Below are 57671 nucleotides of genomic sequence, written 5' to 3'. Positions count from 1 at the left end.
GCGAGATTAATACCCAACCCAAAGACAGCACCACCTATGGCACTGACTACCGTTATGCCGAGCACTATAAAGGCTTAGATAGCAACGGACAAGAAAACCCGCAAAATAGTGACGATAATCGTGATAATGACAATAACACTCACGATAATCAGATTGAAAGCGGCCAATGGTATGCGCGTATTCGCCATGAACAGGCCATTAGCCAGAAAATTATCCTCAAAGGCAAGAGTAACCACTATAACCTTGCTCCCGGTCAATGGATTAATATCAATGGCAGTCCGCTGGCAGATATCAATGACGGGGTGATTATTTTAAGTGTGCAGGGGCAAGGTAATCGCACTGATGCCTATGAACTCACCTTTACCGCCATTCCTTATCAAGCTTTAAAACCCTATCGCCCTGCGCCCATCCGCTGGCCACAAGTTAGTGGCACATTACCTGCCCGTGTCACCAGTCCCAACCATGACACCTATGGTTATATCGACCCACAAGGACGATATCGGGTTAAATTTAACTTTGATTTAAAAGAGTGGAAAAGTGGCACGGAAAGCTTATGGGTACGTTTAGCTAAACCTTATGCGGGTAACACCTATGGTTTTCACTTTCCATTAATTGACGGCACTGAAGTGGCCATCGCCTTTATGCAAGGCAATCCTGATAGACCATATATTGCCCATGCAATGCATGACAGTGCTCACCCCGACCTTGTTACCACCATCAACAAACACCGCAATGTCATTCGCACCCCAGCGAATAATAAACTGCGCATGGATGATAAACGTGGGCAAGAGCATATCAAACTGGCTACCGAATACGGAAAAACTCAACTTAATATCGGTCACTTAGTTAACGAAAAAAAACAACCCCGCGGTGAAGGTTTTGAACTACGCACCGATGAATGGGGTGCGATTGCCGCCAATAGAGGCTTATATTTAACCACCCAAACCCAGCCTAAAGCGCAAGGCAAACAGCTCGATATGCAAGCAGCGATTGCCCAACTTGAAAATGCCCTCTCCATTGCCAAAGCGCTACAAAATGCCGCCACCCAGTCCGAGGCACACAGCGCCGATACCGACAGCCAAGACCAACTTAAAGCCAACTTAACGCAGCTAACCCAAAGTGGCTTACTAGCCTATGCGCAAGAAGGCATCGCCCTAACTAGCCCTGAAAACATCCAACTATCGACAGCTAACAGCCTGACCTTAACCAGTGAAAACCAAACCGATATCAACGCCTTAAAAAATATCACCCTATCATAGGCTGAAGCGATTGGTTTATTTGCCCAAAAATCAGGGATGAAACTATTTGCCAACCAAGGCGATATCGAGGTGCAGGCCCAAAATGCTAACCTTAATATGGCTGCCAAACAAGATATCAAAGTGGATAGTGTCGATGGCAAAACGCAGATAACAGCAGCAAAAGAAATAACGCTCATCTGCGGTGGCTCTTATATCAAAATCAGCAGTGAAGGCATCGAACTGGGTACACAGGATAATATCTATCTTAAATGTAATGTATTGCAAAAGATGGGACCGGCAACCCAATCTAAAACAATTAGATTAAATTCAAGTGAACTGAATGTAAAACGCTGCGCAGAAACGGATTAAAAATGATTACTGAATTAAATAATCAAAATAACTTTAACAAATATCGCTATTTACTAGTCGATAATTTAGTGGCACTTAATTCAATAAACCCATTGTCACACGACTCATTAGTGAATCAATTTGGTGAAGACAAACTATTTGGTGAACATAAACTCACTCAGGTATTACGTACCGATTTAGATTATGATCCAAGCATATGCCCAACACTAATTAAACTAGCAGAACCCAATGAATTTTTAGACAGTCCGATCCTTGATGAAATTGGTAAACAGGCCGAAATCGAATGTTTTTGGTCAAAGCGTTATATTTGCGCTTATATTGTTAGCCCCCTTAAACCGTCGATATTGGCAAAACAGCTGATAACTATAGGTAATAACATCGCTAAAATATTGCAACAGCCTTATTATCCTTTCTTTGAACCGTTTCGCATGCAATTTTTGCACGAAGTTGCTACCAACCAAGACACCGCATGGCTAAAATCGCAATTTGCTCCAATTGAAAACTATTATTACCCATCCATTTATGCTGGGCAGTTTATTCGTTTCACGGCCGATAGTGAACTTGAAACGCCAGACCGTTGGAGCACTCAGTATTGTCAGCGCTTAAAAAAACTGAGAATGATTCGAACCCTTGTTAAGGCATGGGCAAATAATCGAACGCAATTTGATGAGCAAAAAAATTTACCACTCCATAACCAAGTCATTTTGCAATCAACGCAACTGGTTGAGCAAGCTTATCAATTAGGTTTAACTGAAGCTACCGATATCTTATTTTGGGGATTAAATGGCTTAAGGTACCAAACCGCTTTTACTCAGCATCCTAACGTGCTTGAACAAATTGCCAAAGCGCAAAAAGAGCCGAGCACATTGTCAAAACACATTATTGACGCCAATATTAACCTTGAAAGCCAATTACTTTCTATTAACGAATAAGACAAGCATTAAAGAGTGTAAGATGAAAAAAACAGCAAACACCGCCATAGAAAATAAAGATGAAGCAGCAGGTCATTGCCTTGCCTGTGAACGAACAGGATTACCAGTCTTTTTACTGCGTCAAGCCGTGATAAAAACAAAATTCAATAAAATTAAACAGGTTAACCAGACTTATCAAGAACTGGCGAATTATACTAAAACATTAGATTTTAAACAACGCATGCCAGATGAAGCATTAAAATATTATGACTATGTACTTCGCACTTTGCGTAACGGTTATGTCTATGTGATGCAACAACAAGGTGATGATATTGAGAGCCGAATACTTCATGTGTATGAATGCATTGACGGCGCACTAAGATTAAAAAACTTCCTTGAACTAACTAATACCGAGCCAAGACCCATATCAAAAGCGTGTAAAGATGCTTGCCACACCATTCCAGCCTCGTTTATTAATCTTAATAATAAGGAATTTACGCAAGCTTGGGTGGCTTATTCTTCACAACCTTGGCCTAAAAAGACCCTTGACGATTACCTAAAAGAACAAGATAGCCAAGTGTTATCGCGTTTTACCAAAATTGATATACAAAAACTCAAAGACTCACCGTCTGAGGCAACGGGCAAACGAGCGGTACCGTTTAAAGATATTTTTGGTTATAGTCATGAACATGATGATAATGATAAAAGCAAAGTGCTTGAGTTTCGTTTTGGAGAGCGAGGTCTGGAGAATTTCAAATCAGCACATCCCTTTACCAGCTTAAAAAGCCAAAGGCAAAAATTTGCCAATCACGCAAACCTTCTATATCAGGGCAATAGGCCAATATCTTGTGGTGTAGTACTAGAAGACACCTTCGGTATCGCCGAAGAACTTAACACCCAACGGATATCGCACCTGCATATGTTTAACGAAAAACCATTAACTACAGAAGAAGTGAATTTAGCAGAAGAATTAATCGATGGTTTTGACGATTTAGATAAAGCAACCAAAATCTATGAACAACGAGCAAAAAACATGATCCAGACGATCAACCCGGTATTGAAAAATCAATTTAATTATTATCAACCAGTAATGTTTAAAAAGCGGGTAATTTTACAGCTAATGGAGCAGTACCGAACTTCGATTGTAACTTCGTTTGATCGTGAAATAGCAATTTTAGAACAAGAATATCAAAATTTAATAAAAAATAATCCTGAAGGGTATTCTATTACAGCTAGATCACATGATATCACTAAAAAGGCATTAAGTATAAGCAAATTAAAATCGATGAAAGCTGAAAAACTCAAAGAGTTTGATAGCTGTGTAGATCAAGGTAAAGTTGATACCTTCAAAGGGAAATTAGAAACAGCCTATAATGAAGTGGTTGATTACCATAAAGAGTGGTCGCAGGACTACTTTACCTATTTGCGTTGGTTATTTGGTAAACAAGGCATAGTCTCGCAATTTAGCAAAACCAAACCCAAAAGTGTTAACACCAATCATTTTTGGCAACGTGAATTTGATTTTAGCACCGAAACGACGCGATTGGCGCACGCATCAGAAATTGGATCTATTTTAGTCGATACCACTCATTCCGAAATTAAACTCGATCAAGACAGTGCCCTATGGGATGAGCTGCTCAGTAATCCTGAAAGTATCTATTACATCACCGAATATAACAACTCTAAAGGAATAGATCGTGACGAAAAGGTCTATGTAGACTTAAAAACTAACGAATTGATAACACCAAAGGATTGGTTATCAAAAGCAACGGAGTTTATTGGTACAGTTTCTACAACAATTGCAGAAAAAAAGGGGGATAAAGATCTAAACGATAAAAAAAGTGTATTAGAAAAAAACAAAGCCGAGCTAGAAGCTAAAATTGAACAAAATAAACAAAAAATTGACGAGCTTGAACAACAAAAAAAACAAATTCCAGTGAGTGATCCTGTCGCACAAGAAAAACTCAGGCGCGAAAAAAAGGCTTATGAAACTAAGAATAGGGAATTAAATAAAAGCCTTGAAGCAGTAAATAAAGAATTATCAAACCTTGCTAATTCAACACAACAAACTCACGCATCAACCAAATATAGTGAAAGTTTACTTAACCGCACGGCACTCAAAAAACAGGCAACACTGGCTAAAGACACCTTACTTAAACCGATAAAATCGCACTGGATGCGGCTTAATGCATTTGATGAACTTGCCAGACTAGGGGCACTACCGGTTGAAATAAACGTGCAGATTAGACCAGAAAATATCGTAAAAATTCAAAATCTATTAACCCAAATGCATCGTGGTTTTTATCATCGTGGTGTCTATCATCCGCACGAGCTTGCCTTTTTAGAAAGTTTTGATATTGATGAAAAGCCAATTAAAACAGACTCGGGCAAAATGCAAAAAGCGAAATTTACCCTGTGCTTTCCTGATAAAGCCAGTAAAGCCTTGTTTGTTGACTTTATCAACGGCACTAATGGCACATTAAGCCCATACAGCTTAAAACAATTTATGGAGCAAAAGTATAAAGATTATTTCAAATTAATCCATAAACAAAAAACACTGCTTGAAAACATAGAAAAAGTCAATCAAGGCAAAGCGTCAATCACTGATAAATTACGCAAAATCAGTGATAAAGCCCTAGAGCGAGCTAAAGCTAAAATAAACGAAAAAATATCAAAAGCAGGAGGCATAATAGACATAGCGCAACATGAATTAGAACGTATCTATAATGAGATAGACTTACAAACCGCTAATCAAAACGTCAAAAAGGGGAAAATAACTTTTGGTATCAATCTTGTGGTGAGCGGTATATTAGGCACCCTTACCCTAATAAACATTAGCGATATGCTTAAAGAATGGGATGAAGTGAAAGAAGGTAACGGTGAAACCGATCTAAAAGGGCAAATGCTTAAAGATCTGGTGTCACTGGTACTAACCAGCATCGATTTAACTAACCAATACAAAAATATCAAACTCAATATGCAAATGGCTGAAGCGATTAACGCCGGTAAAGATGTGCGCCCAATCAAAGCGCAAATTAAGCTCAATACCATAATCAGTAAAACCGTTGCCAGAACAACAGCGGCAATCACGGTATTAGAAGCAATTGGCGAGTTGAAAAGTTCGTTTGATATGATGAATATGGAGAATAAAAGTTATCTCATAATGAGGGTCGGTGGTTCTATTGCATTAGGTTTTGGTGCAATTATAGCATTAGTTGGTTCATGGATAACTGTGATTGTAGGGGCTATTTTAATGATTGGTGGTTCAATTGCGATTATGTTTAGTAAAAAGTACGATAAATATACTGCTATTCAACACTGGTTAAACCGTTGCTGCTTTGGTAAGCAAGAAGAATTGGACTATTTAGGCTATCAAGCCTATCACGAAGATGAATACAGCACTCACGCAGGTTTTGGCTTAGCGCTCAACGACTATGCGATTATAGTCTATAATATTCAAACCTTTATTCGTTTAAAACCGCTATATCATGCACCACCAACAACAGGAGTACCTGATCCCGATGCCCCAAATCAATTTCAACGGCATATCTATTTTTATTTGGATATTCCCGATTTTGCCAAATACAATCAAAATGAAACTGCAATCGCCATGATTCGCTTATTTATTAATGATTACCCAAATCTAAAAAGCGAGCCAGACCCACTACCCGAAAAATATATCGATCTAAAATACCGTATCACCTCGCAACAAATAGCGTTATTAGCCATCAGCAAAAACTATGGTGACCTAAATCTTATTTGGACGGATAAAAAAGCCTATTTTGATAAGTATGATCGTAATATTGGCATACTGACTAGGCTCCCAATACCCGATTATAGTAAAATTGACGAGCCAGACGAATTTACTTTAACCACATCGGCTAATCATTTTACTGATAAAACGACAACCAATAGCGACAAGCCAGTTCAAAATGGGCTTATTATCAATAAATGGATAGCTGGCACCATAAGTGCGTTTAATATTGTAAAATATCAAATCATTGTGCAATACAATAACCGTGAAGACGTGCCATTAATCGTGACTAAAAACAGTAAAATTTAAAATAAGGAGCAAAACAATGCCATCACAATATCAACCCCAAATTTTTGGTTGGATAGGCGATTTAGTAAAAGGTGGTAACTCTCTAACCGATGCCGATGATCGCTTGCTCTATGCCAATGATAACTACTGTGCTTTTATTCGTAAAACAAAATCTGATCAGATTTTTTATTTATGTATAAGTTTATTTCTGTCAATTTCAATGTTTTTTGTGATACCTGGTTTATCATATGGACTTATGATATTTAAAATAACATCTGAAACTGAATTTGTTTTTTATGTTTTGGTTGTTATTTTAATCTGTTTTATTCTCGTTTTATATTTAATGATTCCAGAATGTTATCAAAACCTTTTTACACGCCGAGGAAGCCCCATTATTTTTAACCGCAAAACGGGTAAAGTGTATATCAATGAAAGCTATTTTTTTAATTTTAAAGTGTTACGCAATCCGCTAACCTTTTTGCATCCTAATAAAAAACGCATAAAAGAATATGACTGGGCCCATTTACAAGGGGTGGTGGTGCATAATTTTTCACGATATTCACTCAACACCACCATATTAATGGTGTGCAAACCCCATACCCATAAAACAATCGACCATATATTATTAGACCCATTACGTGGTGGCATAGGTAGTTATTTTGTTTGGGGATGGGTCAATAACTTTATGTGTGCTAACAAATTAGCAGGTCTAAACGATGGCAAATATAAATGGGAACAAGAAACCCAATTTAAAGAAAAAATTATTAAAGGACAAGGCTGGCCCGAATGGATGGTTGAAGCGTTTAATGCCACATCTCAAGAAGAGTTAGCTGAAATCAAACAACGGCACAATATAACGGAATAGCCCAAAAGCTGTTGTAGTTTGGCAAAAATGGGCAAAGAATTATGGCAAGCCCATTTTACCGATATTGAAGAAATCGAAGTGAAAAAAACCGATCCTAACCAGTCAGATAGCCACCTAACGGTCACAACATGGGTAGCGGGCACCTTTGCTTATGATCTAGTAAGTAGCTATCAAATCATATTCTGCAACGATTTCACTACGTGATTTACCATGTTGATAAAGACTGACCATTTGATGTTTAAAATCATCATTGAATGTTCGTTTTTTGCATTTAATCTTATTTATATTAGATCCTTTCTTAGTTGCGATAAGTTTACCTTATCCCTTAAAAAATTTTGGTTGTTTCAAAATTTTATTTAATAGTGTTGATTATTTAATAAGCCATACTAAAACGTAGTCTTTCCTGAAAGTTTTTAACAAAATAAGTTGGATATATCGTTTAAATGAATAAATCTGGCTGGTTTGAATATAAGGTATGTCAGGTAAATGGAAAGTAAGAATAAATTCTTATACTTTCCATTTCAACATATTATTAAATAATAATTAAAATTCTATGGTCATCATTTATTATGCAATATCTTTAGCTATATACTTTTGACTGTTATCCTTAATAAATAAATATAATCCAATCAATGCACCAAATCCAAATAATCCAATAACATAAATAGCTGGTGCCATTTTGCTAACAAAATCACTCAAAAAGGAGATCAACAGAGGTGTTAATCCGCCCGCAATAGCGTAAGCCATGTTAAATGAAAATGATACACCACTATAACGAATTTGGGTAGGAAACACTCTCACCATAAAATAAGCAAAAGAGCCTACAACACCAACACTAAAACCTGCTAAAGAATAAGTAATAAATAAAAGATGTGGGTTATCTAATGATAGATAAAAAATAGCAATAACAATAGTTGCAATAACACAACCTATTAACATCACTTTCCCCATAGCAAATTTATCCATCATCATTCCATAAAATGTACAACTTATAATTAGTCCAATGATAGCTAATATATTTCCTTGCAACGCATCTATCGCTGAATAACCAAATTGCTTTTGTAATAAAATTGGTGTCATTAGCATAATAACCATAATACCAGCAGACAACACCCAAGTGAGTAGCATAGATAAAATAGTTTGAGGCAAATACCCCGTCAATACAGTGAGTACTGGTATTTTTTTAGCTAATTCTTGTTGTTTACGATTTTGCATTTCCAGAAAAATTGGTGTTTCTTTTAACCAACGACGTAAATACATCGCAATCAATCCGAAAACACCGCCAACTATAAATGGTATGCGCCATCCCCAATCAATAAGTTGTTCCGAAGATAAGCACTTATTCATGGCCGTTGAAACTAACGAACCAAGCAAAATACCTAGGCTCAATCCGCTTGTCAATATTCCACATGCCAATCCAATTTTATTTTTCGGTACATGCTCAGATACAAAAGTCCAAGCGCCAGGAACTTCTCCTCCTACAGCTAGGCCTTGACATAATCGCATAAACAGTAACAATAAAGGTGCAAAAATACCAATATTAATATACGTAGGTAAACAACCTATAAATAGTGTTGGTAATGCCATAAGCAGTATACTTAGCGTGAACATCCTTTTGCGACCAAATCGATCGCCAAAGTGGGCCATAACGATTCCACCCAATGGGCGTATTAAATATCCAGCAGCAAAAATACCAAAGGTCTGTACTTGGCTCAGCCAATCAGGCATATCATTCGGAAAAAAAAGGTGACTAATGGTTATAGAAAAAAAGACAAAAATAATAAAATCATAAAATTCTAATGCTCCACCTAATGCAGAAAGCGACAACGTTTTATAATCCTGAGCATTTAAAGTTCTTGTTGGTGTATGGAGTACTTTGTGCATGTTCATCCTTGTAAATTATTGTTTACAAACATTTTAATATTTTTAGCTACTATACTCTAACACTTGCTCTTTTAAAAGAAGATAACGAATCAAGTAATAATTTAGCTCAATCATAATGCCACTACATAACAATTGAATTTATTAAAATTATGCATATCGTTAAAACTAGCACAAATGATTAATAAACAACCAAACAAAAAAACTACAATAACACATCTTACTAAACGGAGAGCTATAAAATGGCGAAAAAATGTATTTCTCGTGGTAAATTTACACGTATGCAGCAGTTATCAAACCAAGATGGTATTATTGCAGCATTAGCGATCGATCAACGCGGTTCAATGGTTAAAATGATGGAATCTGCTGTGGGGAAAGATCGTTATCATATCGATATGGTGTATGAATTTAAAGAACTTGTCTCTCAAGAATTAACTAAATATGTTAGTGCAATATTGTTAGATGAAGAATATGGTTTTAAAGGCATGGCAGCTAAAAATAGCAATGCTGGATTAATCATGTCATACGAAAAAACAGGATATGATGCTAGTACTCCAGGACGATTACCCGATATTTTGCCTGAGGATTCATTACAACGCCTAATAAAAAAAGGTGCCGATGCCGCAAAAGTATTGGTTTATTATAATCCAGATGATCCTCAAGATATTTTAGATAAAAAACACGCATTTTTAGAACGTTTAGGCAATGAAGCTAGAGCTGCTGATATTCCTGTATTTGTTGAACCGATTGTATATGACAATGTGATAACCGATGATAAAAGTCCTGAATTTGCAAAAATCAAACCTCAAAAAGTCATCAACACGATAAAAGAGTTTACTAAAGAACAGTATTATATTGATATTTTAAAAGTCGAAGTTCCCGTATTGTTTAAAAATGTAGAAGGCTTTAACGACAACAATGTAGTTGTTTACACACAAAAACAAGCTGCTGACTATTTTAAACAAGCAAGTGAAGTCGCAACCCGCCCTTTTATCTATTTAAGTGCTGGCGTACCAACAAAAACCTTCCACCAAGAACTTATTTTTGCCGGTGAAAATGGCGCTAAATATAGCGGCATCCTTGGAGGTAGAGCAACATGGTTTGAAGGTGTTGCGGCCTATGCTAATGGAGGCAAAGAAGGTTTAAAACTTTGGCTAGATCAAACTGGTCGTGAAAATGTTGAACATCTCAATAAGATATTAAAACAATATGCAACACCTTGGTACGATATCTATGGTGGTAAAGATAATATTGAAGTGATTGATGTTAAATTAGGTAATTAATTGCTAAAACAAAAAAGAACAGGTTTATTCCTATTTTTCCTGTTCTTTTTTACCCTACGTTTTAGAATTATGATTTAATATCAAACAAAAATAGCAAGATCTGTATTTTTAATTGTTAAATAGCTTTATCAAAAAATAGATCAACTTTACTAAGTTTAGCCATTGATTGTAGGTAATCCTTAATTTTAGATGAAAAAGTTAAGCTTTTAACACACGTCAAATTCCGTAAAACTGGAAACAAACAGATATCATCTAAAGATAATTGTCCATTACATGCATCTGGTGACACAATCAATAACTCAAGTTTATTTAATATAGCAGATACGGCAGACACTAATGAATCCGTTTGCATCAAACATTCATCAAACGATCCCATTTTTTTTGATTTACTATTAACAAAAGAATCGATAGCACTTTGTGTCGCAAACTCAGCTAAACCTAGTTTTATATAACGTGGACACACTAACTTATAATCATATTGTTGCAACTGTTTTATTAAATCTGTGATATCTGACGATCTAGGACCTGTTAAAATGGGTTTATCGCCATAATTGTTATCAACATAATCAACAATGTCTAAACTTTCAGGCATATAGCTACCATCATCTTTTTGTAAAATAGGCACCATTTTTTCACCAATCATACGCTCTGGTGATTGAAAATCATCACTCAATAATACCTGTTTTTCAACCGGTATATTTTTTAGACCAAAAATCATTCTAGCCCTAACACAAAAAGGACAATGCTCATAAATATACAGTTTCATTTTCGCTTCCTTAAGCGTTCAATCGCCCATAATAAAAAAACTAACCCCAAAAATAATAAAAAAACAATACTTGAAGCATACAAAGCTTTGGGATAACCGATTCGTACAACATTAATAAAAGGGTATGGATATTGATTAGTATAATAACCTCGGACAAAAATATAAATGCCATAAGCTAGCATTGATAATATTGATCCTATAATGACATGAACGTTGATGCGTCTAAATGGCCCCCAAATCAGCCAACTTAATAAACCCAAAGCAGGTATAACAGCATGTAAACTTTCGTTAGTGATTTTCATTAATGCATTAGGCGGGGTATGGATACCTCTTAACACTAAATTATACACAATAGCCGTTATAATCACACCAGCCAAACCATTTAAGCGAATAACTTTAAAACTATATCGATTACAATTAGGGTTAACAGATAACCACAAACAACTTAATGCCAGCATCAAATTTGATAACACCGTAAAAAAGCTATAATAATAAATTAATCGGCCTATAGAAGAACTTGGTTGCCAAGGGCGAAACTTTGTATGCCAATAAATATAAGTTTCCATAGCAATAATTGCGATAGCAAACAGTGCTATAAAGAGATTAATACTTCGCTTAACCATAATATAGTACAAAAAATATATAGAATCCCAGTATATAACAATTAATGAAAAATAAAAAAATATAATGTACTCAATCAGTTTATTGAAGAATAACTGTAAAAAAGTTTCAGGAAAGATAGTGTTTAAGTATAAAAATTATTTTTAATAAAGAGTTATATAAATATAAGATCCCACGATATAAACTTTTACAGCTGTTATAAAAAGTAACTTATTGACTAAAACTGCAACTTATTGACAGCTAGTATATAATATAAAGAATAAACGTAATGTAGAGATAATTTTGATGTCTAGCCAAGATACACCTGCCCAAAATAAAATGTTAATAGACCGTTTTCTAGATTCATTGTGGCTAGAAAGGAACTTAGCTGAAAATACCATTGCTTCTTATAAACTTGATTTGTTAGCATTAAGTCAATCTTTACAACAACAAAATGTCACATTCCTAACAACTCAAACACTTAATTTACAAAACTTTTTAATGCAACGAGTAGAAGATGGGTATAAAGCAAGTAGTTCAGCACGTTTGCTTAGTGCAACTAAACGTTTTTTTCAGTATTTATATCAAGAAAATTATCGCACTGATGACCCTTCTGCAGTATTATCATCCCCCAAACTTCCTAAAAAATTACCTAAAGACTTAACTGAATCGCAAGTCGATGCGCTACTAGAGTCGCCAAGCATAGAAGATCCCATTGAACTTAGGGATAAAGCGATGTTGGAAGTACTTTATGCCACCGGTTTACGCGTATCTGAATTAGTAAATTTAGAAATTAGCGATGTTAGCTTACGTCAAGGTGTAGTAAGAGTAATTGGTAAAGGTAATAAAGAGCGCTTAGTCCCACTTGGAGAAGAAGCAATTTATTGGCTTGAATATTATTTTAAATATGCAAGAAATGATCTTTTAAAAAATGGACCTATTGATGTGCTTTTTCCAAGTCGATTAGGAAAAAAAATGACACGACAGACTTTCTGGCATCGAATTAAATATTATGCCATACTAATCGGTATAAATATTGATGCACTTTCTCCTCATGTGCTTCGACATGCTTTTGCGACACATCTTCTTAATCACGGAGCAGATTTGCGCGTCGTTCAAATGTTGCTTGGGCATAGCAGTTTATCAACTACACAAATTTATACACATGTTGCAACAGAAAGGTTAAAACAGTTACATAGTAAACATCATCCTCGAGCATAGGATTGACAAAAATAAGGATAATTGAATGAAAAAATTAGTTATATGTTTAGGCTTAGCGTTAATTTCAAGTTCAGTATTAGCAAGTAATAATGAAATTGCAAAATCTTTAGATAAATTCGGTTACGATAGCAAAGAATCAAAAATTTTTGATAGTCCAATTAAAGATTTTAAAAGCGTTAGCACGCCAGAAGGTATTGTATACGTTAGTAAAGATGGTAAATACTTAATTCAAGGCTCTATTTTTGATTTACAAGGTGATGAACCAGAAAACATTGCTAACAGCATCAATCTTAGCCTAATAAAATCAATTGAAAAAGATGCCATTATTTATAAAGCTAAAAATGAAAAATACATCATTTCAGTATTTACTGATTATACTTGCCATTACTGTAAACTACTACATGAAAATATTGATAAGTATTTAGAAGCGGGTATTTCAGTTCACTATTTTGCATTTCCTCGTGCAGGTGCTAACAGTGATGTTGGCAAAAACATGCAATCTATTTGGAGCATGGCTGATCGCAAAGCTGCATTTGACAATGCATACAAAGGTAATACAATTTCGCCAGCAAGCAGCATGATACCTTATGTAACACAACAATTTAACGTCGGTAAAAAGTTAGGGATTGGTGGCACACCTGCAATTGTCTTACCTAACGGCCAACTTGTTTCAGGTTACGTGCCTGCAGATAAACTAATTGAATTTCTTGATCACAAAAACTAAATAAAAATTAGTAGTTATTGTTACTAAAATGTAAATTAAAATGAAAACACATGTTAGCGCAACATGCGCTAGCATATAAATTATGAAAAAAAGTAAATTAAAACATCGCAAATTACCTGAAGTACTTCCAGAATTTTCTGATGATATTCCGTTATTATTACAACGGATTTATGCATTGCGTGGTGTTACTAGCATGCAAGATCTTGATTACACCACACGCAATCTATGCAATTACGATAAACTAGATGGTATTAAAAAGGCGGTCGAAATTCTTTATTCAGTAATGAAAAATAATCAGCAAATCATGATTGTTGGTGATTTTGATACTGATGGTGCCACTAGTACTGCTTTAACCATCAGAGCCTTAAAAAATATGGGGTACCAATTTGTTGATTATATCATTCCTGATCGCTTTAATGATGGATATGGATTAAGTGTTTCGGTTGTTAAAAAGGCCATTTTACAAAATGCACAACTTATTATTACCGTTGACAACGGAATATCTGCTATTGAAGCTGTCGATTTTGCTAAGCAATCAGGATTGTCAGTCATTATTACTGATCACCATTTATGCCCTGAGCTACTACCTAATGCCGACGCCATAGTCAATCCTAATTTACCTAATTGTACATTTCCATCTAAGCATTTAGCTGGGGTGGGTGTAGCTTTTTACTTTATGCTGGCTTTACGAGCAAAATTACGGCAAGAAAATTGGTTCTCCGACAATAATTTAGCTGAATATAATGTAGCAAATTTATTAGATCTAGTTGCTTTAGGCACTATTGCTGACGTGGTTAGACTTGATCATAACAATCGTATTTTAGTTCATCAGGGTATAAACAGAATACGAGCTGGCTATTGTTGTGAGGGCATCAAAGCCTTATTACAGGTATCTAAAAAAGATCCTATTAATCTTACGTCTACCGATTTAGCTTTTTATATAGCGCCACGATTAAATGCAGCAGGTAGAATGGATAATATGTCATTGGGAGTTGAATTGCTACTTTGTGATAATTATGATTCAGCAATTAACAAAGCTATGGATTTGGATAATCTCAATAGTGATCGAAAGTTAATTGAGCAAATGATGCATAAAGAGGCCTTATCATTTATTCAAGAAATTGAAAAACAAAATATCACAATTCCTAATTTACTCGTGTTTCATCATCCAGAATGGCATCAAGGCATTATTGGGATCTTATCTTCACGTTTAAAAGATAAATATCATCGACCAGTCATATCTTTCGCTTCAACAGAAGATGGTTTTCTAAAGGGCTCAGGACGTTCAATTAAAGGCGTTCATTTACGCGATCTTCTTGATGAATTAAATCAAAAAAATCCTGATCTAATAATCAGTTTTGGAGGTCACGCAATGGCTGTTGGGTTAACTATTCGAGAAGAAGATTTAGAACGTTTTAAAAATAATTTTGAAACACTTTTAGATGCACGCTTAGAACCCGATTTGCTAGAACCAATTATTGAAACTGACGGTGAAATAGATAGCCAAGATCTTACTTACGAAATCGCCAAACAATTAAAAGAATCAGGACCATGGGGAGAAGGATTCTACACTCCCATTTTTGACGGTGAATTCATTATTCATCAACAGCGATTATTTTCAGACAAACACCTAAAACTAGTACTAGAACCCCAAAACGGTGGTCCACTTATTGAAGGGGTCTTTTTTAATGTAAATAGACAACTATGGCCTGATCAATCGATAAAAAATGTGAAAATAGTTTACCATTTAGATGTAGATGAATTTCGTGGTAACCAAGCTCCATTATTAATGGTTAAACATCTATGGTCTCTCGCATAAACAATCAGAATCGATTATAATTACAAGGTTGCTCTGAATTTACATCTGTTTACCAATCAAATAAGCAATGGTTACCCAATACTATCAATATAAAGTTTATACAATGTTAAGGATTCAAAATGCATATTCATATTCTTGGAATTTGTGGCACATTTATGGCAGGGATTGCTTTGATAGCTCGCTCTCTTGGTCATAAAGTAACGGGTTCAGATAAAAATGTTTACCCACCAATGAGCACACTTTTACAAAAAGAACATATTGATATCATTGAAGGGTATGATCCATCACAACTGACATCAAGACCTGATTTAGTCATTATAGGCAATGCGCTATCAAGAGGTAACCCTTGTGTAGAATATCTTTTAGATAATAACATTCCTTATATTTCAGCACCTCAATGGTTACACGACAATGTATTGCGAGATCGTTGGGTCATAGCTATTGCTGGAACTCATGGTAAAACTACAACTGCGGGTATGGTCAATTGGATTTTAGAAAAGCAAGATTACAAGCAAGGATTCGTTATTGGTGGTGTACCGGGTAATTTTGATGTATCCGCAAGATTAGGTGAAGGCAATTATTTTGTTATTGAAGCAGATGAATATGATTGCTCGTTCTTTGATAAACGTTCAAAATTCATGCATTACTGCCCAAAAACACTTATCATGAATAATCTAGAATTTGATCATGCAGATATTTTTGATGATCTCAGTTCTATTCAAAAACAATTTCACCATTTAGTTCGTTTAGTGCCAAGCAATGGATTAATTATCTCACCACAAGAAGATGTAAATTTAAAACAAGTATTAGCTAAAGGTTGTTGGAGCCAAAAAGCATTCACAGAATCAGAAAACGGCTGGCTAGCACAACGTATAAATAATGATGCGAGTCATTTTGCGGTTTACTTTAACAATAAAAAAGTAGGCGAAGTAAAATATTCATTAGTTGGCGAACACAATATGCATAATGCACTAATGGCAATTGCAGCCGCCCATAATGTTGGCATTGATCCTGCTGATGCTTGTTTAGCACTAGGTTCTTTTGTCAATGCAAAAAGACGATTAGAACTTTATGGCGAAGTTAATAATATTGAAATCTATGATGACTTTGCCCACCACCCAACTGCAATTTTAGCCACATTAGAAGCATTACGCAGTAAAATAGGAGCTAATCGTCGCATTCTAGCCGTACTTGAACCACGCTCAAATACGATGAAATTAGGGGTATCTAAAGATGAACTAGCCCCATCACTTGGTCGAGCTGATGAAATTTTTATATTCCAACCTGAACAACTACCTTGGCTAGTAGCCGATGTGGTTGATGCTTGTATTCAACCCGCTTACTGGAGTGGTGATATCGATTTATTGGTTGAAATGATCACAAAATCAGCTAAACCAACTGATGCAATTTTAATTATGAGTAATGGTGGCTTTAATGGTATCCATAAAAAGATTTTAGAAAACTTAAAGAAGAAACAAATAAAAAACCAAGAACAATAACCGCTAGTCTAAAAATAATATAAATAGCAATATGATATATGCCACATCATGTGGCATATCAAAAAAAAGGATATTTCATGAATGAAACTACCGACATGATTGCTATGCTATGTCGTAGAATAAAATTAGCCAGAATTGAGAAAAATTTATCTCAACTAGAACTTGCGCAAAAATCCAAAATTGGCATTGCCACAATAAAACGTATTGAACAAGGCGAATCAATTACATTACAAACATTAATTTCCGTCCTCCGTGGATTAGGCGAACTTGATCAACTTAATAATTTACTTGCCTATAACGAAGTTATCCATATTGCCTCAGCAGAACAACCAAAACGAAAAAGAAAACAACGAAAAGTAAAAACTGAACGGGTAGATGTACTAACAGAAAATGATTTTTTGCGCTCAAAAGTTAACACCATGCACTGGAAACATTAAATACAATCTAATGTTTCGCCGATGTTGCAATCGGCGAATTCGACAGAAAAATAGCAACAACCTAATTACAATGAACCGTAATTGCTAACCCGCCACGCGATGTTTCTCGATATTTTGCATTCATATCCTTTCCTGTTTCATACATAGTTTTAATAACTTTATCTAAAGATACTTTTGCAGCAGTAATTCGTCTTAAAGCCATTCTTGTCGCATTTATCGATTTTACTGCGGCAATGGCATTTCGCTCAATACAAGGAACCTGAACTTGGCCTGCAACTGGATCACAAGTCAAGCCTAAGTTATGCTCCATTGCTATTTCTGCCGCCATGCATACTTGTTGAGGATTACCGCCTAAAAGCTCAGCAAGTCCTGCCGCAGCCATAGAACAAGCAACGCCAACTTCCCCTTGACATCCCACTTCTGCACCAGAAATAGAAGCATTTATTTGATAAAGTTGTCCTATTGCGCCACAAGTTAGAAAGAAACGAATATAAATATCAGGTGTAACTGGATTAATAAATTTATCATAATAAGCGAGCACAGCAGGTATAATACCACATGCACCATTTGTTGGCGCAGTAACCACTCGTCCTCCTGCTGCATTTTCCTCACTAACTGCAAGCGCAAACATATTTACCCAATCAATAATCACCATTGGGTCACTAATAAATTTATCCTTAGTGGTAGACAATTGACGGTATAACGAAAACGCACGACGAGGAACTTTAAGTGGTCCTGGTAATAGCCCTTCTGTATTCATACCTCGTTTGATACATTCCAAAATAGTTTGCCCAACGCGAGAAAAATAGGATTCAATTTCTTCATAAGAGTGTATTTGCAACTCATTTTTCATCATAATACTAGAAATTGATAATGAGTTATCTTCACAATGTTTTAATAATTGCTCAGCTGAAGCAAATGGATAAGGGAATTTTACTGAATCCTGCTCTTGTTGACCAAATTGCTCTTCTTCAACAACCTGACCACCGCCAACAGAATAATAAGTTTTCTGAAAAACTAATTTATCGCCGCTATATGCAGTCAAAGTCATACCATTTTCATGTAATGGTAAAAATTTAGAATGAAACACCATACAACTTTCCAACGGAAAGTCGATTTCATAACGATCATTGTAAATAGATAACCGCTGAGTTTGGCTAAGTTTTTCGATAACACTTGGAATACTATCAATATCAACAGAATCAGGTTTTTCGCCAGTTAATCCCATAATAATAGCAATATCTGTTTGATGACCTTTGCCTGTTAACGACAAAGAGCCATAAACATCAGCCACAATTTTTGTTACTGATGCCATCATGTTATTACTGATTAGTTGATCTATGAATGCCTTCCCTGCCCTCATTGGTCCTACTGTATGTGAGCTTGAAGGTCCAATGCCAATTTTAAATATTTCAAATACCGAACTCATATTTTTCCCTTTTGATGCAAAACATAAATTAATACTGCTATCCTAGTGATATCTTTACGAATTAACTTATTGCTAATAAAATAACCAATAATCATCTTGCCACTTACCCCATACTAATACTTAGGTATCACTTTTGAGATTATGAAAATAAGTTTTAATACCTATTAATAGTTAATTCTTGCTATATCGGTAGATTATTTTATTAGTAGCTGTATTTACCTACCAACGAATGCCAGTAGGTTTTATATATTAAATAAACAAGTAAGTGGTAATTACCCATGAATTAAATTTTATAATAAATTATAGATAGCGGCTGAAATTGCAACTAATCCCATAACAACAATAAATACATTACTTAGCCTTCCTTTATATTTTGCTAGTACAGGTAATTTATGAATTGCATACATTGGCATTAAAAACAACAACACAGCTAAAATTGGGCCACCAAGTGATTCAATAAGACCTAAAATACTTGGATTTAATGTTGCAACCCCCCAAGCAGTTACAAACATAAAGGCAATAGCTAATTTATCAAGTTTGTTTTCTGAAATTGTTTTATTACGGCTACGCAAAAATTTATTAACAACACCATTAAATCCTTCTTTACCTCCTAGATAGTGACCTAAAAACGATTTAGCCATTGCAATAAATGCAATTGGAGGACCAATATACTCAATAACAGGTGAATTAAATCGATTAGCCAAATATGACAACGTTGAGATATTTTGAGCTTTTGCATCTAAAAGTTCAGCAGGCGACAAGCAAAGCGCACAACTAAAAACAAAAAACATCACTGTTACAACCATCATGATATTGCTTGCTGCAATAATTCTAGTACATTTAGGTTCAGCATAAACGTCACCATATTCTTTACGTTTAGCTACCGCTAAAGATGAAATAATTGGTGAATGATTAAATGCAAAAACCATAACAGGAATAACTAACCAAAGTGTCATTAAAATACTTTGTTCTCCGTCACTACTACCAAAAGACAAATTGGTAAAAATTTCACCATTCCACTCAGGAATTAAAAATAACGCTAAAATCATTAAAACGGCAATAAATGGAAAAACTAATATTGACATAACTTTAACAATAAGTTCTTCGCCAAAGTGAACAATTGACATTAAAAATGCAACTAAAACAAATGAAAGTAAAGCTCGTGGTAATGACTCCATTCCTAATTGATGAACCATAAAGCTATCTACTGTATTTGTAATACCAACGCTATATACTAATAATATTGGGTAAATTGCAAAAAAATAAAGTACAGTTATCCAGTTTCCTGCTGTGCGCCCAAAAGCCTCTTCAACAACAACGGTAATATCGCCATCGCGACTTTTACCTGATAATACAAATCGACACAAAGCTTGATGAGCAAAAAATGTCATAGGAAAGGCAAGAACCAAGATAACCAGCAACGGAATTAACCCACCGACACCTGCATTAATTGGTAGAAAAAGTACTCCAGCACCAATCGCTGTACCATAAAGGCTAAGCATCCATAACGTATCACTTTTTCGCCATTTAGGTAATGCTGACTCATTATTGGCATTTGTTACGCTATCATTTGTCCTTAGCTTACTCATTTTTGTTACTACTCCTTAATCTAAAATTTGGCGCATATGATATCAATTTAATATTTTTTACAAAGTGATCAACATCACATAAATAACAAAAAATTAAATATAATAAATAAACTAAATAGCATCGAATTTGATACCTAATAGCTTTAAAATAATTAAAATATCAATTTTGATTCAAAGAAATTGCGCAAAATACTTGCTCTAACTCAAATTTAACTAAGATTAAATAAAAGCAGTTAAATTTAATAAACAACTCAATGGATATTTATATAATCTAACGATTAGCAATTAATAGAAAACCTCAACGTTAAGTAATAAACGTGACGACAATAAAAACATGGGCTATGGTATTAAACGCTTATTTTGGCTAACAAGGCTACAGCAGATATGTTTAAACAAAATTTTCTCGCAAGCACCAAAAGCAATATGCATAGGCACTTATGATAATTTACAGCATAATCAGCAAATAAGTCAGGATTTAAAAGATAGAAAACAAAAATTTAAGAACAATTTATTAATAATTAAATTACCGTAAAATCGCATAAAACGGTTTCCTGTAAAATGTCTTAAATGTTTTTAGAGGATTATTTTAACTATGAAGTGTAAACAACTGGGTGTTTTCCTACATATTAAAGATTGTATTTCAATCAAGAATTGAATCATAATAACAAATTATTCCTGTTTCTAAATTCTCAATTTCTAATTCGCCGCCTGTAAGAATTTCACCGCCAGAAAAATAACTTGGCTTTGTTTTTAGGATAACTTTTCCCAAGAGCTTATCATTGTAATAAAAATCTCCTTCATTACTAATTTTATAAAAATCATCAGGTTCTATTAATCCTGTGCCACAAGGACAATCGATATAATCTAACCGACGGCCATCTTTAGTTTCGCAACCATCTCCTCTCCAACCAAAATCCAAAATTTCATCATAACTTAAATCAGTAAAATGATAGATAATAAATTTAATTGGCTGGTATAGTACCAAAACCACAAAAAAGGCAGTAATGAAGTGCGATAAATTTAATTTCTTCATATCAATTCCATTTAATTACTAATGCTAATAATTTACAATTAATCTTTATTATTCACAATAATTACCAATAAAATTACTTTAGTGTTACGCTTGGTACTGCTAAACTAGCTCACATTTTTATCATATATATTTATAAATAAATTTTTTTAGGATAAATTTATGCGAACCAGTAAATATCTTCTTTCTACGTTAAAAGAAACACCTGCTGATGCTGAAGTCATTAGCCATCAATTAATGTTACGTGCAGGCATGATCCGCAAAGTGGCTGCTGGATTATATACCTGGCTTCCCACTGGTTACCGCGTACTTAAAAAAGTAGAAAATATTGTCCGTGAAGAGATGAATAAAGCCGGTGCAATAGAAGTATTAATGCCAGTTGTACAGCCTGCTGATATTTGGCAAGAAAGCGGACGTTGGGAACAATATGGCCCTGAATTATTACGTATTAAAGATCGTGGCGACCGTGATTTTGTTCTAGGCCCAACTCATGAGGAAGTCATTACAGACTTACTACGTAATGAAGTTAGCTCATATAAACAATTACCGCTTAACGTGTATCAGATTCAAACCAAATTTCGAGATGAAGTACGCCCTCGCTTTGGTGTGATGCGTTCACGTGAATTTATTATGAAAGATGCATACTCTTTCCATACTACACAAGAATCATTACAAGAAACTTATGATGAAATGTATAAAGCTTATAGCGCAGTTTTTACACGTGCTGGTTTAAACTTTAGAGCGGTGCGTGCTGATACAGGATCAATTGGTGGTAACTGGTCACATGAGTTCCAAGTATTAGCCGACAGTGGCGAAGATGATATTGTTTTTTCAACCGAATCTGATTATGCGGCTAACATAGAAATGGCTCAAGCATTAGCACCAACACAAAAACGCGCTGAACCTACAAAAGCAATGGAGTTAGTCGATACTCCTAATGCCAAAACTATTGACGAATTAGTCGAACAATTCAATTTACCGATTGAAAAAACCGTAAAAACCTTGATGGTTAAAGCCACGAAAGAGAGTGGTCATCAATTAGTAGCTTTACTGGTTCGAGGTGATCATACATTAAATGAAATCAAAGCTGAAAAAATCGATATCGTTGCCTCACCACTTGAATTTGCAACCGAAGAAGAAATCCGTACGATTGTGAATGCAGGGCCAGGCTCGCTAGGTCCAATAAATCTAAACATGCCAATTATTATCGATCGTGATGTGGCTGTTATGAGCGACTTTAGTGCTGGTGCAAACATTGACCATAAACACTATTTTAATATCAATTGGGAACGTGACACTGCTTTACCTCGCATTGAAGACATCCGTAATGTGGTTGAAGGAGATATTAGCCCTGATGGCAAAGGCACATTACAAATTAAACGAGGTATTGAAGTGGGACATATCTTCCAACTTGGTACTAAATACTCACAAGCAATGAAAGCAACAGTCCAAGGTGAAGATGGACAAAACCACGTTATGATTATGGGTTGTTACGGCATTGGAGTAAGCCGCATTGTAGCTGCTGCAATTGAACAATGTCATGACGATCGTGGTATTGTATGGCCAGAAGCGATTGCTCCATTTAGCGTTGTCATTATTCCAATGAACATGCACAAATCCGAAAAAGTTCAAGCAACAGCCGAAAAACTTTATGCTGATTTACAAGCTGCTGGCATTGAAGTTTTATTTGACGATAGAAAAGAGCGCCCTGGCGTGATGTTTGCTGATGCGGAACTAATCGGGATCCCTCACACTATCGTAATTGGTGAACGCAACCTCGGTAATGGAGAAGTGGAATACAAACACCGTTCAGGTGGTGATAAAGTAATGGTGAAAGTCAACAATATCATTGAATTTATCCAAAACCGCCGTCAAAAAGTATAATAAATCCAATCATAAAAATCAAAATAACAACAACGCATTAATGTAGTTGTTGTTATTTTATCAATTCAAGAATAAGTATTATTATTCATAACACTCATTACACCAAATAAGTTAAACCCCTAATTATAAATTCAAAGTGATATTGTTGTTTTTTTCAGCTAGAATAAATCAACGCAACTCTTATTTTAATCGGTTAGAATAATGTTAAAAAAAACAATTGCCTTGGTATTATCCACCTCATTATTATTACAAAGTACATCTATCGTTTATGCTGATAATATCAACCTTCCTGATATTGGTACTGCGGCAGCCACAACGCTTAGCATTGGCCAAGAAATGGAAATGGGCGATTATTATATGCGAATGTTACGAGCAAGTGCTCCCATAATAAACGACCCTGTTTTAAACCAATATATTAATGATCTAGGCAAAAAATTAGTATCAAAATCAGAATCAGTAAAAACGCCATTCCATTTTTATATTATGAAAAGTGACGTACTTAACGCATTTGCTTTTTTTGGTGGAAATGTCGTCATTCATTCTAAACTAATATTAGACACCGACAATGAAAGCCAATTAGCCTCTGTTATGTCTCATGAAATTGGCCATGTCACCCAACGCCATTTAGCCAGAGCAATGGAAAACCAAAACCGTAATAGCCCTTATGTTTGGGGTGCAACATTAGGCTCTCTACTACTAACATTAGCCAATCCCGAAGCTGGCATGGCGGCGATGACAAGCACCATGGCAGGATCAGCTCAAAATATGATTAGTTTTACGCAAAGTAATGAACAAGAAGCCGATCGTGTTGGTTTAAGAACGCTTGCTAAAGCAGGGTTTGATCCTTATGCTTCATCAGAATTTCTACAAAAACTTGCCGATCAAAGCCGATTTAGTAGTAAAGCTCCCGAAATTTTACTTACTCACCCATTACCTAACAGCCGATTAACCGATATTCGAAATCGTTCATTGCAATATAGCAAAAAAAATGTATCTCCGTCATTAAACTACTATTTAGCGAAAGCTCGATTGGCCATATTAATGGCTAAAAATAAAAATACCGCAAAGCTATTAGTTGAAGATTATAAAAAACTAAACAATGAACAAAGTAAAACAGCTATTATTTATGCTAATGCTTTAGCTGATAATCTAAGTGGAAATAATCAAAAAGCGAAACAACAACTACAGCCATTATTAGATAGTGATCCCAATAATATTTGGTATATTGATTTAATGACTGATATTGATTTAGCGCTCAACAATAGCAGCACTGCAATAACTCGCCTACAAGCAGCATTAAAAAAAGCACCAAACAGTTCTGCATTGCAACTAAACTTGGCTAATGCGTATATAAAAAACAAAAACTATCAACAAGCCGTAAGCTTGTTACATCGCTATACTTTTGACCATAATGATGACTCAAATGGATGGGAATTACTCGTCACTGCTTACGGGGGATTACATGCAAGAGCAAAAGAAATGAGTGCTAGAGCGGAATTAATTGCATTAGAAGGTCAATTTCAACAATCCATTCAACTACTACAAAATGCTAAGAATCAAACAAAAGGCGATCAGACAATGATTTCCAAAATTGATGCAAGAATTAATCAATTAAAACAGCTACAAAAACGTTATGCAGCTTATAAACGATAATTTTATTAACAAAACCTTCTCGACTAATTATTTACGCACCCATTAGTCGAGAAGATAACAAAATACTTATTTATCAGCTAAATGATCCACATTATTGAAGAATTTTACAGTAAATGTCCCTTCAGATTGTTCATTACCTTGCTTATAATTAACCACACTAATGCTAGTATTTAACATTCGAGGGAAATAATCCTCATCACGATGTAAACGCCAATCACCACCATTTAAAACACAAAGTAATATACGTAATACCGTTCCATGTGACACAACCAAAATATTACCCGTATCTTGAGGTGCATTTTTTACAATAGTATTTAACCCCTGCTTCATACGCAAAAGGGTATCAAAATAATTTTCACCTTGATTGACCGAAGCATCAAAATTAGCAGGATCTGTCAAATAAGTAGTAAATTCTGGAAACTCCTTTTTCAATTGAGGGACTTTCTTGCCTTCCCAAATGCCAAAATCCATCTCACGCAGATCAGCAAGCTCAAAAGTAGGAATAACTATATTATTTTCTTTAACAATATAATCTCGAGTTTCCATAGCTCGTTGTTGTGTACTTGAGTATGCTTGCATAAAAGGCACATTTTTTAAATGTTGTCCTGTCACTTTAGCACCCAAAATACCTTGATCTGTTAAAGGTGAATTTTGAGAACCTTGCATCTGATCTTTAATATTCCACTGCGTTTGACCATGTCTAATTAAATATAAATTAATATCTTTCATTCGTACTAACTACCTTTTTTATTTTAAGATTCCGTTTTTTCATATTTATCTTTTCTTAGATACGACAAGCAAGTCTGCAAAACATCATCCATTGGTGCATTTAATTGCATTTCTTGCAAACTTTTAGGATGAATAAATCTTACACTTGCTGCATGTAAAAATAAACGATTAAGCTTAGTATCAGCTAATAACGCATCAAATTGCCTATCGCCATAACGATCATCAAAAGCAATTGGATGGCTTGCGTATTGAGTGTGTATGCGAATTTGGTGTGTACGCCCTGTAACAGGACTTGCTTTAATCAAAGTGGCAAAATTGAAGCGCTCCTCAACTTTAAAACGCGTTTCAGAAGGCTTACCCTCTTTATCAACCTTTACCACACGCTCACCGCTTTTTAATACATTTTTAAGCAGTGGAGCTTGTATTACTTTACATTCAGAAGGCCAATTCCCCTTAACAAGTGCCAAATAATTTTTTTGCATTTGCTTCAGGCGCAACTGCTCGTGTAACGCTTTTAGTGCTGAGCGTTTTTTGGCAATCAATAACACGCCCGATGTTTCGCGATCTATGCGATGCACCAACTCCAAAAATTTCGCTTCAGGTCTTAAGGCGCGTAATCCTTCAATCACGCCAAAACTTAATCCACTACCACCATGAACAGCAATACCTGATGGCTTATTAATTGCCAACATTACCTCATCTTCATAGATGATTGCCTTTTCTAAATCAGCGACTTTATTAAGCTTGGTCGAAATCTCTGGCGTGGGTTTTTCAGTCATACGAACAGGAGGAATACGAATTTCATCGCCAATATTTAATTTATATTCAGGTTTAATCCGTTTTTTATTAACACGAACCTCACCCTTTCTTAAAATGCGATAAATCATACTTTTTGGCACACCTTTTAAATAGGTGATTAAAAAGTTATCAATACGCTGTGTCGCATTTTCCTCAGAAATAGTAACAAATGAGACTTGTAGTTTTGTATGTGGAACCGTTGAGTGCATAAGGAATGATTAATCCGCCGTCAATAAATAAAATCGTTTTACATTACTCAAAAATAAACTACACTATCGTAGTAAAAATAAGATAGATTATATTCAATATAATTAAAGAAGAAAGATTATAGCGAAATCTGAGGGAATAAAATAGTATGTTATCATTGCTTAATCAATACTCACAAGCTAGATTGGCTTGGTTCTTATTGTTCTTTTCTACTTTTACTTTTGAAATAACCGCACTTTATTTTCAACATGGTTTAGGGCTTGCGCCTTGTACTCTCTGCATTTATCAGCGTTGCGCTATTTTTGGTATCATGTTGGCTAGCATTATTGGAATAATTGCTCCTCGCAACATTTTTGTTCGATTAATAGGTATTTTCATTTGGCTTTTTAGCGCCTATAAAGGCTTTTCATTAGCAACATTTCATGCTCATCTACAATTTGAACCTAATCTAAATGATACTTGCTCAATTAACGTACACTTTCCTACTTGGCTACCATTAGATTCGTGGTTTCCTAGTTTGTTTAATGCTTATGGTTCATGTGCCGATAAAATTTGGACGTTTCTAACAATTGAAATGTCACAATGGATGATTATTATTTTTGCTTGCTATTTTATTGTTGGTTTGGCTGTATTAATATCTCAGTTCTTTTTATCCTCAAAAAATTCAATCTGGAGTAAATGACTTTATTTATAAAACTAGCACTTTTTGTTGAGTTTGTTAGAATGTGTGATAATTTTATTTTACAAACGTCACACATAAATGCTTTTGGAATACCACCCACCTATTGAACCTTGGCTATCGATTTTGCATCAAGACGACCATATTGTGGTTGTAAATAAACAACCGGGTATTTTGTCGGTTTCGGGCAATAAACCTCAATTTATTGATAGTATTATTCACCGATTGCAACAAAAATATAGCTACGTCGAATCCGTGCATCGGTTAGATATGGCAACCAGTGGTATCATGGTTGCCGCACTTTCTAAACTCGCCGATCGAGAGATAAAAAAACAATTTCGTGAACGTATTCCTAAAAAAACCTATATTGCTGTAGTGCATGGGCATCTTGAGCAAGATTCTGGTCGTGTTGAATTACCCCTAATTTGTGATTGGCCCAATCGACCAAGGCAAATGGTCGATTTAGAAAATGGCAAACATGCGCTGACAGAGTATCAAGTCATTTCACGCAATCCAGACAACACAACACGAGTGCAATTATTTCCGTTTACTGGGCGATCACATCAATTACGGGTACATATGCAAGCCATTGGTCACCCTATTTTAGGCGATAAATTCTATGCCCACCCTGAAGCCTTTACTATGTCTAAAAGGCTGCTATTGCATGCTCAATTACTAACAATTAACCATCCTAAAACAGGCGAAAGTATGACGTTTAGCTGCGAACCTGATTTTTAAAAATAGAAATATAAAATTAGCGACCATTATATAAAATCTGCTCATGCGAATAAAAGATAAACAACTGATATAAAGGAAATTAAAATGCAAAAAATTGTTTTAGCAACGAATAATCAAGGCAAAGTCAATGAATTGCAAATATTACTCGCTAATGCAGGTTTTGATATTATTGCACAAAGCCAATTTAATATACCGGATGCCGACGAAACAGGCTTAACATTTATTGAAAATGCACTTTTAAAAGCAAGACATACTGCCAAATTAACTGGACTGTCCGCCATTGCTGATGACTCTGGTTTAGCGGTCGATGCACTTGATGGGCAACCTGGGATCTATTCTGCTCGTTATGCAGGTGAACACGGTAACGACAAAAGTAACAATCAAAAATTACTTAAAGCATTACAAAATATCCCAAAAGAAAAACGTACCGCTTACTTTTATTGTGCGCTAGTTTTTATGCGACACGAAAACGACCCAACACCTATCATCTGCTTAGGAAAATGGGATGGTTTAATTTTAAATGAAGAACAAGGTGATGGGGGATTTGGCTATGATCCACTTTTTTATGTACCAGAACTAGGCTGCACCGCAGCACAGCTAACAAAAGAACAAAAAAGCCAAATATCACATCGAGGTCAAGCTCTAAAACAATTGATTGAAAAAATTAAAACTGCTTAGCAAACTTATTTATACTCGAAATTGCATATCAAGAAGTAAACAGTATATACTTAATACATTAATGATATTGGAGTTAATATTTTGATTGTAATGATAGTAAGTGGTCGCTCTGGATCGGGAAAATCAATCGCCCTACGCGCTCTAGAAGATATGGGATTTTATTGTGTTGATAATATCCCAGTTGCTTTATTACCTCAATTAGCCAACTCATTAAAAAACCACAACACGCCAGTTGCAGTTAGCATTGATATTCGAAATTTGCCTGAACAATTTGATTTTAATAATGATATATTTCAACGTTTGCCCGAATCGGTGACACCTGAAATACTTTTCCTCGATTGTAGTCGTAATACGTTAATTCGACGCTATAGTGAAACACGACGGATACATCCATTAACCAATCAACACTATTCTCTTGAAGAAGCAATAGATCTTGAAGAAAAATATCTAGAACCTTTAAAATCTAACGCAAGCCTAGTTATAAATACCGATGACCTATCAGTACATGAACTATCAGACATATTAAGATCACGTATTTTAGGTAAAAAAGAGCGTGAATTAACCTTTATTTTTGAATCATTTGGCTTTAAACATGGCTTACCCATTGATGCTGATTTTGTATTTGATGTCAGGTTTTTACCTAACCCACATTGGGAAGTGAATTTGCGCCCATTAACAGGATTAGATGAGCCGGTAAAAGAATATTTATTACAACACAATGAAGTATCCAATTTTATCTATCAGACTGCCAATTACTTAAATCAATGGCTACCTTTATTAGAAAAAAACAACCGCAGTTACTTAACCATTGCTATTGGATGTACTGGTGGTCAACATCGCTCTGTTTTCATTGCTGAACAATTGGCCTCATTTTTTAAAGCACAAAACAAACAAGTAAAAATTCGCCACCGAACTTTAGAAAAAAAGTAATGACTATTCTTCTTCAATTTTAAAATTCGATATTTCCTCAATGCGTTTTTTACATTTTCCAAAAATGTCTTTTAGTGTAGTTTTATGATTAACTGAAGCTGGTATTGCCGTAATTAATTGACTTATCTTAACCAGTTCAATATCTGAAGGTAAATTTGCAAGCTTCTGTTTTAATATATTAATCGTTTGTGGATGTGGATGGCCAATAACAATAGCAACACCATTTTTTCGAGCCAATTTTACAGCCAAATCAAATTGCAAGCTAATAGCACTTTCTTTTTGTTGAGCATCTAAAAATACATCACGCGTTAATACTGGGATGTTATAGTAGCTAGCAGCTTTTTTTATTTGAGTCTTACCGATTGTTTTACTATCTAAAAAAAACATCGAATATTGACTTAATGCTTTCATAACTTTTATCATACCAGTAAGATCTGCTGTCATCAAACTTCCCATATGATTATTAGCTCCAATAGCATAAGGCACTTGTTCAACAGCATTTGTCACTATTCGGTTTACTTCAGCTTCATCCATCGAAGGAAATAGAGTGTCTTTTTCTAGTGGCTGTTTACCTAATGGAGCCATAGGTAAGTGAATTAACACATCATTACCATTATTATGGGCTATAGTTGCAATACGTTTAGCATTAGGCGAATTTGGTAAAACTGCAATAGTAATATTAGGAGAAAATGAAATTATTTGCTCTTCATTATGCTGGCGATAGCCAAAATCATCAATGACTATTGCAAGTTTTGCTGCCCATATATAGTTGGAATTTAGCACTAAGAAAATGATAAAAAAAAGGTTAATAAAACAACGCATTACTTTAACCACTCTCTCGGATCAAGTGCCTTACCATCACGGCGAATCTCAAAATATAAAGCAGATATGTTTTTCCCACCACTTGAACCAACCAATGCAATAGGTTGGTCAATATGAATCTTATCACCCACCTCAACTAAAATACGCTGGTTATAACCATATAAACTCATATCACCTTTACCATGATCTAATGCAACAACAAAACCATAACCTTGTAACCAACTAGCCAAGATGACCCGTCCACCAGCAATGGCTTTAACTTGAGCACCATCTTTAGCATTAATCACCATCCCTTTCCAACGTAGCTCACCTTGGAGTGATTCTCCAAATTGATGTACAATATTACCATTCACTGGCCAATTAAACTGATGTTGTGGCTTACCAATACCACTTACGCGAGCCATTAATGCTAGCTCATCAGGATTAGGAGTATAACGAGAATTATTCTGCTTTTCTTCAATATATTTTGCTTGTTTTGCTTCTTCTTCTGCAATACGTCTATTTTTACGTTCAGCTTGAGCAATTTTAGCCTGTAGTTTAGCTTCATTATTACGCAAGTCGGTTAATTTTTGTTGATTTAATTGCATCAATGATTCAAGAGAATTTATCGTGTTTTGTCGATTTTGACGATTTTTTTCAAGTCCTACTTGTTGTTCTTTCTGTTTAATTTGTAATTCTTTATGCAAAACTTGTTTTTTTTGTAACTCAATTTTCTTCTCGATCAATTGGGTTTGAGTATCTTGAAGATTGTGAATTTGCTGTTGTCGTGCTTGATTAATGTAGCTGTAATAAGCAATTATACGATCATTACGTTCGCTCTTTTCGCCCGAAAAAATTAACTCCAAACCAGTTGTTTTGCCTAGTTTAAATGCACTTTCGAGCTGCTTTGATAATATAATTCGTTGATGTTTTTGTTTTATAGTTAATATATCAATTTGTTCAATCAACTTATTGATTTCTTGATCGAGTTTCTTAAGTGATAAGTCATTCTTTTCAATTGAGGTTAGAAGGTTAGCTATTTTGGTTTCTTGTTCTTTAAGATTATTAACCAACTGATTACGCTCTTCTTTTTGTTGTGCTAAACGTTTTTCTTGTTCTTCAATAGCGTGACGTAAAGATTGAAGTTGCTGATTATCATTAGCATATAAAAAACTAATCTTTATTAATCCAACAAAAACAATAACAATAATTTTCTGATAAACAGACATGGCGTTTATATTTATGATTTATAACCAAACAATAATGATAGTATCACTATACCGATAAATGGACCAAGATGCAAAATGAAACCCACACACAAAGTAAGATGATTTGTTTTTTTAATAAAAAATTAGTTTGTTTTGTATCTCATTTCTGAACGGAAAAATGTTTATTATTAAAGTGATCTACCCGCGACTTTACTAATTTTGAATACAGGTCGAATTCACAATAAACGAACACATAACAACATACTAAAAGCTATTTATTGCGATAATACAGTCGTTGAGCTTTTCTTATACACTTAAAACATATATTATTCATGTTGTTACTAAAATGAGGAACCTGACTAATAACATTATGAATATATTTAAGTTTATTATAATCGTATACACCACAACTGAAGGTAAGTTATCGCCAGTCCAATATAGGCAACAATATTACCAGAATAACAAAATAATAGAGGTGGTATGTACGAAGCAATCAGAAGATCCATGACACCTACTCATAACCAAATCAAAAACCTCAAAAGGAGTCATTAATGCAAGATAACAATAAAATATCAGATGATGAATTGAATCTAATAATTCAGCGATGTGAAAAAGCAACAAAGGGACCATGGATATCATATGTAGAAGGTAGAGATCATACTAGTGGCTCAAATTTTATTCTCACAGGAATTGAATGTAATCGTAGAAAAAATATTGAACTTATTGGTGGAACAATAGATGATCAAGAATTTATTGCACACGCACGACAAGATATTCCAAAATTAATTAATGAAATTAAAAGGCTAAAAAAAATAATCATTAAAAATAAGCAATAAATATGATCGTTTTTTGATTCTATATTTGGGCTATACGTATTTATTTAAAAATTAATCAGTTTTTATTAACAATAATATTTATAAATTAACAATATCAAATAAAAGATTATTTTTCTTATATAATAAATTAAAACGATAAGGTAATATCACATATATACACTATGTAATATTTTAATTTACATCAAAAAGATGGAAATTTTGGTATTAATATAAAATGTTTCATCATTTTATTTTTTATAACAAAAAAAGATAAATCACAACAATGACTAAGCCTTAATACTTATACATGAGCAATATTTTAGGAGTTAGAATGCTTAAATCAAAATATAATGTTCCAAAAAATATTGATAAACGTATTTCAAAGTTACAGTTAAAAATAGATTCAAACAATTCTTATATTGATTTTTTGAAAAAATATAATGTAGTTGTTTTTGATACTGAGGTTAATTTTGACTACTGTATTGATTGTGATGGAGAATCATTGCCATTAGAAATTATTTTGGGTTTTTCAAAAGAAAATAGAGAAGATTTATTGGCTACTAACGATACATATCTGAATAGAATACCTGAGGATTATTTTGCTGTAGCAACACTTAATTATGGCGATCTACTTTGCTTAAGCCCAAATGGCGAAGTTTATTATTGGGATCATGAAGTTAATGATCTTTATTTTGATATGTCTGTAAAAAATGGTTATCTAGAACAAAATACTAATCTGAAGTTTGTTGCAAATTCGTTTGATGCATTTTTATCAATGATTATTAAAAGTGAAGTTGAAGATGATTATAATCCTGATGAAGATGAATATAATAACCCTAACATTCCTTTTCCTGATGAAGCATTACCTTCAATGCTCAAATATTCAAAGGTTTTTTTTACAGCATCAGAAAATAGACTTAAAATTTATTTAAAAAAACTGGAGTTATCTGAAAAAGGTCGCGAAGTACTTGCCAAATTTAAAGAAGAAGGTCTTTTGTAGAAATAGCGTCAGTTAAAAATCGAAGCAGTATTTTTCAAAGAAATATATAATAATTTCAATAGAGTAATTTTTTGGTTAGATGGCGTCTACTAATTATTTTATATCCGATTAAGTTTTATATATTTAATCACCATATGTGACAGTTAATTCTGTCACCTTTTTCTATAATACATTAATTGTAGGATTTACTAGCGTTGTTTACAGTAATTTGAGAAATTACTGTAATGAATATACATAAAAAAAACAAAACTAACGCCTTATCACAGACAAGAGATATGGCGCTTATATCATAAAGAAAAAATAACGGTCACTGATTTGGCAAAACGCTTTATGCTCAGTCGGCCTACCATTTATAATGTACTAAAGAAAGCCCGATTGAAGATAAATTAAAACGGCAAGCTAAACGCTATAACAAAACCTATCCGGGAGAAATGCTACACGTTGATACCAAACGTTTACCTTTACTTAAAAATGAAACGAAACAGCAAACTAGAGAATATTTATTTGTCGGTATTGATGATTTTTCACGTGAGCTTTATGCGGGTATTTACCCTGATAAATCCCAATTTAGCGCGGCACAATTTTTACAAAACGATGTGTTAACCCAATGTCCTTATACTATTGAATGTGTTTATTCCGATAATGGACGTGAATATCAAGGCACCAGCGAACACTTATTTGTTAAAACGTGTAACAACCACCGTATTAATCAAAAATTCACCAAACCCGCCTGCCCACAAACGAATGGCAAAGCCGAAAGAGTGATACGAACTTTGAATTGCGATGTGGCATAATCAGCATATATTTAGCGATTCAAAAGATAGAAAACAAAAACTGAAACGCTTTATTAATTTTTATAATACCGTTAAACCACATAAAGCGATTTCAGGGAAAACGCCTTATGAGTTTTTAGAGGATTATTTTAACCATGAAGTGTAAACAACTCTGCGTTTTCCTACACATTAATTATTACATGTTTCTATTTTCTAACCAACTTTTCACAGGCAAAAGATATGGCACCTTGATCCTCGCCAAAAAAGTGGACAAAAGTCACCTCTATGATATAAACAAAAATCATAGGAGACAAATATCATGGTCAAAAAATTTAGTATCGAATTCAAACAACAATCAGTGGATTATGCGTTATCTAATGCACACCTTTCTATCAGCGAACTTGCCAATCATCTAGGTGTGGGTAAATCAACCCTAGATAAATGGATTAGGCAACTTTCCCCGAATAAAACTAGCCGTCGAGAGTTAACCGCTGAGCAACAGCGGATTATGGCGTTAGAAAAAGAGATTAAAGAACTGAAAATGGCTAATGATATACTAAAAAAGGCGCATGTGCATATCATCAACAATCCAAGTCGGTGAAGTACACTTATATGAAAAATCATTTAACCAGCTATCCGGTTACTAGGATATGCTCATTACTTGGTGTCAGTTCATCGGGTTATTATGCTTGGTTAAAAAGAGCAAACAAATCAGCTAAACTCAGCGAGTATATCCAAAAGCAGTATTGGCAACATAAAGCTCGTTTGGGTGCGCCAAGCCTGCTTCATGATGCAAGGGAAGCGGGCTATCAAGTTTCAGAAAGGACAATTAGCCGTGTTTTGCAACAATGGGGATTACTTAGTTTAAGATTGCATAGTAAAGCAGCACGTAAATTCAAGTATAAAACAGATATGGCTCATCGCAATATTGCGCCCAACACGTTAGATAGGCAATTTAACCCTGATAAGCCTAATAAAACATGGGTAACCGATATTACTTATATTAAAACGGGTGAAGGTTGGTTATATTTGTCGGTGATTATCGATTTATATGGACGAAAAGTGATTGCTAGGCAAACCAGTCGCTACATAGACCGCCATTTAGTGTGTAATACATTAAAACAAGCTTTATTTCGGCGTCAATTTCCTAAAAATGTACTCATTCATAGTGACCAAGGAAGCCAATATTGCAGTGCTGATTTCAAGCAATTATTGTTACAATATGGGCTAAGGCAAAGCATGAGTCGAAGAGGCAACTGCTTTGATAATGCGATTGTTGAAAGTTTTTTCCATACACTCAAAACCCATATTATTCATGACTGTTACTATAAAACGAGGAAGCAGGCTAATAAAGCACTATTTGAATATATTGAAATCTATTATAATCGGATACGCCGTCATTCAGCCAATGGCTGGGTATCACCTGAACAATATGAACAACAATATTACCAAAACGAAAAAATGATAGAGGCGGGCACTGTCTAATATTTTGGCTAGGATCACCTATATCATAAAGAAAAAATAACTGTCACTGATTTGGCTAAACGCTATAACAAAACTTATCCGAGCGAAAGGCTACATGTTAACAACCTTTATTTAAAAACAAAATACGTGAGAATATTTATTCGTTGGTATTGATGATTATTCACATGAGCTCTATGCGGGCATTTACTCCCATAAATCCCAATTTAATGCAGCACAATTTTTACAAAATAATTTTGTTAGCCCAATACCCACATTGAATGCCCCTTATCCTGGATACAGACGTGAACCAGTAAAGCGCAGTTGAGCACCTATTTGTTAAAACGAGTAATAAGCAAAAATTGACTAAACCAGCCTACCCACAAACACATGAGAAGGTAGAAAAGATGATACGAACTTTGAATTGAGGTATAGCATAATCAACAAATATATCAAAAAGCTGTATTGGTGGCATAAAACGTGCTTGGTTACTCCTAATCTGCTTTATGAGGTTATGGAGTACAAAATATCAAGTTTCAAACAGGAAGATAAGCCGTATTTTACAACAATAAAAAGACAATGTTAAATATGGTTTTATAAATCTATTTTGGCTGAGCTATTAAAATTACCCCAGCAGAAACTGGGGATTAATCAATGAGCGATTTATTGCTTATAGGAAGATAGAAAGTGAGCAAATCTTCCAATAGCCTCTTCAAGTTGGCCAGAATGAGGCAAAGCAACAATTCTAACGTGATCCGGTTTATGCCAATTAAAGCCAGTTCCTTGTACAAGTAATACTTTTTCTTGTAACAAAAAATCTAATACGAGTTTTTGGTCGTTATGGATGTTGAATTTTTTCTGATCTAATTTTGGAAATAGATACAAGGCACCTTGTGGTTTAGTACATGAAACCCCAGGGATTTCATTAAGTAAACGCCATGCCAACATACATTGATCATATAAGCGACCTCCAGGAACAATAAATTCATTGATGCTTTGGTAGCCTCCTAGCGCTCCTTGAATAGCATGTTGTAATGGCACATTAGCACATAAACGCATTGAAGCTAGCATATTTAAGCCTTCAATATAGCCTTTTACATGGTTTTTGGGGCCACAAAGCGCCATCCAGCCTTGCCTAAAACCAGCAACTCGATAAGTTTTTGATAGGCCACACATGGTAATGACAAATAAATCGGGGGCCAATGCAGCAATTGAATAATGCACTGCATCATCATATAAAATTTTATCGTAAATCTCATCAGCGAAGATGATTAGGTTATTTTGACGAGCGATTTCAGCGATCTCAAGTAATACTTCTTTACTATAAACAGCGCCTGTCGGGTTGTTAGGATTAATAATTACTATTCCTTTAGTGTTTGGAGTTATTTTCCGTTTAATATCTTCAATATCAGGTGACCAATTTGATTCTTCATCGCAAAGATAGTGCACAGCACTACCTCCAGACAAACTAATAGCTGCTGTCCATAATGGGTAATCAGGCATAGGTACGAGTATTTCATCTCCACTATTTAGTAAGGCCTGCATGGATTGAACGATTAATTCTGATACACCATTACCGATGTAAATATCTTCAACATCTAAACTATTAATTCCGCGAGCTTGATAATACTGCATGATTGCTTTACGAGCAGAATAAAGGCCTTTAGAATCGGAATATCCTTGTGAGGAAGGTAAGTTTCTAATCACATCAATTAATAATTCGTCAGGCGCAGCAAAACCGAACGGCGCTGGGTTTCCAATATTGAGTTTCAGGATAGTTTGACCTTCTTCTTCCAGTCGTTTTGCATGCTCTAGAATTGGACCACGGATATCGTAACAAACATGATCCAATTTTGTGGATTTTGAGAAATTTACCATAAGTTGCTCTTTTTAGTTCTTGTATTGATATTTTTACTGAAAAAAACAATCTACTCCTATTTCGATAATTTTTGAAGATGCTATTATAGTTAGCTCAATAAATATTATTTAATTGTCTATTTTTTGTGCGGAGGAGTGTTATGAAAACCATTTTAACGGTAATTGGTAAAGATCAAACAGGTATTATTGCTGGTATTAGCCAAAAGTTATATGAATTAGATATTAATATTTTAGATGTCAGCCAAACTATTATGGATGAGTATTTTACGATGATTATGTTACTTGACCTATCTAAAATTAATGTGTCATTTGATGAAGTAAAAACTGTGTTGATGCAAACAGGTAAAAATCTAAAAGTTAAAGTTAATCTTCAAAGAGAAGAAATTTTTGATGCTATGCATCGTTTATAATATTAATTCTATATTTTAATAAAAGGATAATACTAATGGAAACAAAACAGATCCTCGAAACCATTAAAATGATTGAGGAAGAAAAACTTGATATCCGTACAATAACCATGGGTATTTCTCTTCTTGATTGTATAGATAGTGATGGTGAAAAAGCACGCCAAAAGATTTATAACAAAATTACACATCTGGCAAAAGATCTTGTTAAAGTAGGTGATCAGATTACTTCAGAATTCGGTATTCCAATAATCAATAAGCGTATTTCTGTTACGCCAATATCTTTAATTGCCGGTGCTAGTGATGATAAAGATTATGTAGCGTTTGCTAAAACTTTGGACGAAGCGGCCAAAGCAGTTGGTGTTAACTTTATTGGTGGATTTTCAGCACTGGTACAAAAAGGTTACCATAAAGGAGATGAAATTTTAATTAAATCAATTCCCCAAGCACTTGCACAGACTGAACGAGTTTGCTCTTCGGTAAATGTTGGCTCTACACAAACGGGGATCAACATGGATGCAGTAAAGCAAATGGGAAATGTCATCAAAGAAGCCGCGCAATTAACAGCTGATAATAGTAGCATGGCCTGTGCTAAGTTAGTTGTGTTTGCTAATGCTGTTGAAGATAATCCATTTATGGCAGGTGCCTTTCATGGCGTAGGGGAAGCTGATTGCGTCATTAACGTTGGTGTCAGTGGTCCTGGTGTAGTTAAGCGAGCACTTGAAAAAGTCAAAGGTCAGCCATTTGATGTTGTAGCTGAGACTATCAAAAAAACTGCATTTAAAATTACTCGTATGGGGCAACTAGTTGGTAAAGAGGCTTCTGAACGTTTAGGCGTTAAATTTGGTATTGTCGATTTATCGTTAGCTCCAACCCCAGCAATTGGTGATTCGGTTGCACACATTTTAGAAGAAATGGGATTAGAAGCAGTTGGTACACACGGTACAACTGCAGCACTAGCTATGCTAAACGATGCGGTTAAAAAAGGTGGAGTAATGGCTTGTGGCCATGTTGGCGGATTAAGCGGTGCATTTATCCCTGTTTCGGAAGATGCAGGTATGATTGATGCTGTAAATAACGGTGCACTTAATCTTGAAAAACTAGAAGCAATGACCTGTGTTTGTTCTGTTGGACTGGATATGATTGCAATTCCAGGCGATACGCCAGCTGAAACTATTTCGGCGATCATTGCAGATGAGGCTGCAATAGGGGTGATTAACCACAAAACAACAGCGGTGCGAATTATTCCAGCCGAGGGATTAAAAGTAGGAGATAACATTGAATTTGGTGGTTTACTTGGCCATGCTCCCGTTATGTCAGTAAACAAATTTAGTTCATGTGATTTTATTAATCGAGGTGGAAGAATTCCCGCTCCAATTCATTCATTTAAAAACTAATATATTTATTTTAAATGAATATTTTCCCTTACTCCGTCTACAGCAAGGTAGGCGGATTATCGCTATAAATAATGAATATTCCTTATTTCATGAATTGGTGGCTTTTATTCGGGTATCTATTATCAAGGCTGCTTTTCTTGCCATAATAATTTTAAGTATATAATTTTTAATTATATAGTATTTGTACTTAAGTATATACCTAAAAGATGTGGTTTAAGATGTGGTTTAAAATGTACCTTACTGATACTTAATGGGCAATAAAATAGACTTTAAGGCTTGTTATTACTGGGTTTGGTGTGCTTTGCAGGGTTTAAAAGAATGTTGCTGTTTATTGATTTGGTGCTGGGCGGGGACTTGAAATGATCTTATTAAAGCCTTTTCAATAAAGGGTTTTGCTTTTTCTTTATTGAAGAAATAGTCCCAAGCATAGTCCCAAAATAAAAAGTGACCCCCAATATTAGGTATTTTAATCTTGCCAAATTGAAAGGTTAAAAATTGGTTTTAGAATTTTGACGGTGTAAAAATTTATCTAGGTGAGTGGTATTCGTTAATTATATTTTAGATTTTTTATACCTCCTCCCCATAAAAATAAAATTTAATAAAAAAGTATGCACGGTGTTCACTACTTGCTTGAATCCTTATCCTAAAAGGGTTTGAGTGGTGTATACTTAAATGTTTACTATTCACAAGTGTACACTTTAGGTATTCACTCAATAAAAAACCGCCAATTAGGGCGGTCTTATTTTAGTGGCTCAATTTGAGCTACTAGTTAGGATCTTCGGCTTTAGGTAGCCAATCTTTACACATATCTGGGTTTATTTCTAAATTAGTTTTTACCCCTATATTAGTTCGTTTTTTAATGTACGCCTTTCTATGTTCTTTTATGGCGTAATTTAATGATAAACCGAACCCACTCAAGGACAATGGATTATTAAGCCCTGTATTGCGCACATACTCAATATAAGCATGATATAAATATTTTTTAGGGTTAAATGGTATTATGCCTAAATTACCCATAAGCATACCATTAGGATGATCCAGCACATCAAGATAACTACAAAAATCTACCAAGTGGTCGGATTCACGTTTAATCGCCGTCGCTTCGTCTGATTGTTGTTGCTGGTGTAGTCTTTCTTTAGCTTCTGTTGGATTGATAAACTCATTTAATAGCAACCTCACAATTGAGGGGAGCTCTTGCTCTATTTTGCTAACCAAGTTTAAATCTCGCTCTTTTTCAGGGATGACCTCGCCAAAGTGAAAGATAACCCTACGCCGTGATATACCTCCATTTCGTTCGTTAAATCTCATTGCCTCGTTATTGATAACCAAGACTACCGCAGGGATTTTACAAGAATAGGGTTGCTTGTGTTTTGGGTCTATTGCTACTTCATCACCGCCAGTAATTGCTTTTAATCCTGCACCACTGCCCATATAACGCGGTTGGTCGGGTAATATGACTAATGAGTAACCCACGATTAAGGCTCTGTCCCTTGCCTTTTCTAATGCGTCCATAGTGCCTATTACAGTATTGTTTTTACCTGATAACATCGTCGCAATTTCAGCAAAAACACTTTTACCGCTACCGCCTGCGCCTGTAACCTCTAAGAATAATTGCCAGTCATGGCGATTAGCCAATATCATATATAGCGCAGCCAAGATATTTTTAGCCTTATCTTGATTGCCTGATGCTCTTTTTAGCCATTTAGCGAAGTTTGGCGCGTGAGTATCAAAAGATTCATTTTCTTTGGCAGGGTAGTAATCAATATCATTACTGACTAATAACCAATCTTGCTTATTGTGAGGTCTAAAGGTTTGGCTTTTTAGCTCATATACGCCATTTTTAAAGCAGATTAAATCTTTCTGAGGTGTTCCCATTATAGGCAGTGATAACCTGAGCGATTCAACCGCTGAGCTAATTCGCATAGGGTTAAAAGGTTCGCCTGATTGAGTGAATAAATCGGCTAGTGTTCGCATTAATAGTTTATCGCTTATAGGTTGCCATGCGTTATCTTGATAGTGATAGATTTCATCGGTAGTAAGATTAATTGCAAGGTTATTATCATAATATTGATTGAGCAGTTCAGCCCGTTGACTTGATGCCATTTGCGATAGGTTCATACTTGATAACTCGTTTTGCATGTTAAGTTTTGTCACGGTGGGTAACTCTGGTTTTATGAGGTTTTTATTAAAATGAGCCAAAGCGTTATCGCTTCCAAGTTGTTGCCTATAATCATCCCAATCACATTTATAATCTGTATCAGGAACGGAGTAATAACCATTTACCGCTTGAGCTGCTTCTATTGCTTTAGCTAAGCCCGTATTAGGGCTTTGACCAATATCGTTATCACCTGCGATAATGATTTTAGCGGTAAGATTTAACTCACGAATGTCTTTAGCTACATGAATAAGATTGCCTGCGTCAATGGCGGATATAACAGTAGACTGTTGGCGGAATTCCGCTATCGATATCCCTGTAGCCAAACCCTCACAGATAATAATTTCATTGTGTGCGAGCAAATTTGCGCACACCTCAGCAGGTCTGCTCAATATTGAGCGCACTAATATAAAAGCACTTTTCTTATTTGAGCCTTTCATTAAATGCTTACTGCCGTCAGGCTTGATAAATTGACCACCTGCGTATTCATTATGAAGATTCAGCATGGGCACAAAAATGCGCCCGTTATCTAACAAGGGTAAATCAAAGGTTAACCCTTTCTTGGTCAGGTATTGAGGTTGCCCTAATGTTGCTTTAGATAGCAAATACTCAACCTTTTTACATACGGGATTATCTGGTATGTTATTGTTATGCAATTGTTTGGAATCTATATTCCTAAATGCGAGATTTTCCCGTATTTGGTTATTCTGATTAGACAGATTTAAACATTCCGCTACTTTATTTGATGCTTCTTTAGCGTCACATTGATAATAGTTTTTGATAAGCTCTAAGCCGTCACCACTACCACACTGGTTACAGATATAAGTACCTCTACCATTTTGGTTATCAAATCTAAATCTATCCTTACCCCCACAGACAGGGCAAGGGCAATGCTTGCCATTACCCACTTCAATACCTAATGATTGAAAGATATAATCCCATTTATCTACGGCTTGGGCTGTAATTTCATTGATTTTCATTACATCCCCCTTAATGAATTATCGCGTTAGATTCAGCTTTGATATCTTCGGCTAAATCAATAAATAACGTTGCAAGCATTTCTTGCCCGAATTGCGTTAGTGCCATAGGTTTATCGTCACTTTCGGCGTACATCTTTTTTAATAGTCCATAGGTACGATTTAATCCCTCACTTTCGCCAAAGTCTTCAATCAAGCATTCTTCAAGACTAACTTTTAACCCTAAAACAATTAAATCTTTATCAATATCAATCTTGATACCGTCATGAATAAACACCTTGGCACCGTTTTTATTAATCTGCTCAATTAAAAATAAGCCTGCTATAATCGCCATAGTAGAATCAACGATACTATGATGAATTGCTGTTACTTCTTGCTGATTATCCATGATTTACCCCCTTAATTTGTGTCATGTATCGCCTAACTTCGGGCGGTAGTCGCTTGGTGACATCGGCGAGTAAGTTAGGGATTTCATCCTTGCCAAAAGAAAATAGTGCTACATATTTGCCATTTTTAAGCCTTAATGCGGTAATAGTGCCGTCATCGTTATGGACAAAATCAAACTCTTTCATTCTTTGCCTCCTTGTGCTCGGTTTCGCTTCTAAATAGCTTTTTAGAATCGTTAATCAAGTCTGATACAGCATCAAGGGCATAGGCGCGTAACTCATCATTAATTGGCGTATCCGAATCACAATCCACCATTAAAAGCGTGGTGATAGCGTTGGCTTGTCCTAGTTTTGTATTGATAGTATTTATTGCGTCCAGTGAGATGTTAGCCATTATTCTTATCCTCCGTTAACCCGTACTCTTGTAACTCATCAAAAGCTTGCTCTACTAAATCAACGATAACCCACAGTAAATTACTCATATCGGTTTGTTCGATAAAAGGCTCGTCATATCCTGCGCACTTATAGTTAGTATTATCTAAGGCAATTTTAGCCATGCTCCGAACTTGAATAAGTTTTGTTTCGATGTTATTTAATATCTGAAAGTTATTATTGCTCATAGTGATAACCTCCAAAGCTTCTGGCTCTTTCAATAACTGGATATAAGCGAATTCTGGCAATAAAGATAAGGGATGATTTGCCTAAGCTCTTGCGTGCTTGGCGTTCGGTTGTTGCCGTTATTTGGACTACTTGAGCCATTGATAGGTCATAGAATTTAAATAGTTTGGATTGTCTTGCGCATAGGTGTGCGCTATCATAGCGGTTAGCCATAATCATTACCTCATTTAATGTTATTGTGGTTAGATGCCTCGATAGTGTTACAGCACTTCGGGGCATTGCTGTTTTTAACCTAATAAACTTATCAGGTGTGTGCTCACTATATTTTATGGTGTAGGCACACGTCAAGCCTTTTTTATTATTTAGTGATCGTGTATAGTGTCTGCACACTAATAAGCATCTTTTAGGTATAAAAATGGCTACAGGTAACAAAAATAATAAATCGGATAGAAAAGCAATCCGCTTCCCCCATGAATTAATAGAGCGAATAGACGAGCAATCCAAGAAAGAAAATACTAACTTTTCCGCTTGGGTTATTGCTACTTGTCGCGAAAAACTAGCTAAACTAGATAAGAAATAATCTTTTAACTTAATGCCACTGATTGGTGGTTTTTGTTTTCCCATTCTCCTTTTTATGGACTCAAGAAACCTACTTTTTAAAAAACACCCCATGCAATGATTAGTACGCATTAAAAAAACGGTTTTCACTGCGTACTTAGTGCGTACTTTTACACTTGTTTCCACTGAAATAGGCTTTTTTGACTGGAAACTAGAATTATTGCCAACCAAGAAGAATGATTTCACCTTTTGGATGGCGTTAATTCCGTTAAAATAGCAATTTAAGCGATTATTTGGGGCTTGGGTATACTGTCCTATAGCTAAGGCGTTAAATGAGTGTATAGTCATCATAATTAAGCCACCTTACCCAATAACCGAATCATGTAGCTTTGTGATAACTTGATGAGTTCTGCTTTTCGTTTTTCATAATTCCAACCCATATCTATTAACGTGATATTGGATTTCTCAAGGTAAGCTAAGTGATTAAGCTGTTCTTCAGTGATATGGTCGCGAATATCACCCGTGAGATTATGAGCTTTTCGGTAAGCCTTTGCTGTCATGCCAAGTACAATACGATTAATCATATCAAATTCATTAGTATAGTGATGTGGCTTGGTCTCCTTGCCTAGGGATAATCGTTGTATAGTTAATGCGTCACACATAGGACGGCTATAATCTGCGACTTCTAAACGTGCTTTTAATCGATTAAGTGCTTTCTTTTGGATTGTTGGCGCGATTTCTTTAAGGTGTTCTTCACAACGTATAAAGTACTTTCTTATTGCTCGTCCTTTCTCGTTATTTTCAATCATTGCTAATTCTTTAGCGGTTCCGATTGTAAGGATGTAATCTGTACTTTTACGATCTCCACCTCGCTTAGTTGTCCATTTTATTTGCTGTTCATTATTTGTACTTTGATTCCTGAATTCTGATGAATCAAAGATTAAAAAATCATCATTTTTAATAAGTCCATATTCTTTTATTCTTCCCTTTATCCATGTTGAAAAATCATTTCCTACTTTTAAGTAATTATGTAAAGCCTTTGCGCTAACTGTTTGTTGTAATTTGCCGTTTAATTGCGTTTCTGTTACTGGTACTAAATTATTAAAATCTGTCATAAGTATTACTCCTAACGTGTCGAAAAATCCCTCTTTTAGCTAAATTTAGGCAAAGGGATACCGTCGGCTCAAAAATGAGCTTTGCTATAAAATCAATTAATTAAGCTACTTTGCTTGGATAAAGTGCTAAAATTTGGCTGATATCTGATTCAGTTAATAAGCTATTTTCATAACTAAGAATCAGATTAACCACCTTTTGAGCATCTTCCTTATTGGCTAGGTAATAGCGATAGTGTGAGCCTATTCCGTCGGTATTAGGTTCATCCATGCGCTTTAATGTGATGCCTAACTTTCTTTCTAGTTCTGAGCAGTAATTTCTACCGCTAGAAAGCCTACAGGTGCGCAATATCTCATTTTCGGTAATACCATTGTCACCAGTACACGCAATTAATAGGTAAGCTCTCGGCTTTTTGGGTAGCTTTTTATAATCAGATTGGCTATGATTGGAAGCGTCAAGATTCCAATGCAAGCCCTCGATTATTTCGCGATATAGAGGGTTTCCAATTTGCATAAATTACCCCCTTGCCGCTTTTTTTGATTCAATCCAGCTATTAACTTCTTGACTAGATAAAAAAACTTTTCGACCCAATAATTTTATTGGTTTAGGTGCGGTTTTGTCATTCTTGAGCATTTGATAATATGAGGATGTGCTTTTATAACCAATTAAGGCAATAAAATCTTTTAACGGGATAAGACTATCTTTGTTATTTAAAATTTTTTCCATGTAAAAATCTCTTTTTAAATTACTAATTAAAAAGAATTAAACAATGATAGAGGATGAAAGGAGCTAACATAGGTTGATTAATAAACGAACAGTTAGTTAATATTGGCATTGACTACTTTTGGTAGATAAGACAATATATAACTGAAGTTGTTAAACAATTTGTTACATTTTTATCCGTATCATGTTTAATTTCTTTACTCAAGGGGAGTTGGTTCTCCGTCGCCAAACTTAGAAACCATACCCCCTTAAAACTATCAACTTAGATACTCCTCATTAATAGCTTTTCAATTAACTACCTGTATAAATAACTAGGTAATCAATTTAACTAGTATTTTATCAAAGTATTTTGAAAAATAAAGCACAGTAAATAATAAATATCAAAAATAAGGCGCAAAATGAGCGCTCTAAGCCCTTTAAATACAATTTTGGTTGCTATGTATTACTTAACTTTAGTAACGCCGTAAAAATGCTGTCATTTGATTTACGATCTGATTTTAATAAACATTATTTTTAACTTTATGATTTTTAAATAAATTAAATTTCAAGTAATTCAGTTTATGATCGGATTTGTATAATCGCCTTAATTTTGTAATGAATTAGCCAGTGAAAAAATGCTCTTAAAAAATATTTTTCACCCATTGATTCGTTTGCTTGTTTTTTAATCAATTAATATTCAGATTTACTATATATAGTAGTAAATTTTGATAATGTATTACTATATATTGTAAATTTTTACACATAAAATTATTTTAGATATGAAATTATTGAGGCTACTAATCAGGAATTTTTATACACATAGTGATAAGATGATCACCATCTTCTTTGGTAGGCAATATTTTAAATCCGCATTTTTTATATAGTGCTATCAATGAGGGATTATTATTACATTCTAATATAGCAAATCTACCGCCAGCCATAGCGCGGATTTGTTTAATTATTGTGAAAGTTTCTTGTAATATTAACCCAAGATTTATAGGATTATTTTCAACTGCGAAATTTTTACCAATTTGGCCAATCAAATGAACTTTTATTTCTGTAGCGTGCTTATTAAAGCCATCCATACTAGATACTAATGTTTTAGATATTTCAAAATCACTTGATTGTATTGATGTAAATGCTAAAGAAAAATAGGCGAGAATATCAAGATTATCTTCGTTGATAATAAGATAGGTTTTTGATACGTTCCTTTTGCTAAATTCTATTGCTGAATTGCATAAAAAATCTTGTAAATCCTTATTTCTAGGGCAGGAAAAACAACAAAGGAGGCTTTTTATTTCCTCCTCATCATATTTATTTAAAAGCTCATCTAGATTAACCGTGAGCATTTTTTCGGGTTAAAACTGTAGAAAATAATTTTACTGCTTTTTGGGATTCTGCTTTATCGTCTCTATCGCGAGTTTTAATTTTATTTGGTGCTTTATCTAGCTCAATAAGAGTGTCAATGCCACTAGAATCAGCCAAAACAAACGTTTTGCTAAATGATGATGTAGCCATATTACGCCTCCTAAAAAGTACAATTACACAAGTTGTGTAATATTATATAGCTCTATTTTGTTATATCAATATGTATTTAACTGTTTAAAACAGAATATAAATAAATATGAGAAAAACAATAATAAATATTTAATTTTCTTTAAATTAAACTTTATGAAAGAATTTTATAAGCAGTCTTCATTATGAAGATAACTGGCTTTTATGATTAAATTGGTATCCATTTATTAAATGCTTTTCACTGGATACCTGAATGGATACCTATATAAGTACTAGTGATTATATATTAAATGGATTTTTGGGTATTTAAATTCCATATGAAGTGGCTCAATTTGAGCATCTAAAACTTGAGCAGGTAACAAGTTTATGCTCTTTGCTTGTCAGGCGGTTAAATCCTTTGGTTGTGGCGATACTAGCTCTATGCGCATTGGTTTGGATTTGGCTGTAATGCTACTACCCATAGATTGATGATCTAATATCTGTTTTTCAGAATAACCATGATTAGCAAGCATCAATTTAGCAATACTTGCGTTAAACTCGCCTTTTAAGCCTTTATTAATTAACTCGACTTCTTGGCGCGCTTTGATAAGTTCTAACATGTCCTTAAATTCTTCGCTTGAACTCGCATAATTGTATAAACTTGACCTTGAACAGTTAGCATATAAAGCCAGTCCAGCCATAGAGGGAATAACTTCCCCATTTTTGATATAGCCCTGCTTATGCAAATACTCTTGCCCTAGTTTTAACATGTCCTTTATCTTTGATTTTCGCCCTGCCATATTGCCACCTAACTTACTAATAATAAGGCTATTATAATCTAATAAGGCGAATTATTAGATTGCTTTCTAACGTGTCCAAAAATTCACTAAGCCAACCAATAGGAGGGGGGTGTAAATTCCTACGACCCTATACGTTCTAAACCGCCCACTCTCATTCATTTTAACGCTAACCCGATTTTTTTAGTTTTTTTAATGTTACCTTTTCCGTAATCTCCCTGTATGGTGGAAATCACCATAGAGCATTTATTCTTTTCCTCTAATAATAGCCCTGGATCAACCTTAAAATCATCATAACTTAACATTATGATTAATAATTATTTTATTTTAATAAAAAAATAGCGCCATATAAATATATTTATATTTCAATTGGTTAATTACAGGATCAAGATTATTTTTAAATGTGTATAGTAGTGAACAGTAGTGAATACTAGTGAACACCAAAAAATATATATAATAAGTATATAATATATTGATATATATAAATTAATATTAGGTTGGTGAATAGTAGTGAACACTTTATATTAAAAGTTTAAGAATATGGGGGGGTAAGCATAAAAACAGCCTAATGACTGGGTAAGTAAAGGGTGACATTTGAAAAAACACCCCTCAGATATGAGGAGTGGTTATTATGGATAATTGAAGTTTGTAACCCAAATATGGGGCACGGTATGAATAGCGCGATATGGTTAATGATTAACTAGCTTTAAATTGCGGTTACCTGATAGTGAGACATTTCCTTGGCTTGCTTGCTCAACAAAGTCACCCCACCAGTCAAGCATAATACGCTTTTGATGTTCATATTCTGCTTTGTTGTAGGCTCGCCTTACTGCGTTTTTATCTACATGCGATAACGCGCTTTCAATGACATCATAATTAAAGCCTTGTTCGTTTAAAGCGGTACTAGCTAAAGCTCTTAATCCATGCGCAACTAACTTATCTTTGTATCCCATGCGCTTTATTGCCATGTTAGCGGTTTGGCTACTCATTGGCTTGTTATAAGGCGGTCTTGCTGTTGGGAAAACAAACTCACTTTTATGATTAATAGATTTCATTATCTCAAGTATTTTTATTGCTTGCGGTGATAAGGGTATATTGTGAGGTCTATCCATTTTCATGCGTTCGGCAGGAATACTCCATAATTTTTTATCTAGATTAATTTCTTCCCACTTAGCCCCTACGGCTTCACTTGGTCGTGTTAATGTTAATAGCTGCCATTCAATCACGCATCTGGTTTGTAATTCAATCTTTGCCATAGCTAAAGCTTGCATGAACTGCGGTAACTCAGTTGGGGGAATAGTTGGCTGATTTTTTACTTTCGGGCTATTAAATACGTCGGTGATTTTGGCTAGAGGGTTATTATCGATAATTCCCATATTGACAGCATAATACATTATTTCATTAATTCGCCTACAAACTCTTTTTACTGTTTCGTATTTATTATTGTTATTTAATGGCTGTAATGCGTTAATCGCTTTGATAGCTGTTACTTGGTTTATTGGAATATCTTTTATATAAGGGAAAACATGATTTTCTAATGAACGCCAAGCCTTTTTGAGCGTTTGTTCTTCTAAACCTTGTTCTGTTTTGAATTTGAACCATTTCTCAGCCATAGCGTAAAAGGTATTATTACAAGCTTCTTGCTTACGTTGTTTTTGTTCCGCTTTGTGATATTGTGGATCTATCCCTTGCTTTATTAATTCTCGCGCTTCATCTCGTTGTTTTCGCGCTTGTTGTAGCGATGTTTCTGGGTATTTACCGAAAGATAATAATGTCTCTTTATGTGATATTGGCTTTTTATATTTAAATCGCCATAATTTAACCCCTGTCGATTTAACTAACAAAAAAAGACCTCCACCATCAAAATACTTTTTATCCTTACTAGTGGCTTTTAATGCTTTTATTTGTGTGTCAGTTAAGGGAGTAGTTTTTACAGCCATTTTTCACCTTTGGGGGTACGCAATAATAGGGTATTTAATTATACCCCCAAATATACCCCCATTATTTTTGGTTGTAAATGTACCTTACTGATACTTAATGGGCAATAAAATAGACTTTGAGGCTTGTTATTACTGGACTTGGTGTGCTTTTTTGGGTTTAAAAGAATGTTACTGTTTATTGATTTGGTGCCGTGGGCGGGACTTGAACCCGCATGCTCTTAGAGCACTACCCCCTCAAGATAGCGTGTCTACCAATTTCACCACCACGGCGCCGTTGTTATTCAGGTATATCTGAAGTTGAATTTTGCTGTACAGGTTGAGTAATTGGAGCTGTTGCAGGTGTGGTATTACCTTCATTCAGCTGTGTTGTTACTGGTACAGTATCTTCAATATTCTCAAATTCGCTAGATGAAGCTATTCGTGGTTTGCTACCTAAATTTGAAAGTAAAATGCTTATTACAAAAAACAAAATACCTAATAAAGTGGTAGCGCGAGTTAAAAAATTCCCACTACCTGAAGAGCCAAATAAAGTTGCGGATGCACCAGCGCCAAATGATGAACCCATGTCAGCACCTTTACCTCGTTGTATTAAAACTAACGCAACTATTATAACCGCGATAATTAAATAGCTTATAATTAAAAATTCGTACATTTCAACCTGTCAATTTATATGTTATACAACAGAATTTATTGATGCGAGATATTAGCGAAAGATAGTCCAACAAGCAAGTAAAATTTAAGATATGATTGATATATTTTAAGCATTTATACTTTTCAGGTAGTAAAAATACTTATTTTATCTGTAGATGATGTATTATTGTGTATTCACTAATTTTATTTCAAGCAATAAATTAAAACAGTCATTAGATATATTTATCATAATCAATTGTGAGTTTTTGAGTAAAACAAGTATAATGATGCATTTTTATAATAGTTCGCATTGATTTTATGAAATTTATTGTTAAGCTCTTTCCCGAAATTACCATCAAAAGTGATTCTGTTCGTTTACGATTTATTAAAATACTAACAAGTAACATTCGTAATATTTTAAAGCATCATATTGAAGATGTTGCAGTTATTCGTCATTGGGATTTTATTGAAGTTCGTCCAAAAGTTGAAAATAGTGAAGCTAAGATACTTGAATTATTAATGCGAATCCCTGGTATACATCATATTCTTGCTGTCGATGAAATCACTTTTGTTGATATGCATGATATTTTTGAAAAAGCATTAGATTATTATGCTCCATTAATTGAAAACAAAACGTTTTGTGTACGCGTTAAGCGTCGAGGTAAACATGAATTTACTTCAATTGATGTTGAACGTTATGTTGGTGGTGGGCTTAATCAACATGTGTCTTCGGCTAAGGTTAAATTAACTCATCCAGAAATCACCGTTCATCTTGAAATCGACAAAGAAAAGTTACTGCTGGTAAAAGGTCGACATGCTGGCATTGGCGGTTTTCCAACTGGTACACAAGAAGATGTTCTTTCGCTCATATCGGGTGGTTTTGATTCTGGTGTATCAAGTTATATGCTAATGCGACGCGGAAGCCGAGTGCATTATTGTTTCTTTAATCTTGGTGGAAAAACTCACGAAATTGGAGTTAAACAAATGGCGCATTACCTATGGGAGAGTTTTGGTAGCTCACATAAAGTGCGTTTTATTGCTATTGACTTTTCGGATGTTGTTGGTGAGATTCTTGAAAAAATTGATGATGGGCAAATGGGCGTTATCTTAAAGCGGATGATGATTCGTGCGGCATCAAAAATTGCGCAACGTTATAAAGTGGAAGCTCTCGTTACTGGAGAAGCATTGGGGCAAGTATCAAGCCAAACACTTACCAATTTACGTTTAATTGATAATGCTAGTGATACATTAATTTTACGTCCTTTAATCACACACGATAAAGAAACCATTATCAATATTGCGCGTCAAATTGGTACTGAAGATATAGCAAAAACAATGCCAGAATTTTGTGGCGTAATATCTAAAAACCCAACAGTTAAAGCCGTGAAAGAAAAAATTGAAGCAGAGGAAATGAATTTTAATTTCACGATTTTGGATAAAGCAGTTGCCGAGGCTGAAAATATTGATATTCGTGAGATAGCAAAACAAACTGATACAAAAATTGCTCATGTTGAAACTGTCACAACTTTGAGTACCGATCACGTGGTTATTGATATTCGATCTTCAGAAGATCAGGAAGATAATCCACTTATATTAAGCGATATTGAAGTTAAGCATATTCCATTTTATAAGTTAGCAACGCAATTTGGGAATTTGGATCAATCGAAGCAATATTTACTATATTGCGATCGTGGAGTCATGAGTAAATTACAAGCGCTTTATTTAATTGACCAAGGCTATAATAATGTAAAAATATTTTCTATATAAAAATTAACAATAATTTACTATATTGTTCGTGATTTTTACATATATAGTAAATTTTTGGATAAAACTATATTTGGTATAAAAATTAATATCAAGAATGAATGAAATAAAGAGGATTGTAATGAGCAGTAAATTACTTGTAGTTGATGATGATCCAGAAATTACTTTATTATTACGAGAACTTCTTGAGTTAGAAGGATTTCTTGTTGAAATAGCGAATAATGGTATTCAGGCTTTAGAAAAGTTTGATAGTACGATAGATCTTATTTTACTTGATATTATGATGCCTGAAATGAATGGACTTAAATTCTTATCTCAACTTAGAGGTAAATTTACGGTACCTGTTATTTTTTTAACGGCTAAAGATAATGAATATGATAAAGTGATTGGACTTGAGCTTGGTGCTGATGACTACATTCTAAAACCATTTAATGATAGAGAGCTTATTGCCCGAATCAATGCACTTTTGCGTAGAGCGCATTGGGATAATGTAGCAAACGATGAAACTGAACAACCAATTAAATATACAATTGATAAACTTAATGTAAATCGAAAACAGGGTTCTGCTTTTTTTGATAACAAGTATATAGATTTAACGGGTACTGAGTTTCAAGTGTTGCTTACCTTTCTAGAAAATTCGGGAAAGATAATCACACGCGAAAAACTAAGCGAATTTGTTTTGGGTAAAAATTTAGCTCCACTTGCTCGCTCAATTGATGTACATGTATCTAGATTACGGAAAAAACTACCGCCTAGAAGTGATGGTTTACCATGGATTAAAACATTACGTTCAAAAGGTTACTTATTTGTAATTGATCGAAATGACGATTTGTTATATGAATAACTTTATAATGAAGATCAGATAATATGATATGTGGCTTTTTGATAAACTAACAATAAGAATTTTCACAATATTTTTATTAACCATAGCTTTTTTTCTAATGTTAATAATGGTTTTGCCGAGTCTTGATGCTCGAAACCTAACCTACTTAGCAAACAAAGATAAACAAGCTGGTAATATGCTTGCGCATCAAATTGAAAATGATCTTATTAATGTACCAAAAGATAGTTTTCGGTGGTGGATGCGTTTTATTGTTGTTATGGATAGTTATCAAAAACCAGGTCAATTTTTATTTATTGTTACCCCTAATGAACAAATCATTACAGCTGAAACAAAAAATATTGATTTAATCAAAAACTTTAGTGAAAAATCCCATGATGTCAAAGATCCTGCAAAAAAAATTTATGATTCTCAAGAAATTATAGGACCTTTTCTCATTCATTATGCTAATGCTGAATATCAATTATATATCCTACAACAAACTACAGATATTCAATCTCAATTAGTCAACTTTATATTTGATCATCCTTTTTTACTATTAACTTTAACCATGCTGGCAAGTTCTCCTTTTTTACTATGGCTATCTTGGAGTATTGCAAAACCTGCTCGAGGGCTAAAAAAAGCAGCTGATCAGGTTGCGAAAGGGAATTTACAAGAGTGGCCTGAGCTAGAACAAATAGGATCATCTGAATATAAAGCTACTGGTGCTAGTTTTAACCATATGCTAAGAGAGCTTAAACGAATGCAAGAAGTACAGCAACGTTTGTTTTCAGATATTTCTCATGAATTGCGCACTCCTTTGACTCGTTTGCAGCTTGCTACATCGCTATTGCGACGCAAACAAGGTGAAAGCAGTGAAGTTATACGTATTAATAATGAAGCAATAAAATTAGATTCTATGATTGGTGACTTATTGTCATTGGCAAGGCAACAATATGACAATAATGAAATTCGTGAAGTTAATAAAATTAATATTCTATTTAAACAGGTGCTTGATAATGCCACTTTTGAAGCAGAACAAATAGGTAAAACGTTGGTCGTTACAAATTTTCCAACTAACCATACTATATTATGCTATCCAATTGCTTTGTGTAGCGCACTTGAAAACGTTATACGCAACGCATTTCGCTATTCAAATAAACAGATCGATATTAATTTTGTAGCACAACAACAAAAGCTAACAATTACAATTGATGATGATGGTCCAGGAGTTGCTGAAAGTGAACTAGAACAAATTTTTAGACCTTTTTATCGTACAAGTGAAGCTCGAGATCGTGAATCTGGCGGAACTGGATTAGGGCTCGCTATTGTAGCTAATGCCATCATACGCGATCACGGTACTGTAAAAGCAGAAAAAAGTCATCTTGGTGGACTTAGAATTGTGATAATATTGCCAATTCATAAACATCAATAAATAATAAATGAGAAAAGTTGTGTCAAATTCAGCCTTAAACATCGTTTTATTTGAACCCGAAATTCCTGCTAATACTGGAAATATTATCCGTCTTTGTGCTAACACTGGTTTCAATTTACATATTATTGAGCCTATGGGCTTTTTCTGGGATGACAAAAAGTTAAGGCGAGCCGGGCTTGATTATCAAGAATTTGTTGATGTAAAACGCTATAAAAATCTCAACCATTTTTTAGATGCCAATCAAATATACCTATCAACACAAGTTTATGCTTTAACCACAAAAGGACAAAAGCCACACAGTGAAGTCGATTACCAGCAAAATGACTTCTTAATGTTTGGACCAGAAACCCGAGGCTTACCAAAAAACATACTTGATGCACTACCACAAGAGAAAAAGATCCGCATTCCCATGCTCGCCACTAGCCGTAGTATGAATTTATCTAATTCTGTTGCCGTTGTGGTTTATGAATCATGGCGTCAGTTAAATTATATGGGTGCAAAATAAATTTTAGTCTTACTCAGTTGTTGGATAAATACCGACGTTGGGAAAAAAGCAATATTCAAACCTTTCGGTGCGGTTAAAATAATTATTTTTTTATAAAAACCTTTTATATAGTTCATTTATTTTATTAATGCTTTTTGCTCTTAATTTAAGTCAAATAGTTATGTTTTTTAGAATTAGACTTAGGAGCGGACGTTTTGGCCTTTTCGGTGCAGTTTATCGGCTAATCCCCTAAATTGGAAGTAGCTATTGTAGCTATTCTACCCACTAATAGATAAAATGTTTGAAACCTCACCGATCCCCAAAATTTTCTATTACCATTTGATTCACAAAAAAATTCAATAAAATCAATAACCAACCTGAACGATTTTAGAGAAAAAAACATTCCTACAACACCGCATGTCAATATACCTATCTTTAAATCTTAATTTTTTATTCTTTCGATTGTTACATTATTAACTTTTATAAGTTTACCTGCTTGTTTTACCAAATTACGGCATCTATACAAATACAATCACGTAAACTACATTCTAATTTACCGCTATTATTAATCTATGCACTTATGCTATATCCAAAATTAAAACTACCGAACTTATCAAGATTCTATACATTTAATTTTGGCTTTTATCGGTTCGCCTAAATTAAAAAAATAACTGCCTTTGAATTGATTTATATGTAGTGATCCTCACAAAAAAAAGCAGAAGTTACCGCTATGACATAAATACAAATCATAGCGGGACAAATATCATAGGCAAAAAATTTAGCATCAAATTCAAACCAATATTCAGAAAATCTGTTTACCCAAAAAAATCGTTCAACACCAATAATAGCAAAACAAAAATTGATTATTATCTTGAAATTTGTTGTACTATTTCACTCATAGCAACAGCCATTGCAGTTAAGCTTCTGGCTGCTCGTTTTCAAGAGTGACATCTGGGTCGTTGTATACTGTCATATCCATAAGACCAATTTCTTTATCGGTTGCGACAGCGGCTGTCATAGCGCCAGATACATTAGCTAAAGTTCTTGCCATATCAATAATTGGATCAACAGCTAAAACCATACCAATTAATGGGAAGTATTCGGCCATGCCCATACCTGATAAAACAACGGTTGCGGCAACTGTTGCCGTGCCAGGAATTCCAGCTATACCAATTGAACCAATAACCACTACAATGACAAGCATAATATAAAATTGGATATTAGTATCAATACCAACCATATGAGCTACCATAACAGCAAGTAAAGCAGGAAAGAAACCGGCACATCCATTCATTCCCATGGTACTACCTAGAGAGCCAACTAAATTTGCGGTACCTGTATTAACACCCATTCGGACGGTTAGTGTTGAAATAGTCATTGGTAATGAACCGACAGAGGAGCGACTTGTAAAGGCTAATAACCATGTTCCTAGCGCTTTTTTTATAAACATGATTGGTGAAATACCATGAATCACAATAATGGCAACATGTACAATCAACATAATCAATGTGGCGATGTAGATCGCTGCAACAAAACTTGAAACCTGAATAATTGCGGGTATTCCGTTAGAAATGATGGTGCGAGCAAGTAAAGCAATTACTGCATAAGGCATGTATTTTATGACTGTCATCGCAATCGACATGATGATCTTATAAAGTGCTTCGATAAACGTTTTAAATAGGGCAATTGGTTGTGAGTTTTTCTTTTCCATTCTGTTGGCGGCAATCCCCATTAAGGCAGAGAAAATGACCAATCCAACAATATTTTCGTTTACCATTGATGCAATAATATTGCTTGGAATTAGATTTATAAAGGTATCAATAATATTAGTGTATTGTTTTGCCTGAGCTTGATGTACAGAACTTGAGCTTATTTCACCTAATGCAAATAGATTAGCTAACAAAATACCAACAATACAGGCAATTGCTGTTGTAAACAGTAACCAAAAAATTCCTCTGAATGCGATTTGGGGTAGATTTTTTTTACCAGAGAAATCGATAATTACTTTAACAATAGATACAAATATGAGTGGTATCACTAACATTCGGATAAAAGCGATAAA

The 57671-nt window shown here is 34.6% G+C and carries 57 protein-coding genes and 1 tRNA gene (2 of these 58 cut by a window edge); 31 read left to right on the top strand and 27 right to left on the bottom strand.

Annotated elements, in window-relative coordinates:
• The 6 genes in view from GYW75_RS08125 to GYW75_RS08100 are tightly spaced (at most 27 nt apart) and all read left to right on the top strand, a layout consistent with a single transcriptional unit that may run on beyond the window.
• A protein-coding gene (locus GYW75_RS08125; protein WP_174798983.1) for a type VI secretion system Vgr family protein crosses the window boundary here: on the top strand, positions 1-1259 show its 3' portion. The gene continues 847 nt to the left of window position 1, outside the view; the window shows 1259 of its 2106 coding nt (coding positions 848-2106); its start codon lies beyond the left edge, outside the window; its stop codon occupies positions 1257-1259.
• Between the two features lie 9 nt (positions 1260-1268).
• Positions 1269-1607 (top strand): DUF2345 domain-containing protein, encoded by a 339-nt coding sequence (locus GYW75_RS08120; protein ID WP_342366991.1) that lies wholly within the window; start codon positions 1269-1271, stop codon positions 1605-1607.
• A 2-nt stretch (positions 1608-1609) separates the two neighbouring features.
• Positions 1610-2539: a hypothetical protein gene (locus GYW75_RS08115; RefSeq protein WP_174798981.1), complete on the top strand. Its 930-nt coding sequence runs from the start codon at positions 1610-1612 to the stop codon at positions 2537-2539.
• Positions 2540-2561: 22 nt separating this feature from the next.
• A complete protein-coding gene (locus tag GYW75_RS08110) occupies positions 2562-6581 on the top strand; it encodes a toxin VasX (RefSeq protein WP_174798980.1) in 4020 nt (1339 codons plus the stop codon).
• A 16-nt stretch (positions 6582-6597) separates the two neighbouring features.
• Positions 6598-7425: a DUF6708 domain-containing protein gene (locus GYW75_RS08105; RefSeq protein WP_174798979.1), complete on the top strand. Its 828-nt coding sequence runs from the start codon at positions 6598-6600 to the stop codon at positions 7423-7425.
• A 27-nt stretch (positions 7426-7452) separates the two neighbouring features.
• Positions 7453-7629: a hypothetical protein gene (locus GYW75_RS08100; protein ID WP_174798978.1), complete on the top strand. Its 177-nt coding sequence runs from the start codon at positions 7453-7455 to the stop codon at positions 7627-7629.
• Positions 7630-7992: 363 nt separating this feature from the next.
• On the opposite strand, the gene GYW75_RS08095 is transcribed toward GYW75_RS08100, so the two are convergent.
• A complete protein-coding gene (locus GYW75_RS08095) occupies positions 7993-9309 on the bottom strand; it encodes an MFS transporter (protein ID WP_202983946.1) in 1317 nt (438 codons plus the stop codon).
• 239 nt (positions 9310-9548) lie between these two features.
• On the opposite strand from GYW75_RS08095, the gene GYW75_RS08090 reads away from it, so the two are divergent.
• Positions 9549-10589 carry a tagatose 1,6-diphosphate aldolase gene (locus GYW75_RS08090; RefSeq protein WP_065560449.1) on the top strand — a complete coding sequence of 347 codons (1041 nt, stop codon included), beginning with the start codon at positions 9549-9551 and terminating at the stop codon, positions 10587-10589.
• Between the two features lie 115 nt (positions 10590-10704).
• On the opposite strand, the gene grxB is transcribed toward GYW75_RS08090, so the two are convergent.
• Together grxB and GYW75_RS08080 are read right to left on the bottom strand one after the other, a co-directional pair.
• Positions 10705-11355 carry a glutaredoxin 2 gene (gene grxB / locus GYW75_RS08085; protein WP_174798976.1) on the bottom strand — a complete coding sequence of 217 codons (651 nt, stop codon included), beginning with the start codon at positions 11353-11355 and terminating at the stop codon, positions 10705-10707.
• Positions 11352-11921 carry a Pr6Pr family membrane protein gene (locus GYW75_RS08080; RefSeq protein ID WP_238786440.1) on the bottom strand — a complete coding sequence of 190 codons (570 nt, stop codon included), beginning with the start codon at positions 11919-11921 and terminating at the stop codon, positions 11352-11354. The genes grxB and GYW75_RS08080 overlap by 4 nt, the downstream gene beginning before the upstream one ends.
• Positions 11922-12261: 340 nt before the next feature.
• Between GYW75_RS08080 and xerD the strand changes: the two genes are divergently transcribed.
• The 5 genes from xerD (at position 12262) to GYW75_RS08055 (ending at position 17655) form a co-directional block, all read left to right on the top strand.
• Positions 12262-13176 (top strand): site-specific tyrosine recombinase XerD, encoded by a 915-nt coding sequence (gene xerD, locus GYW75_RS08075; protein WP_085165938.1) that lies wholly within the window; start codon positions 12262-12264, stop codon positions 13174-13176.
• A gap of 25 nt (positions 13177-13201) precedes the next feature.
• Positions 13202-13900: a bifunctional protein-disulfide isomerase/oxidoreductase DsbC gene (gene dsbC, locus GYW75_RS08070; RefSeq protein ID WP_085165939.1), complete on the top strand. Its 699-nt coding sequence runs from the start codon at positions 13202-13204 to the stop codon at positions 13898-13900.
• 82 nt (positions 13901-13982) lie between these two features.
• Entirely contained in the window at positions 13983-15719 is a 1737-nt protein-coding gene (gene recJ, locus GYW75_RS08065; protein WP_174798974.1) for a single-stranded-DNA-specific exonuclease RecJ, read from the top strand.
• Positions 15720-15838: 119 nt separating this feature from the next.
• Positions 15839-17218: a UDP-N-acetylmuramate:L-alanyl-gamma-D-glutamyl-meso-diaminopimelate ligase gene (gene mpl, locus GYW75_RS08060; RefSeq protein WP_174798973.1), complete on the top strand. Its 1380-nt coding sequence runs from the start codon at positions 15839-15841 to the stop codon at positions 17216-17218.
• 77 nt (positions 17219-17295) lie between these two features.
• Positions 17296-17655, top strand: coding sequence for a helix-turn-helix domain-containing protein (locus GYW75_RS08055; RefSeq protein ID WP_065605767.1), 360 nt, complete (start codon positions 17296-17298; stop codon positions 17653-17655).
• Between the two features lie 61 nt (positions 17656-17716).
• Here GYW75_RS08055 and GYW75_RS08050 read toward each other — a convergent pair whose 3' ends face one another.
• The 3 genes from GYW75_RS08050 to GYW75_RS08040 all read right to left on the bottom strand — a co-directional run bounded on the left by GYW75_RS08050 (position 17717) and on the right by GYW75_RS08040 (position 21706).
• Positions 17717-19084 carry an L-serine ammonia-lyase gene (locus GYW75_RS08050; RefSeq protein ID WP_174798971.1) on the bottom strand — a complete coding sequence of 456 codons (1368 nt, stop codon included), beginning with the start codon at positions 19082-19084 and terminating at the stop codon, positions 17717-17719.
• Positions 19085-19374: 290 nt separating this feature from the next.
• Positions 19375-20673, bottom strand: coding sequence for a serine/threonine transporter (locus GYW75_RS08045; protein ID WP_174798970.1), 1299 nt, complete (start codon positions 20671-20673; stop codon positions 19375-19377).
• A 640-nt stretch (positions 20674-21313) separates the two neighbouring features.
• Complete coding sequence (locus GYW75_RS08040) at positions 21314-21706, bottom strand: hypothetical protein (protein ID WP_085166081.1); 393 nt, start codon at positions 21704-21706, stop codon at positions 21314-21316.
• A gap of 159 nt (positions 21707-21865) precedes the next feature.
• Here GYW75_RS08040 and proS point away from each other — a divergent pair, with 159 nt between their 5' ends.
• Entirely contained in the window at positions 21866-23587 is a 1722-nt protein-coding gene (gene proS, locus GYW75_RS08035) for a proline--tRNA ligase (RefSeq protein ID WP_174798969.1), read from the top strand.
• A 201-nt stretch (positions 23588-23788) separates the two neighbouring features.
• Positions 23789-25240 carry a beta-barrel assembly-enhancing protease gene (bepA, locus tag GYW75_RS08030; RefSeq protein ID WP_065609140.1) on the top strand — a complete coding sequence of 484 codons (1452 nt, stop codon included), beginning with the start codon at positions 23789-23791 and terminating at the stop codon, positions 25238-25240.
• 66 nt (positions 25241-25306) lie between these two features.
• On the opposite strand, the gene GYW75_RS08025 is transcribed toward bepA, so the two are convergent.
• Together GYW75_RS08025 and rluC are read right to left on the bottom strand one after the other, a co-directional pair.
• The gene (locus tag GYW75_RS08025; protein ID WP_174798968.1) at positions 25307-25969 is read right to left on the bottom strand and encodes a histidine phosphatase family protein; all 663 of its coding nucleotides are present in this window, start codon (positions 25967-25969) and stop codon (positions 25307-25309) included.
• A 23-nt stretch (positions 25970-25992) separates the two neighbouring features.
• The gene (gene rluC, locus GYW75_RS08020) at positions 25993-26976 is read right to left on the bottom strand and encodes a 23S rRNA pseudouridine(955/2504/2580) synthase RluC (RefSeq protein WP_065590658.1); all 984 of its coding nucleotides are present in this window, start codon (positions 26974-26976) and stop codon (positions 25993-25995) included.
• A gap of 146 nt (positions 26977-27122) precedes the next feature.
• Here rluC and dsbB point away from each other — a divergent pair, with 146 nt between their 5' ends.
• The 4 genes from dsbB to rapZ all read left to right on the top strand — a co-directional run bounded on the left by dsbB (position 27123) and on the right by rapZ (position 29999).
• Positions 27123-27656, top strand: a complete 534-nt coding sequence (gene dsbB / locus GYW75_RS08015) for a disulfide bond formation protein DsbB (protein ID WP_065590657.1) — start codon at positions 27123-27125, stop codon at positions 27654-27656.
• A 78-nt stretch (positions 27657-27734) separates the two neighbouring features.
• Positions 27735-28391: a bifunctional tRNA pseudouridine(32) synthase/23S rRNA pseudouridine(746) synthase RluA gene (rluA, locus tag GYW75_RS08010; RefSeq protein WP_065590656.1), complete on the top strand. Its 657-nt coding sequence runs from the start codon at positions 27735-27737 to the stop codon at positions 28389-28391.
• Positions 28392-28475: 84 nt separating this feature from the next.
• Positions 28476-29069, top strand: coding sequence for an XTP/dITP diphosphatase (locus GYW75_RS08005; RefSeq protein ID WP_174798967.1), 594 nt, complete (start codon positions 28476-28478; stop codon positions 29067-29069).
• Positions 29070-29150: 81 nt separating this feature from the next.
• On the top strand, positions 29151-29999 hold the full coding sequence (gene rapZ / locus GYW75_RS08000) for an RNase adapter RapZ (protein ID WP_174798966.1): 849 nt from the start codon (positions 29151-29153) through the stop codon (positions 29997-29999).
• A 3-nt stretch (positions 30000-30002) separates the two neighbouring features.
• Here the strand turns inward: rapZ and GYW75_RS07995 are convergent, their stop codons facing one another.
• Both GYW75_RS07995 and envC read right to left on the bottom strand, forming a co-directional pair.
• Positions 30003-30821 (bottom strand): divergent polysaccharide deacetylase family protein, encoded by an 819-nt coding sequence (locus GYW75_RS07995; protein ID WP_174798965.1) that lies wholly within the window; start codon positions 30819-30821, stop codon positions 30003-30005.
• Positions 30821-32029, bottom strand: a complete 1209-nt coding sequence (envC, locus tag GYW75_RS07990) for a murein hydrolase activator EnvC (protein ID WP_065590652.1) — start codon at positions 32027-32029, stop codon at positions 30821-30823. Before envC ends, GYW75_RS07995 begins: the two co-directional genes overlap by 1 nt.
• Positions 32030-32559: 530 nt before the next feature.
• Between envC and GYW75_RS07985 the strand changes: the two genes are divergently transcribed.
• The 6 genes from GYW75_RS07985 (at position 32560) to GYW75_RS07970 (ending at position 36081) form a co-directional block, all read left to right on the top strand.
• Complete coding sequence (locus GYW75_RS07985; RefSeq protein WP_174798964.1) at positions 32560-32844, top strand: hypothetical protein; 285 nt, start codon at positions 32560-32562, stop codon at positions 32842-32844.
• Positions 32845-33154: 310 nt separating this feature from the next.
• On the top strand, positions 33155-33823 hold the full coding sequence (locus tag GYW75_RS07980) for an SMI1/KNR4 family protein (RefSeq protein WP_174798963.1): 669 nt from the start codon (positions 33155-33157) through the stop codon (positions 33821-33823).
• A 228-nt stretch (positions 33824-34051) separates the two neighbouring features.
• On the top strand, positions 34052-34213 hold the full coding sequence (locus GYW75_RS12780; RefSeq protein WP_446719041.1) for a helix-turn-helix domain-containing protein: 162 nt from the start codon (positions 34052-34054) through the stop codon (positions 34211-34213).
• A gap of 41 nt (positions 34214-34254) precedes the next feature.
• The gene (locus tag GYW75_RS12365; protein WP_202983945.1) at positions 34255-34617 is read left to right on the top strand and encodes a DDE-type integrase/transposase/recombinase; all 363 of its coding nucleotides are present in this window, start codon (positions 34255-34257) and stop codon (positions 34615-34617) included.
• Positions 34607-34762 carry an integrase core domain-containing protein gene (locus tag GYW75_RS12775; RefSeq protein ID WP_141672665.1) on the top strand — a complete coding sequence of 52 codons (156 nt, stop codon included), beginning with the start codon at positions 34607-34609 and terminating at the stop codon, positions 34760-34762. The genes GYW75_RS12365 and GYW75_RS12775 overlap by 11 nt, the downstream gene beginning before the upstream one ends.
• A 153-nt stretch (positions 34763-34915) precedes the next feature.
• Positions 34916-36081, top strand: a protein-coding gene (locus GYW75_RS07970) for an IS3 family transposase (protein ID WP_174798962.1) whose coding sequence is annotated in 2 segments (ribosomal slippage) — positions 34916-35162 and positions 35162-36081 — 1167 coding nt in all. Because the reading frame shifts where the segments join, the coding sequence is not laid out codon by codon here.
• A 639-nt stretch (positions 36082-36720) separates the two neighbouring features.
• Here GYW75_RS07970 and GYW75_RS07965 read toward each other — a convergent pair.
• Positions 36721-37935: a pyridoxal phosphate-dependent aminotransferase gene (locus GYW75_RS07965; protein ID WP_174798961.1), complete on the bottom strand. Its 1215-nt coding sequence runs from the start codon at positions 37933-37935 to the stop codon at positions 36721-36723.
• 140 nt (positions 37936-38075) lie between these two features.
• Between GYW75_RS07965 and GYW75_RS07960 the strand changes: the two genes are divergently transcribed.
• A complete protein-coding gene (locus tag GYW75_RS07960; RefSeq protein ID WP_174798960.1) occupies positions 38076-38345 on the top strand; it encodes an ACT domain-containing protein in 270 nt (89 codons plus the stop codon).
• A 35-nt stretch (positions 38346-38380) separates the two neighbouring features.
• The gene (locus GYW75_RS07955) at positions 38381-39736 is read left to right on the top strand and encodes a PFL family protein (protein WP_174798959.1); all 1356 of its coding nucleotides are present in this window, start codon (positions 38381-38383) and stop codon (positions 39734-39736) included.
• Positions 39737-40501: 765 nt separating this feature from the next.
• Here the strand turns inward: GYW75_RS07955 and GYW75_RS07950 are convergent.
• The 6 genes from GYW75_RS07950 to GYW75_RS07925 are packed head-to-tail and all read right to left on the bottom strand — an operon-like array spanning position 40502 to position 44085.
• Positions 40502-42871 (bottom strand): primase-helicase zinc-binding domain-containing protein, encoded by a 2370-nt coding sequence (locus GYW75_RS07950; protein ID WP_174798958.1) that lies wholly within the window; start codon positions 42869-42871, stop codon positions 40502-40504.
• A 10-nt stretch (positions 42872-42881) separates the two neighbouring features.
• On the bottom strand, positions 42882-43256 hold the full coding sequence (locus tag GYW75_RS07945; RefSeq protein WP_174798957.1) for a hypothetical protein: 375 nt from the start codon (positions 43254-43256) through the stop codon (positions 42882-42884).
• Entirely contained in the window at positions 43249-43440 is a 192-nt protein-coding gene (locus GYW75_RS07940; RefSeq protein ID WP_065627010.1) for a hypothetical protein, read from the bottom strand. The genes GYW75_RS07945 and GYW75_RS07940 overlap by 8 nt, the downstream gene beginning before the upstream one ends.
• Positions 43427-43648, bottom strand: coding sequence for a hypothetical protein (locus GYW75_RS07935; RefSeq protein WP_174798956.1), 222 nt, complete (start codon positions 43646-43648; stop codon positions 43427-43429). Before GYW75_RS07935 ends, GYW75_RS07940 begins: the two co-directional genes overlap by 14 nt.
• A complete protein-coding gene (locus GYW75_RS07930) occupies positions 43641-43874 on the bottom strand; it encodes a hypothetical protein (RefSeq protein WP_174798955.1) in 234 nt (77 codons plus the stop codon). Before GYW75_RS07930 ends, GYW75_RS07935 begins: the two co-directional genes overlap by 8 nt.
• The gene (locus GYW75_RS07925) at positions 43864-44085 is read right to left on the bottom strand and encodes a host cell division inhibitor Icd-like protein (RefSeq protein ID WP_174798954.1); all 222 of its coding nucleotides are present in this window, start codon (positions 44083-44085) and stop codon (positions 43864-43866) included. The genes GYW75_RS07930 and GYW75_RS07925 overlap by 11 nt, the downstream gene beginning before the upstream one ends.
• 202 nt (positions 44086-44287) lie before the next feature.
• Here GYW75_RS07925 and GYW75_RS07920 point away from each other — a divergent pair, with 202 nt between their 5' ends.
• A complete protein-coding gene (locus GYW75_RS07920) occupies positions 44288-44452 on the top strand; it encodes a YlcI/YnfO family protein (protein WP_141673729.1) in 165 nt (54 codons plus the stop codon).
• 331 nt (positions 44453-44783) lie between these two features.
• Here the strand turns inward: GYW75_RS07920 and GYW75_RS07915 are convergent, their stop codons facing one another.
• From GYW75_RS07915 to secG, 9 genes are all read right to left on the bottom strand, one after another.
• Positions 44784-45545, bottom strand: a complete 762-nt coding sequence (locus GYW75_RS07915; protein WP_174798953.1) for an antA/AntB antirepressor family protein — start codon at positions 45543-45545, stop codon at positions 44784-44786.
• A gap of 100 nt (positions 45546-45645) precedes the next feature.
• On the bottom strand, positions 45646-46056 hold the full coding sequence (locus GYW75_RS07910) for a hypothetical protein (RefSeq protein ID WP_174798952.1): 411 nt from the start codon (positions 46054-46056) through the stop codon (positions 45646-45648).
• Between the two features lie 3 nt (positions 46057-46059).
• Entirely contained in the window at positions 46060-46269 is a 210-nt protein-coding gene (locus GYW75_RS07905; RefSeq protein WP_065627088.1) for a helix-turn-helix transcriptional regulator, read from the bottom strand.
• Positions 46270-47042: 773 nt separating this feature from the next.
• Positions 47043-47594 carry an acetyltransferase gene (locus GYW75_RS07900; protein WP_194240447.1) on the bottom strand — a complete coding sequence of 184 codons (552 nt, stop codon included), beginning with the start codon at positions 47592-47594 and terminating at the stop codon, positions 47043-47045.
• Positions 47581-47763, bottom strand: coding sequence for a hypothetical protein (locus tag GYW75_RS07895; RefSeq protein WP_085166037.1), 183 nt, complete (start codon positions 47761-47763; stop codon positions 47581-47583). Before GYW75_RS07895 ends, GYW75_RS07900 begins: the two co-directional genes overlap by 14 nt.
• Positions 47764-48140: 377 nt before the next feature.
• Complete coding sequence (locus tag GYW75_RS07890) at positions 48141-48539, bottom strand: terminase small subunit (protein WP_174798951.1); 399 nt, start codon at positions 48537-48539, stop codon at positions 48141-48143.
• A gap of 686 nt (positions 48540-49225) precedes the next feature.
• Positions 49226-50476, bottom strand: a complete 1251-nt coding sequence (locus GYW75_RS07885) for an integrase domain-containing protein (protein ID WP_174798950.1) — start codon at positions 50474-50476, stop codon at positions 49226-49228.
• 184 nt (positions 50477-50660) lie between these two features.
• Positions 50661-50746: transfer RNA gene (locus GYW75_RS07880), tRNA-Leu, on the bottom strand.
• 7 nt (positions 50747-50753) lie between these two features.
• Entirely contained in the window at positions 50754-51128 is a 375-nt protein-coding gene (gene secG, locus GYW75_RS07875) for a preprotein translocase subunit SecG (protein ID WP_174798949.1), read from the bottom strand.
• Positions 51129-51424: 296 nt separating this feature from the next.
• On the opposite strand from secG, the gene thiI reads away from it, so the two are divergent.
• The 4 genes from thiI to trmL all read left to right on the top strand — a co-directional run bounded on the left by thiI (position 51425) and on the right by trmL (position 55630).
• The gene (thiI, locus tag GYW75_RS07870) at positions 51425-52873 is read left to right on the top strand and encodes a tRNA uracil 4-sulfurtransferase ThiI (protein ID WP_174798948.1); all 1449 of its coding nucleotides are present in this window, start codon (positions 51425-51427) and stop codon (positions 52871-52873) included.
• A 118-nt stretch (positions 52874-52991) separates the two neighbouring features.
• Complete coding sequence (locus GYW75_RS07865) at positions 52992-53714, top strand: response regulator (RefSeq protein ID WP_143422135.1); 723 nt, start codon at positions 52992-52994, stop codon at positions 53712-53714.
• 28 nt (positions 53715-53742) lie between these two features.
• The gene (gene cpxA / locus GYW75_RS07860; RefSeq protein WP_174798947.1) at positions 53743-55125 is read left to right on the top strand and encodes an envelope stress sensor histidine kinase CpxA; all 1383 of its coding nucleotides are present in this window, start codon (positions 53743-53745) and stop codon (positions 55123-55125) included.
• A 19-nt stretch (positions 55126-55144) separates the two neighbouring features.
• Positions 55145-55630: a tRNA (uridine(34)/cytosine(34)/5-carboxymethylaminomethyluridine(34)-2'-O)-methyltransferase TrmL gene (trmL, locus tag GYW75_RS07855; protein WP_238552642.1), complete on the top strand. Its 486-nt coding sequence runs from the start codon at positions 55145-55147 to the stop codon at positions 55628-55630.
• Between the two features lie 895 nt (positions 55631-56525).
• On the opposite strand, the gene GYW75_RS07850 is transcribed toward trmL, so the two are convergent.
• Positions 56526-57671 carry the 3' portion of a cation:dicarboxylate symporter family transporter gene (locus GYW75_RS07850; protein ID WP_174798946.1) on the bottom strand. The gene runs 276 nt beyond the window's last position, so the window shows 1146 of its 1422 coding nt (coding positions 277-1422); its start codon lies off the right edge, out of view; the stop codon is at positions 56526-56528.

Source organism: Gilliamella sp. ESL0232 (genome assembly GCF_013346885.1).
Lineage (GTDB): Bacteria > Pseudomonadota > Gammaproteobacteria > Enterobacterales > Orbaceae > Gilliamella > Gilliamella bombi.
The sequence above is the reverse complement of the archived record's forward strand: the minus strand, read 5'-3'. Positions and strand labels throughout refer to the sequence as shown.

Coding starts and splice junctions, on each gene's coding strand:
- GYW75_RS07935 (WP_174798956.1), bottom strand. CDS start 43,648: ATGGCTAACATCTCACTGGACGCAATAAATACTATCAATACAAAACTA.
- GYW75_RS07895 (WP_085166037.1), bottom strand. CDS start 47,763: ATGGCTACATCATCATTTAGCAAAACGTTTGTTTTGGCTGATTCTAGT.
- GYW75_RS07955 (WP_174798959.1), top strand. CDS start 38,381: ATGGAAACAAAACAGATCCTCGAAACCATTAAAATGATTGAGGAAGAA.
- GYW75_RS07945 (WP_174798957.1), bottom strand. CDS start 43,256: ATGGATAATCAGCAAGAAGTAACAGCAATTCATCATAGTATCGTTGAT.
- mpl (WP_174798973.1), top strand. CDS start 15,839: ATGCATATTCATATTCTTGGAATTTGTGGCACATTTATGGCAGGGATT.
- GYW75_RS08090 (WP_065560449.1), top strand. CDS start 9,549: ATGGCGAAAAAATGTATTTCTCGTGGTAAATTTACACGTATGCAGCAG.
- GYW75_RS07890 (WP_174798951.1), bottom strand. CDS start 48,539: ATGGCAGGGCGAAAATCAAAGATAAAGGACATGTTAAAACTAGGGCAA.
- GYW75_RS12365 (WP_202983945.1), top strand. CDS start 34,255: ATGCTACACGTTGATACCAAACGTTTACCTTTACTTAAAAATGAAACG.
- GYW75_RS07910 (WP_174798952.1), bottom strand. CDS start 46,056: ATGCAAATTGGAAACCCTCTATATCGCGAAATAATCGAGGGCTTGCAT.
- envC (WP_065590652.1), bottom strand. CDS start 32,029: ATGTCTGTTTATCAGAAAATTATTGTTATTGTTTTTGTTGGATTAATA.
- GYW75_RS07885 (WP_174798950.1), bottom strand. CDS start 50,476: ATGGCTGTAAAAACTACTCCCTTAACTGACACACAAATAAAAGCATTA.
- GYW75_RS07905 (WP_065627088.1), bottom strand. CDS start 46,269: ATGGAAAAAATTTTAAATAACAAAGATAGTCTTATCCCGTTAAAAGAT.
- GYW75_RS07900 (WP_194240447.1), bottom strand. CDS start 47,594: ATGCTCACGGTTAATCTAGATGAGCTTTTAAATAAATATGATGAGGAG.
- grxB (WP_174798976.1), bottom strand. CDS start 11,355: ATGAAACTGTATATTTATGAGCATTGTCCTTTTTGTGTTAGGGCTAGA.
- GYW75_RS07915 (WP_174798953.1), bottom strand. CDS start 45,545: ATGACAGATTTTAATAATTTAGTACCAGTAACAGAAACGCAATTAAAC.
- proS (WP_174798969.1), top strand. CDS start 21,866: ATGCGAACCAGTAAATATCTTCTTTCTACGTTAAAAGAAACACCTGCT.
- GYW75_RS08005 (WP_174798967.1), top strand. CDS start 28,476: ATGCAAAAAATTGTTTTAGCAACGAATAATCAAGGCAAAGTCAATGAA.
- GYW75_RS07995 (WP_174798965.1), bottom strand. CDS start 30,821: ATGCGTTGTTTTATTAACCTTTTTTTTATCATTTTCTTAGTGCTAAAT.
- xerD (WP_085165938.1), top strand. CDS start 12,262: ATGTCTAGCCAAGATACACCTGCCCAAAATAAAATGTTAATAGACCGT.
- GYW75_RS08105 (WP_174798979.1), top strand. CDS start 6,598: ATGCCATCACAATATCAACCCCAAATTTTTGGTTGGATAGGCGATTTA.
- GYW75_RS08115 (WP_174798981.1), top strand. CDS start 1,610: ATGATTACTGAATTAAATAATCAAAATAACTTTAACAAATATCGCTAT.
- GYW75_RS07925 (WP_174798954.1), bottom strand. CDS start 44,085: ATGGCTAACCGCTATGATAGCGCACACCTATGCGCAAGACAATCCAAA.
- rluC (WP_065590658.1), bottom strand. CDS start 26,976: ATGCACTCAACGGTTCCACATACAAAACTACAAGTCTCATTTGTTACT.
- GYW75_RS08095 (WP_202983946.1), bottom strand. CDS start 9,309: ATGCACAAAGTACTCCATACACCAACAAGAACTTTAAATGCTCAGGAT.
- secG (WP_174798949.1), bottom strand. CDS start 51,128: ATGTACGAATTTTTAATTATAAGCTATTTAATTATCGCGGTTATAATA.
- GYW75_RS07985 (WP_174798964.1), top strand. CDS start 32,560: ATGCAAGATAACAATAAAATATCAGATGATGAATTGAATCTAATAATT.
- GYW75_RS08110 (WP_174798980.1), top strand. CDS start 2,562: ATGAAAAAAACAGCAAACACCGCCATAGAAAATAAAGATGAAGCAGCA.
- GYW75_RS07980 (WP_174798963.1), top strand. CDS start 33,155: ATGCTTAAATCAAAATATAATGTTCCAAAAAATATTGATAAACGTATT.
- GYW75_RS07930 (WP_174798955.1), bottom strand. CDS start 43,874: ATGAGCAATAATAACTTTCAGATATTAAATAACATCGAAACAAAACTT.
- cpxA (WP_174798947.1), top strand. CDS start 53,743: ATGTGGCTTTTTGATAAACTAACAATAAGAATTTTCACAATATTTTTA.
- GYW75_RS08040 (WP_085166081.1), bottom strand. CDS start 21,706: ATGAAGAAATTAAATTTATCGCACTTCATTACTGCCTTTTTTGTGGTT.
- GYW75_RS08050 (WP_174798971.1), bottom strand. CDS start 19,084: ATGAGTTCGGTATTTGAAATATTTAAAATTGGCATTGGACCTTCAAGC.
- GYW75_RS07940 (WP_065627010.1), bottom strand. CDS start 43,440: ATGAAAGAGTTTGATTTTGTCCATAACGATGACGGCACTATTACCGCA.
- GYW75_RS08080 (WP_238786440.1), bottom strand. CDS start 11,921: ATGGAAACTTATATTTATTGGCATACAAAGTTTCGCCCTTGGCAACCA.
- GYW75_RS08025 (WP_174798968.1), bottom strand. CDS start 25,969: ATGAAAGATATTAATTTATATTTAATTAGACATGGTCAAACGCAGTGG.
- thiI (WP_174798948.1), top strand. CDS start 51,425: ATGAAATTTATTGTTAAGCTCTTTCCCGAAATTACCATCAAAAGTGAT.
- GYW75_RS07965 (WP_174798961.1), bottom strand. CDS start 37,935: ATGGTAAATTTCTCAAAATCCACAAAATTGGATCATGTTTGTTACGAT.
- GYW75_RS08045 (WP_174798970.1), bottom strand. CDS start 20,673: ATGAGTAAGCTAAGGACAAATGATAGCGTAACAAATGCCAATAATGAG.
- GYW75_RS07865 (WP_143422135.1), top strand. CDS start 52,992: ATGAGCAGTAAATTACTTGTAGTTGATGATGATCCAGAAATTACTTTA.
- GYW75_RS07920 (WP_141673729.1), top strand. CDS start 44,288: ATGGCTACAGGTAACAAAAATAATAAATCGGATAGAAAAGCAATCCGC.
- rluA (WP_065590656.1), top strand. CDS start 27,735: ATGCTTTTGGAATACCACCCACCTATTGAACCTTGGCTATCGATTTTG.
- recJ (WP_174798974.1), top strand. CDS start 13,983: ATGAAAAAAAGTAAATTAAAACATCGCAAATTACCTGAAGTACTTCCA.
- dsbC (WP_085165939.1), top strand. CDS start 13,202: ATGAAAAAATTAGTTATATGTTTAGGCTTAGCGTTAATTTCAAGTTCA.
- GYW75_RS12775 (WP_141672665.1), top strand. CDS start 34,607: ATGTGGCATAATCAGCATATATTTAGCGATTCAAAAGATAGAAAACAA.
- GYW75_RS08055 (WP_065605767.1), top strand. CDS start 17,296: ATGAATGAAACTACCGACATGATTGCTATGCTATGTCGTAGAATAAAA.
- GYW75_RS08100 (WP_174798978.1), top strand. CDS start 7,453: ATGGGCAAAGAATTATGGCAAGCCCATTTTACCGATATTGAAGAAATC.
- GYW75_RS07960 (WP_174798960.1), top strand. CDS start 38,076: ATGAAAACCATTTTAACGGTAATTGGTAAAGATCAAACAGGTATTATT.
- dsbB (WP_065590657.1), top strand. CDS start 27,123: ATGTTATCATTGCTTAATCAATACTCACAAGCTAGATTGGCTTGGTTC.
- bepA (WP_065609140.1), top strand. CDS start 23,789: ATGTTAAAAAAAACAATTGCCTTGGTATTATCCACCTCATTATTATTA.
- GYW75_RS07950 (WP_174798958.1), bottom strand. CDS start 42,871: ATGAAAATCAATGAAATTACAGCCCAAGCCGTAGATAAATGGGATTAT.